41 protein-coding genes and 1 riboswitch are annotated in these 46,150 nt (G+C 57.1%); of the genes, 20 read left to right on the plus strand and 21 right to left on the minus strand.

Translation table 11 applies throughout. The annotated features are described in order from the left end of the window. Positions 1-49 precede the first annotated feature (49 nt). Positions 50-895 carry an HTH-type transcriptional activator RhaR gene (gene rhaR / locus CWM61_RS24840; protein WP_002882891.1) on the plus strand — a complete coding sequence of 282 codons (846 nt, stop codon included), beginning with the start codon at positions 50-52 and terminating at the stop codon, positions 893-895. 32 nt (positions 896-927) lie between these two features. Here the strand turns inward: rhaR and rhaT are convergent, their stop codons facing one another. Further along, positions 928-1,962, minus strand: coding sequence for an L-rhamnose/proton symporter RhaT (gene rhaT, locus CWM61_RS24845; RefSeq protein WP_100632126.1), 1,035 nt, complete (start codon positions 1,960-1,962; stop codon positions 928-930). Between the two features lie 288 nt (positions 1,963-2,250). Here rhaT and sodA point away from each other — a divergent pair, with 288 nt between their 5' ends. Both sodA and yiiM read left to right on the plus strand, forming a co-directional pair. Then, positions 2,251-2,871: a superoxide dismutase [Mn] gene (gene sodA, locus CWM61_RS24850; protein WP_004203668.1), complete on the plus strand. Its 621-nt coding sequence runs from the start codon at positions 2,251-2,253 to the stop codon at positions 2,869-2,871. Positions 2,872-2,943: 72 nt separating this feature from the next. Continuing rightward, the gene (gene yiiM, locus CWM61_RS24855; RefSeq protein WP_074387444.1) at positions 2,944-3,618 is read left to right on the plus strand and encodes a 6-hydroxyaminopurine reductase; all 675 of its coding nucleotides are present in this window, start codon (positions 2,944-2,946) and stop codon (positions 3,616-3,618) included. 61 nt (positions 3,619-3,679) lie between these two features. On the opposite strand, the gene cpxA is transcribed toward yiiM, so the two are convergent. Then, positions 3,680-5,053, minus strand: a complete 1,374-nt coding sequence (gene cpxA, locus CWM61_RS24860) for an envelope stress sensor histidine kinase CpxA (RefSeq protein WP_061156238.1) — start codon at positions 5,051-5,053, stop codon at positions 3,680-3,682. Then, positions 5,050-5,748 (minus strand): envelope stress response regulator transcription factor CpxR, encoded by a 699-nt coding sequence (gene cpxR / locus CWM61_RS24865; RefSeq protein ID WP_002882901.1) that lies wholly within the window; start codon positions 5,746-5,748, stop codon positions 5,050-5,052. The genes cpxA and cpxR overlap by 4 nt, the downstream gene beginning before the upstream one ends. Positions 5,749-5,897: 149 nt before the next feature. Here cpxR and cpxP point away from each other — a divergent pair, with 149 nt between their 5' ends. From cpxP to pfkA, 3 genes are all read left to right on the plus strand, one after another. Next, entirely contained in the window at positions 5,898-6,401 is a 504-nt protein-coding gene (gene cpxP, locus CWM61_RS24870) for a cell-envelope stress modulator CpxP (protein WP_004178004.1), read from the plus strand. 158 nt (positions 6,402-6,559) lie between these two features. Beyond that, on the plus strand, positions 6,560-7,462 hold the full coding sequence (gene fieF / locus CWM61_RS24875) for a CDF family cation-efflux transporter FieF (RefSeq protein WP_008807873.1): 903 nt from the start codon (positions 6,560-6,562) through the stop codon (positions 7,460-7,462). A 196-nt stretch (positions 7,463-7,658) separates the two neighbouring features. Next, on the plus strand, positions 7,659-8,621 hold the full coding sequence (gene pfkA / locus CWM61_RS24880) for a 6-phosphofructokinase (protein WP_061156237.1): 963 nt from the start codon (positions 7,659-7,661) through the stop codon (positions 8,619-8,621). A 61-nt stretch (positions 8,622-8,682) separates the two neighbouring features. On the opposite strand, the gene rraA is transcribed toward pfkA, so the two are convergent. The 7 genes from rraA to priA form a co-directional block, all read right to left on the minus strand. Continuing rightward, a complete protein-coding gene (gene rraA / locus CWM61_RS24885) occupies positions 8,683-9,168 on the minus strand; it encodes a ribonuclease E activity regulator RraA (RefSeq protein ID WP_002882913.1) in 486 nt (161 codons plus the stop codon). A gap of 92 nt (positions 9,169-9,260) precedes the next feature. Further along, positions 9,261-10,181: a 1,4-dihydroxy-2-naphthoate polyprenyltransferase gene (gene menA, locus CWM61_RS24890; protein ID WP_061156236.1), complete on the minus strand. Its 921-nt coding sequence runs from the start codon at positions 10,179-10,181 to the stop codon at positions 9,261-9,263. Between the two features lie 69 nt (positions 10,182-10,250). After that, a complete protein-coding gene (hslU, locus tag CWM61_RS24895; RefSeq protein WP_061156235.1) occupies positions 10,251-11,585 on the minus strand; it encodes an HslU--HslV peptidase ATPase subunit in 1,335 nt (444 codons plus the stop codon). Between the two features lie 9 nt (positions 11,586-11,594). After that, a complete protein-coding gene (gene hslV / locus CWM61_RS24900) occupies positions 11,595-12,125 on the minus strand; it encodes an ATP-dependent protease subunit HslV (RefSeq protein ID WP_002882918.1) in 531 nt (176 codons plus the stop codon). A gap of 91 nt (positions 12,126-12,216) precedes the next feature. Continuing rightward, positions 12,217-13,185 (minus strand): cell division protein FtsN, encoded by a 969-nt coding sequence (gene ftsN, locus CWM61_RS24905; RefSeq protein ID WP_100632127.1) that lies wholly within the window; start codon positions 13,183-13,185, stop codon positions 12,217-12,219. 93 nt (positions 13,186-13,278) lie between these two features. After that, on the minus strand, positions 13,279-14,307 hold the full coding sequence (gene cytR / locus CWM61_RS24910; RefSeq protein WP_061156233.1) for a DNA-binding transcriptional regulator CytR: 1,029 nt from the start codon (positions 14,305-14,307) through the stop codon (positions 13,279-13,281). A 150-nt stretch (positions 14,308-14,457) separates the two neighbouring features. Further along, the gene (priA, locus tag CWM61_RS24915; RefSeq protein ID WP_061156232.1) at positions 14,458-16,653 is read right to left on the minus strand and encodes a primosomal protein N'; all 2,196 of its coding nucleotides are present in this window, start codon (positions 16,651-16,653) and stop codon (positions 14,458-14,460) included. 252 nt (positions 16,654-16,905) lie between these two features. On the opposite strand from priA, the gene rpmE reads away from it, so the two are divergent. After that, a complete protein-coding gene (rpmE, locus tag CWM61_RS24920; protein ID WP_008807868.1) occupies positions 16,906-17,118 on the plus strand; it encodes a 50S ribosomal protein L31 in 213 nt (70 codons plus the stop codon). A 102-nt stretch (positions 17,119-17,220) separates the two neighbouring features. Here the strand turns inward: rpmE and metJ are convergent, their stop codons facing one another. After that, on the minus strand, positions 17,221-17,538 hold the full coding sequence (metJ, locus tag CWM61_RS24925) for a met regulon transcriptional regulator MetJ (protein ID WP_004107547.1): 318 nt from the start codon (positions 17,536-17,538) through the stop codon (positions 17,221-17,223). A 267-nt stretch (positions 17,539-17,805) separates the two neighbouring features. Here metJ and metB point away from each other — a divergent pair, with 267 nt between their 5' ends. Beyond that, the gene (metB, locus tag CWM61_RS24930; RefSeq protein ID WP_061156231.1) at positions 17,806-18,966 is read left to right on the plus strand and encodes a cystathionine gamma-synthase; all 1,161 of its coding nucleotides are present in this window, start codon (positions 17,806-17,808) and stop codon (positions 18,964-18,966) included. Positions 18,967-18,968: 2 nt separating this feature from the next. Then, a complete protein-coding gene (locus tag CWM61_RS24935; RefSeq protein WP_049008645.1) occupies positions 18,969-21,401 on the plus strand; it encodes a bifunctional aspartate kinase/homoserine dehydrogenase II in 2,433 nt (810 codons plus the stop codon). Between the two features lie 38 nt (positions 21,402-21,439). On the opposite strand, the gene CWM61_RS24940 is transcribed toward CWM61_RS24935, so the two are convergent. After that, a complete protein-coding gene (locus CWM61_RS24940; protein WP_016162053.1) occupies positions 21,440-21,811 on the minus strand; it encodes a carboxymuconolactone decarboxylase family protein in 372 nt (123 codons plus the stop codon). Positions 21,812-21,902: 91 nt separating this feature from the next. Between CWM61_RS24940 and CWM61_RS24945 the strand changes: the two genes are divergently transcribed. Continuing rightward, positions 21,903-22,811 carry a LysR family transcriptional regulator gene (locus tag CWM61_RS24945; RefSeq protein WP_100632128.1) on the plus strand — a complete coding sequence of 303 codons (909 nt, stop codon included), beginning with the start codon at positions 21,903-21,905 and terminating at the stop codon, positions 22,809-22,811. Positions 22,812-22,813: 2 nt separating this feature from the next. On the opposite strand, the gene malI is transcribed toward CWM61_RS24945, so the two are convergent. Both malI and CWM61_RS24955 read right to left on the minus strand, forming a co-directional pair. Next, complete coding sequence (gene malI / locus CWM61_RS24950; protein WP_100632129.1) at positions 22,814-23,830, minus strand: Mal regulon transcriptional regulator MalI; 1,017 nt, start codon at positions 23,828-23,830, stop codon at positions 22,814-22,816. 91 nt (positions 23,831-23,921) lie between these two features. Continuing rightward, the gene (locus CWM61_RS24955; RefSeq protein ID WP_032736927.1) at positions 23,922-25,421 is read right to left on the minus strand and encodes a PTS transporter subunit EIIC; all 1,500 of its coding nucleotides are present in this window, start codon (positions 25,419-25,421) and stop codon (positions 23,922-23,924) included. A gap of 356 nt (positions 25,422-25,777) precedes the next feature. Between CWM61_RS24955 and metF the strand changes: the two genes are divergently transcribed. After that, the gene (gene metF, locus CWM61_RS24960; protein WP_002882952.1) at positions 25,778-26,665 is read left to right on the plus strand and encodes a methylenetetrahydrofolate reductase; all 888 of its coding nucleotides are present in this window, start codon (positions 25,778-25,780) and stop codon (positions 26,663-26,665) included. A 90-nt stretch (positions 26,666-26,755) separates the two neighbouring features. On the opposite strand, the gene gldA is transcribed toward metF, so the two are convergent. The 3 genes from gldA to CWM61_RS24975 form a co-directional block, all read right to left on the minus strand. Then, the gene (gene gldA / locus CWM61_RS24965) at positions 26,756-27,859 is read right to left on the minus strand and encodes a bifunctional L-1,2-propanediol dehydrogenase/glycerol dehydrogenase (RefSeq protein ID WP_100632130.1); all 1,104 of its coding nucleotides are present in this window, start codon (positions 27,857-27,859) and stop codon (positions 26,756-26,758) included. A 54-nt stretch (positions 27,860-27,913) separates the two neighbouring features. Then, positions 27,914-28,576 carry a fructose-6-phosphate aldolase gene (gene fsa, locus CWM61_RS24970; RefSeq protein WP_074387442.1) on the minus strand — a complete coding sequence of 221 codons (663 nt, stop codon included), beginning with the start codon at positions 28,574-28,576 and terminating at the stop codon, positions 27,914-27,916. A gap of 205 nt (positions 28,577-28,781) precedes the next feature. Beyond that, complete coding sequence (locus CWM61_RS24975) at positions 28,782-29,768, minus strand: helix-turn-helix domain-containing protein (protein WP_165785313.1); 987 nt, start codon at positions 29,766-29,768, stop codon at positions 28,782-28,784. A 24-nt stretch (positions 29,769-29,792) separates the two neighbouring features. Here CWM61_RS24975 and zinT point away from each other — a divergent pair, with 24 nt between their 5' ends. Beyond that, complete coding sequence (zinT, locus tag CWM61_RS24980; protein WP_100632131.1) at positions 29,793-30,443, plus strand: metal-binding protein ZinT; 651 nt, start codon at positions 29,793-29,795, stop codon at positions 30,441-30,443. 48 nt (positions 30,444-30,491) lie between these two features. Here zinT and ppc read toward each other — a convergent pair whose 3' ends face one another. Both ppc and argE read right to left on the minus strand, forming a co-directional pair. Beyond that, positions 30,492-33,143, minus strand: coding sequence for a phosphoenolpyruvate carboxylase (ppc, locus tag CWM61_RS24985; protein ID WP_074387440.1), 2,652 nt, complete (start codon positions 33,141-33,143; stop codon positions 30,492-30,494). Between the two features lie 258 nt (positions 33,144-33,401). Next, positions 33,402-34,553, minus strand: coding sequence for an acetylornithine deacetylase (argE, locus tag CWM61_RS24990; RefSeq protein ID WP_100632132.1), 1,152 nt, complete (start codon positions 34,551-34,553; stop codon positions 33,402-33,404). A gap of 113 nt (positions 34,554-34,666) precedes the next feature. On the opposite strand from argE, the gene argC reads away from it, so the two are divergent. From argC to oxyR, 4 genes are all read left to right on the plus strand, one after another. Continuing rightward, positions 34,667-35,671 carry an N-acetyl-gamma-glutamyl-phosphate reductase gene (gene argC, locus CWM61_RS24995; RefSeq protein WP_022064625.1) on the plus strand — a complete coding sequence of 335 codons (1,005 nt, stop codon included), beginning with the start codon at positions 34,667-34,669 and terminating at the stop codon, positions 35,669-35,671. A gap of 6 nt (positions 35,672-35,677) precedes the next feature. Then, positions 35,678-36,454, plus strand: a complete 777-nt coding sequence (argB, locus tag CWM61_RS25000) for an acetylglutamate kinase (RefSeq protein ID WP_100632133.1) — start codon at positions 35,678-35,680, stop codon at positions 36,452-36,454. A gap of 98 nt (positions 36,455-36,552) precedes the next feature. Continuing rightward, entirely contained in the window at positions 36,553-37,926 is a 1,374-nt protein-coding gene (gene argH / locus CWM61_RS25010; RefSeq protein ID WP_023340882.1) for an argininosuccinate lyase, read from the plus strand. Between the two features lie 259 nt (positions 37,927-38,185). After that, entirely contained in the window at positions 38,186-39,103 is a 918-nt protein-coding gene (gene oxyR, locus CWM61_RS25020) for a DNA-binding transcriptional regulator OxyR (RefSeq protein WP_008807853.1), read from the plus strand. On the opposite strand, the gene sthA is transcribed toward oxyR, so the two are convergent. Beyond that, positions 39,086-40,486, minus strand: a complete 1,401-nt coding sequence (gene sthA, locus CWM61_RS25025; protein ID WP_032731557.1) for a Si-specific NAD(P)(+) transhydrogenase — start codon at positions 40,484-40,486, stop codon at positions 39,086-39,088. The genes oxyR and sthA overlap by 18 nt on opposite strands. Positions 40,487-40,682: 196 nt before the next feature. Here sthA and fabR point away from each other — a divergent pair, with 196 nt between their 5' ends. Together fabR and CWM61_RS25035 are read left to right on the plus strand one after the other, a co-directional pair. Continuing rightward, complete coding sequence (gene fabR / locus CWM61_RS25030) at positions 40,683-41,318, plus strand: HTH-type transcriptional repressor FabR (protein WP_004151856.1); 636 nt, start codon at positions 40,683-40,685, stop codon at positions 41,316-41,318. A gap of 15 nt (positions 41,319-41,333) precedes the next feature. Beyond that, the gene (locus CWM61_RS25035; RefSeq protein ID WP_061156223.1) at positions 41,334-41,693 is read left to right on the plus strand and encodes a YijD family membrane protein; all 360 of its coding nucleotides are present in this window, start codon (positions 41,334-41,336) and stop codon (positions 41,691-41,693) included. A 50-nt stretch (positions 41,694-41,743) separates the two neighbouring features. On the opposite strand, the gene trmA is transcribed toward CWM61_RS25035, so the two are convergent. Next, the gene (gene trmA, locus CWM61_RS25040; RefSeq protein ID WP_074387439.1) at positions 41,744-42,844 is read right to left on the minus strand and encodes a tRNA (uridine(54)-C5)-methyltransferase TrmA; all 1,101 of its coding nucleotides are present in this window, start codon (positions 42,842-42,844) and stop codon (positions 41,744-41,746) included. 114 nt (positions 42,845-42,958) lie between these two features. Beyond that, a riboswitch (cobalamin riboswitch) is annotated at positions 42,959-43,146 on the plus strand. A gap of 64 nt (positions 43,147-43,210) precedes the next feature. On the opposite strand from trmA, the gene btuB reads away from it, so the two are divergent. Both btuB and murI read left to right on the plus strand, forming a co-directional pair. Beyond that, complete coding sequence (gene btuB / locus CWM61_RS25045; RefSeq protein ID WP_012969208.1) at positions 43,211-45,049, plus strand: TonB-dependent vitamin B12 receptor BtuB; 1,839 nt, start codon at positions 43,211-43,213, stop codon at positions 45,047-45,049. Further along, entirely contained in the window at positions 44,994-45,845 is an 852-nt protein-coding gene (murI, locus tag CWM61_RS25050) for a glutamate racemase (protein ID WP_023291541.1), read from the plus strand. Before btuB ends, murI begins: the two co-directional genes overlap by 56 nt. The last annotated feature ends 305 nt before the right edge of the window (positions 45,846-46,150 follow it).

Here is a 46,150-nt window from a genome sequence, read left to right on the forward strand (position 1 = left end):
GGTTAAAAACGCGAATAATGCGCCGTTATCCGCGTTTGGAGTGTGAGCCGTGGCCGGTCTGATTCTACGTAAAGAGGAGTTTTTCCCTTCCGCCACACAGGCAGTGGCAGTGGCCGACCGCTACCCGCAAAACGTTTTTGCCGAACATACCCATGAGTTCTGCGAGCTGGTGCTGGTGTGGCGGGGCAACGGGCTGCACGTCCTTAACGATCGTCCCTGGCGCATTACCCGCGGCGATCTGTTCTATATTCGCGCCGAAGATAAACACTCCTATGCTTCGGTCAATGATTTAGTCCTGCAGAACATCATCTATTGCCCGGAGCGGCTGCAACTTAATTTTGACTGGGCGGGAGCGATCCCTGGCCTCTTTGGCACGCCGTGGAAGCCCCACTGGCGCATGGGCAGCACAGGTATGGCGCAGGCGCGCCAGGTGATTAGCCAGCTTGAGCATGAGTGCGCCCGGCGCGACGCGCAGGGAAATGCGATGGCCGAACTGCTGTTTGCCCAGCTGGCGCTGACGTTGCAGCGCCATCGCTACGCGACGGATGATCCCGCGGCGACGCAGCGCGAAGCGCTGCTGGACAAACTGCTGGCCGCGCTGGCGGCCAGCCTCAGCCGCCCCTTTGTTCTGGAGCGTTTCTGCGAGCAGGAGGGCGGCAGCGAGCGGGCGCTACGCCAGCAGTTTCGCCAGCAAACCGGGATGACCATCAATCACTATTTACGCCAGCTGCGGATCTGCCATGCGCAGTACCTGCTGCAGCATACCGAGCGCTTAATCGGCGATATCGCCATGCAGTGCGGCTTTGAGGACAGTAACTACTTTTCGGTGGTTTTTAGCCGGGAAATCGGTATGTCGCCGGGGCAATGGCGGCAGCGCAGTCGCGCCGCCGCCTGAAAACCGTCGTTGTCTGGCTGATGAGCCGGTGGTTAACTGGCCATCCCCAGACCGACGATATTGGCGGCGATGATGATCACCACGCAGCCGAGGCTCAGGACGCTCACCGGACGACGGCCGGCGTTGTTCCACTCCTTCAGCACCAGACCCACCAGACCGCCACACAGCACGTAGAAACTCATGTGCAGCATCCAGCTCATATAGTCATACTGCGCCGGAATGCTGGCATGGCCCCAGGCATAGAAGAAGAACTGGAGATACCACATCAGGCCGCCGAGGGCGGAGAGCAACAGGTTGCTGATGATGAGCGGTTTGGCCAGCGAAAAATCGGCTGTGACGGACAGACTCTTCACTTTCGCCAGACGAATAAAGCAGAAGCCGAGATTGACCAGCGCCCCGCCGCCCATAATGACTACGTAGCTTGGCAGCGCTGCGTACAGCGGGTCGACGCCGAGCGCCGCGGCAGCGTCATGCATCGGTTTGGCGGCGTTCATCGCGAACGACATCCCTGCGGAGAAGATGCCGCACATCACCGCCAGCAGAAGCCCTTTCTTCAGATTGAACTCTTCGGCTTTGATGCCCATTTTGCGCTCTTTCAGCTGGCCCGCGCGGGTGACGATGCCGACGCCAACCACCGCCACCAGCACGCCAAGCAGCGTCATTTGACCGCCCTGGGTGTGCATCAGCACCGAAAACTGACCATTAATAATCGGCGTCATCAGCGTGCCGACAATCAGCGTGATGCCAATGGCGATGCCTATTCCCATCGACATGCCGAGATAGCGCATGGTCAGGCCATAGTTGATATTACCGATACCCCACATGGCGCCGAACAGGAAGACCGGCAGCAGCGTGGAGGCGCTAAAAGAGCGGTAGTAGGCCCAGAAATCGGGTAACAGCGTGGCGCTGATGGCCCAGGGCAGGATCAGCCAGGAGACGATCCCCCCAACCGACCACATGGTTTCCCACGACCAGTGTTTTACTTTTTTGAACGGGGCATAGAAACAGGCGGCACTGGCGGCCCCTATCAAATGCCAAAAAATACCCATCGTAATCGCGTGGTTCATTGATTTTATCCTCATCTTTTTTATCGGAGACGGCGGCTTCCGATGTGATGAGTGTAAAAATTAGCCGCTTTGGCCGCCTTCAAGCCGTTGCCACAGGATGGCGAACCCTGGCAACCATGGGCTTAATTAGTTGTTCTACATCACAAAATGGCGGGTATTTCTTCTGGTTATATCCATATGAAAAATACGGCATTGATAAGCATTTTCAATACCATTTAATTAACTATAATGGACAAACTGCTTACGCGGCGTTAACACTTGAGCCGCTCGACAATAATGGAGATGATTATGAGCTATACCCTGCCATCCCTGCCGTACGCTTACGATGCTCTGGAACCGCACTTCGACAAGCAGACGATGGAGATCCATCACACTAAACACCATCAGACCTACGTGAACAATGCTAACGCCGCGCTGGAAAGCCTGCCGGAGTTCGCTAACCTGTCCGCTGAAGAGCTGATCACCAAGCTGGATCAACTGCCGGCTGACAAAAAAACCGTACTGCGTAACAACGCGGGCGGCCACGCTAACCACAGCCTGTTCTGGAAAGGCCTGAAAACCGGCACCACCCTGCAGGGCGACCTGAAAGCGGCTATCGAGCGCGATTTCGGCTCTGTAGACAATTTCAAAGCGGAATTCGAAAAAGCCGCTGCGACCCGTTTCGGCTCCGGCTGGGCGTGGCTGGTACTGAAAGGTGACAAACTGGCCGTTGTCTCCACCGCCAACCAGGATTCCCCGCTGATGGGCGAAGCCATTTCCGGCGCTTCCGGCTTCCCGATCCTGGGTCTGGACGTGTGGGAACACGCTTACTACCTGAAATTCCAGAACCGTCGCCCGGACTACATCAAAGCCTTCTGGGACGTAGTGAACTGGGACGAAGCTGCAGCGCGTTTTGCCGCTAAAAAATAAGGTTGCATTGCGCTAAGAGAGAAGCGAGTCTGATGACTCGCTTTTTTTATATCTGTAGCAAGGAGAGCAGCCATGCATTATCCGGTGAATGTCTTTGTCGGCAAAATCAGGGACTACGCGGGCAGTCGCCCCAGCGCGATCGGCAAAATCCAGGTTGATGGCGAATTGCAGCTCGGCGATCTCGGCCTCGATGGGGACGAGCAGGCGGAGAAGAAAATTCACGGCGGGCCGGACCGCGCGCTGTGCCACTATCCGCGCGAACACTATGCCGACTGGATCCGTGAATTCCCCCAGCAGGCCGAGCGCTTCTGCGCGCCGGCGTTCGGCGAAAACCTCTCCACCACCGGGCTCACCGAGCAAAATGTTTATATCGGCGATATCTTTCGCTGGGGCGAGGCGCTGATCCAGGTCACCCAGCCGCGATCGCCGTGCTTCAAGCTCAATTTTCATTTTGCGATCGGCGATATGGCGCAGCTGGTGCAAAACAGCGGGAAGACCGGCTGGTTGTATCGGGTGATTGCCGGGGGGCAAGTCTCCAGCGATGCGCCGCTCGAGCTGGTTTCCCGGCTGAGCGATGTCAGTGTTCATGAGGCCGGGGCGATTGCCTGGCAGATGCCGTTTGATGATGATCAGTACCACCGCTTATTGTCGGCTGCGGGCCTGTCGGTGAGCTGGAGCCGAACGATGCAGAAGCGGCGTTTAAGCGGCAAGATCGAGGATAATTCGCGGAGATTATGGGGGAAATAATTCCCCCTATTGAGTATTTCCGGGATGCTCCCGGCTTAGCGCAGCGCAAGCCGGGATAGCATCAGGTGCGCTTATACAGCGGTAGCCAAAGGGTTAAGCGCAAACCACCCAGCGGGCTGTCGTCGGCCTTCACCCAGCCGCGGTGCTGCTGAATAGCGGTTTCGACAATCGCCAGACCCAGGCCGGTGCCGCCGGACTCGCGGTCGCGCGCCTCATCGGTCCGGTAGAATGGCCGGAAAATCTGTTCGCGATCTTCCGGGCTGACTCCCGGGCCGTCGTCGTCGACGTTAACCGTAATCCCGTCTTTATCCACCGAGAAGCTGACGGAAATCTTCGTGTGCGAGTAGCGCAGAGCGTTGCGGACGATATTCTCCAGCGCGCTTTCCAGCGCATTGGGGTTACCGTACAGCGGCCACGGGCCCGGCGGATACTCAACGGTGAAAGATTTACCCATCTGCTCGGCTTCAAACGCCGCGTTGTCCAGCACTTCGCCCCACAGCTGATTGGCTTTCACCGTCTCGCTGACCAGGGCATTTTTTGCCTGGTTGCGCGACATCACCAGCAGGTCGTTGATCATGCTGTCCAGCCGGTGCGCCTCGGTTTCGATACGCTCCAGCTCCTTGCTCTCACCACTGCGGCGACGCAGCAGGGCGGTACCCAGCTGCAGGCGCGTGAGCGGCGTGCGCAGCTCGTGCGAGATATCAGACAGCAACCGCTGTTGGCTGGTCATCATCCGCTCCAGCGCGGTGACCATCTGGTTAAAGCTGGCGCCAGCGGCTAAGAACTCCTGCGGCCCGGCTTCCAGTTCCGGATGCTGACGCAGGTTGCCCTGGGCGACTTCGTCGGCGGCGTTTTTCAGCTTACGCGCCGGTTTCGCCAGGCTCCACGCCAGCCACAGCAGCAGCGGAGCGCTGACCAGCATCGTGACGATCAGTAGCAGCAGGGGGCGGTCAAACAGCAGGTTGATAAAGTCAGATTGTGAGGTGCTGGCGGGACGAATGAGATAGAGCTGATAGTTATCCTCCCCGTCCCTGACGGAAAACGGCCCCACCATTTCCAGGCGGCCATAGCGTTTTTTCTGCGGATGATCGGCATTATCGGCCTGGCCGATAAAGTTACGAATGATCTGCATCTCGTTGCGTTCTGCGCCGATCACGCGGCCTTCGCTGGTCACCAGCAGCAGGCGTTGTCCCGGAGGCGCCCATTTATCGATGGCGCGAAACAGACGACGCCACCACATCAGGTCGTTTGGCGGGTCGGTCGCCAGCTCGGCCTCGACGTGCTGTTCGATCATAATGCCCTGACGCTGCTCGCTTTCCAGCAGCTCGGTCATCTGCCGGGAGTCCAGTTTGGGCAACATCAGCACCAGCATCAACACCAGCGCCAGCGTGAGCCAGAAGATGGCGAAGATGCGTGCAGTCAAACTTCCTATCATGAAGCGGAAACCATCAGATACCCGCGACCACGCAGCGTTTTAAACCATGGATGACCATCTTTTCGCTCCGGCAGCTTACGCCGCAGGTTGGAAATATGCATATCGATGGCGCGGTCGAACGGCGTCAGGCGCTTGCCTAACACTTCCTGGCTTAAATGTTCACGCGACACTACCTGGCCGAGATGCTGCGCTAACAGATAGAGCAGGGTGAACTCGGTACCGGTGAGCTCCAGTGTCTGACCATCGAAATTGGCTTCCTGGCGGCCCGGATTCAGGCTTAAGGCATCCACTTCCAGCGTTGGCGATCCGGCTTCGGTCGTCTGCTGCTGCTCGCTCCAGTGGGAACGGCGCAGAATCGCGCGTATACGGGCCACCAGTTCACGATCGTTGAACGGCTTAGGCAAATAGTCATCCGCGCCCAGCTCAAGGCCGAGAACGCGATCCAGCTCGCTCCCGCGCGCTGTTAGCATGATAACCGGGGTCTGGTGTGTCTGACGCAGCTCTTTCAGCGTATCGATACCGTTTTTCTTCGGCATCATCACGTCGAGCAGCAATAAATCAACGCTGTCGTCCAGAAGGGCCAGCGCCTGTTCCCCATCATGGGCCACCAGCACGTTAAAACCTTCCATATCGAGCAGCTCTTTTAACAGGGAGGTGAGCTCCCGGTCATCATCAACTAACAGGATTTTATTCATCTTTTAAATACCTCCGAGGCAGAAATTACGTCATCAAGGCCCGCTAATCCATGACTTTACGTTGTTTTACACCCCCTGACGCATGTTTGCAGCCTGAATCGTAGACTGTCTCTCGTTGAATCGCGACACAAACGTTTTGGGAGTATGTGATGCGCAATGTTATCGCTGCCGTCATGGCCTCAACGCTGGCGCTAAGTGCATATAGCCAGGCCGCTGAAGTCGTTACCAGCGTTAACTGGCTCCCCGGAGACGAAGGGGGACAGCGCGGTAGCCAGAGCCATATGTTTGACGGCATAAGTTTAACCGAGCAGCAACGTCAGCAGTTACGGGATCTTATGCAACGGGCACGCCATGATAGGCTCCCCGTTAATGTTAGCGAAATGGAGACAATGCATCGCCTTGTCACCGCAGAAAATTTTGATGAAAACGCTGTGCGCGCTCAGGCAGAAAAAATGGCGCAGGAACAGGTTGCTCGCCAGGTCGAAATGGCTAAGGTCCGCAACCAGATGTACCACCTGCTTACGCCAGAGCAGCAAGCGGTTTTAAATGCTAAGCACCAGCAACGTATGGATCAGTTGCGTGAGGTTGCAAGGATGCAGAAAGGCTCAGCAATGATGCTTTCGAGTAGTAGCAACACCCTGCAACCCCAGTAACAAACCCTGTTTTCCTTGCCATAGACACCATCCCTGTCTTCCCCCACATGATGTGGGGGTTTTTTTTGCCCTTTTTTCGGCAAATCAACTTCTTCGCGTATCCCGTGAGCGTCACAAGTTCAGGTTATACTAAGCGCATTGCAGGAGAAGGAGCCTATATGAATCAATCTTATGGCCGGTTGGTCAGCCGCGCCGCTATCGCCGCGACGGCCATGGCCTCCGCGTTACTTTTGATCAAAATTTTTGCGTGGTGGTATACCGGTTCAGTCAGTATTCTGGCTGCGCTGGTGGATTCACTGGTGGATATTGCCGCCTCGCTGACCAACCTGCTGGTGGTTCGCTATTCGCTGCAACCTGCTGATGAAGAGCATACCTTTGGCCACGGCAAAGCGGAATCGCTGGCGGCGCTGGCGCAAAGCATGTTTATCTCCGGCTCGGCGCTGTTTCTGTTTCTCACCGGCATTCAGCACCTGGTGCGTCCGGAGCCGCTGCAGGCCGCTGGCGTTGGGGTCGTCGTCACGTTGATCGCCTTGTTCAGCACGCTGGCGCTGGTGACCTTCCAGCGCTGGGTGGTGCGAAAAACCCAGAGCCAGGCGGTGCGGGCAGATATGCTTCATTATCAGTCTGATGTTATGATGAACGGCGCCATTCTGGTGGCGCTGGGCCTTTCCTGGTATGGCTGGCATCGCGCCGATGCGTTGTTTGCATTAGGAATTGGCATCTATATTTTATATAGCGCGCTGCGGATGGGCTATGAGGCGGTTCAGTCACTACTCGACCGCGCCTTGCCTGACGAGGAGCGTCAGGACATTATCACCATCGTGACCGCATGGCCCGGCATCCGCGGGGCGCACGATCTACGAACGCGGCAGTCAGGGCCGACCCGCTTTATTCAGATTCATTTGGAAATGGAAGATAACCTCCCGCTGGTGCAAGCCCACGTGATTGCAGACCAGGTGGAGCAGGCGATTCTGCGCCGTTTCCCGGGTTCCGATGTCATTATCCATCAGGATCCCAGTTCTGTAGTGCCAGCGGCGCAGCAGGGCTTTTTTGAGCGTTAGGTTATAGTCTGTAAACTCGATGTAAAAATGTGGGGCAGATCGGCATTTTTTGTATAAATTACCGCCGTTTGGTCTGACCTGAATCAATTCAGCTTGAGGCGTTTGATATACTATTGTCATTAGCGTCGTGCACTCCTGGTGAGGGAGCGCTTCAGGCAACAGAATTATTTTTTGCTTCCTAAGTTCAGAGGTAGTCATGATTAAGAAAATCGGTGTGTTGACAAGTGGCGGTGATGCGCCGGGCATGAACGCAGCAATTCGTGGCGTTGTGCGCGCGGCATTAACGGAAGGTCTGGAAGTTTTTGGAATCTATGACGGTTACCTCGGATTGTATGAAGACCGTATGGTTCAGCTCGACCGTTACAGCGTTTCCGACATGATCAACCGCGGCGGCACCTTCCTGGGCTCCGCTCGCTTCCCGGAATTCCGCGAAGAACACATTCGCGCTGTGGCTATCGAAAACATGAAGAAGCGCGGCCTGGACGCGCTGGTGGTTATCGGTGGTGACGGGTCCTATATGGGCGCAATGCGCCTGACCGAGATGGGCTTCCCGTGCATCGGCCTGCCTGGCACCATCGACAACGATATCAAAGGCACTGACTACACCATCGGCTTTTTCACCGCCCTGAGCACCGTGGTGGAAGCGATTGACCGTCTGCGCGACACCTCTTCTTCACACCAGCGTATCTCCGTGGTGGAAGTGATGGGCCGTTACTGCGGCGACCTGACCCTGGCGGCGGCGATTGCTGGCGGCTGTGAGTTCATCATGGTGCCGGAAGTGGAATACACCCGTGACGATCTGGTCGCTGAAATCAAAGCCGGTATCGCGAAAGGGAAAAAACACGCTATCGTGGCGATTACCGAGCACATGTGCGACGTTGACGAGCTGGCAAGCTACATCGAGAAAGAAACCGGCCGTGAAACTCGCGCTACCGTTCTTGGCCACATTCAGCGTGGCGGTTCCCCGGTTCCTTACGACCGTATCCTGGCTTCCCGTATGGGCGCTTATGCGATTGAACTGCTGCTGCAGGGACAAGGTGGTCGTTGCGTCGGCATTCAGAATGAGAAGCTGGTGCACCACGACATTATCGATGCCATCGAGAACATGAAGCGTCCGTTCAAGAACGACTGGCTGGATTGCGCGAAGAAACTGTACTAAGTTGCGCGTCGGATAAACAAAAGGCCTTCTCATGGAGAAGGCCTTTTTTATGGCGGAGGGTTTATTCGATATCCAGCGGGTCTTCCGACAGGATCATCCCGGTGTTATCGGCATACAGATGGTCGCCGGAGAAGAAGGTCACCCCGCCGAAATTGACGCGCACGTCGCTTTCGCCGATACCTTCGCCAGCTGCGCCGACCGGAATTGCCGCCAGCGCCTGGATGCCGATGTCCAGTTCCTCAAGGTCGTCCACCTGGCGCACCGCGCCATAGACCACTAACCCTTCCCATTCATTCTGTACGGCGAGACGCGCCAGGTCGGCGTCAATTAACGCGCGTCGTACTGAGCCGCCGCCGTCGATCAGGAGAATATGACCACGGCCATTCTGCTCGAGCAGATCATAGAGCAACCCGTTATCCTCGAAACATTTTACCGTAATGATTTGTCCACCAAACGACGACCGTCCTCCAAAGTTAGAGAACAGCGGTTCCACGACGTTGACATCTTCCTGGTAGATGTCACAAAGCTCGGAAGTATCGTATTTCATAGGCTTAACGTTCAGTTGCTGCGAGAGTTTTTAGTATATCCCGCGAATCCCATTGTTGGCAAAATCATCAATTGTTAATTGATATTTGTCAGTTAAGCCATCAGCTTACTGGCAATAATTCCGATGACAAACAGCAGGTTGGTCAGTAAGGCCCCTTTAACCGTCTTTTCGAGCATCGGCCGCATCGCTACCGGATCAGGTTCGCGCAGGACGTAGCGCGCCTGTTTGACCAGCAGCGGCGTGGCGAGAATAAACAGCCAGCCCCACACAGAATGCAGCGCCAGCAGATTAAACAGCGCCAGGCACAGCAGGGAGCCGAACAGCAGGCAAGCATGATAGCGACGGGCATTGACCGGCCCCAGGCGCACGGCGAGGGTGTTCTTCCCGTTCTGCCGGTCGCTGTCGATATCGCGCAGATTATTGATGTTCAGCACGGCGGTCGCCAGCAGACCGCAGGCCGTCGCCGGCAGAAAAATGGCGGCTTCCACATTGTGCGCTTGCAGATACCAGCTGCCGAGGACGCTCAACCAGCCGAAGAAAATGAGTACCGAGATATCACCCAGGCCAATATAACCATACGGGCGGGTGCCCACCGTGTAGGTGATGGCGGCCACGATGGACAGGCCACCCAGCACAAGGAAGCCGATAAAATCGCCGACGCTCTGCCATGCAGCGCACAACAGCGCCAGACCAAACAGACAGATCAGCGCGACGGTGACGATGAGGGCGCGCTTCATCTGCTGGGGGGTAATCACCCCTTTCTGCATGCCGCGCAGCGGCCCGATGCGATCCGGTTTATCACTCCCCTTGACCGCGTCGCCGTAGTCATTGGCCAGATTAGAAAGAATTTGCAGCAAGCCGGCGGTGATCAGCGCCAGCAGAGCAACCCAGGGATCAAAATGGCCCTGCTGCCAGGCAAGGGTGGTGCCAACAATAATCGCGGCAAACGCCAGTGGTAACGTTTTAGGACGCAGGCTTTCCAGCCACGCCTGAGAACGGCTGATATCAGTCATAGTTATTTTAGCCAATAAAAATGGGGGCTATAGCCCCCATCAACAGTGATGAAAATGCATTGCACCGGATTATAGGATAAAACGGCTCAGATCTTCATCTGCCACCAGAACATCCAGGTGTTTACTCACATATTCGGCATCGATAATGACGGTCTGGCCGTTCATCTCGCTGGCATCATAGGAAATATCTTCCACCAGACGCTCCAGCACGGTGTGCAGGCGACGCGCACCGATATTCTCGGTGGTTTCGTTTACCTGCCATGCGGCCTGGGCGATACGCTTGATACCGTCTTCAGTGAAATCGATGCTCACCCCTTCGGTCGCCATCAGCGCTTTGTACTGCACGGTGATGGAGGCGTTCGGCTCGGTCAGGATGCGCTCGAAGTCATGGGTGGTCAGCGCCTTCAGCTCAACGCGGATCGGCAGACGCCCCTGCAGCTCAGGGATCAGATCGGACGGACTGGCCACCTGGAACGCGCCGGAGGCGATAAACAGGATGTGGTCGGTCTTAACCATCCCGTGCTTGGTGGAGACGGTGCAGCCTTCAACCAGCGGCAGCAGGTCGCGCTGTACGCCTTCACGAGACACGTCCGGGCCGGAGGAGTTGCCGCCGCGCTTACAGATTTTGTCGATTTCGTCGATAAAGACGATACCGTGCTGTTCTACAGCGTCGATGGCTTCCTGCTTCAGCTCTTCCGGGTTGACCAGCTTGGCCGCTTCTTCTTCAATCAGCAGCTTCATCGCGTCTTTGATTTTCAGCTTACGCGGTTTCTGCTTCTGGCCACCGAGGTTCTGGAACATGGACTGCAGTTGGCTGGTCATCTCTTCCATGCCCGGAGGGGACATGATTTCAACGCCCATCGGCGCCGCAGCGAGATCGATTTCAATCTCTTTATCGTCCAGCTGGCCTTCACGCAGTTTCTTGCGGAACGCCTGGCGCGCAGCAGAGGGTTCCTGCGGCTGTTCAGCCTGGCCCCAGTTGTTTTTCGCCGGTGGGATCAGCACGTCAAGTACGCGCTCTTCCGCCAGCTCTTCCGCGCGGTAACGGTTCTTATCGATGGACTGCATGCGAACCATTTTGATCGCCGCATCGGTCAGATCGCGGATGATCGAGTCCACTTCTTTACCAACATAGCCCACTTCGGTGAACTTGGTCGCTTCAACTTTAATAAACGGCGCGTTGGCCAGTTTCGCCAGACGACGGGCAATCTCGGTTTTACCGACGCCGGTTGGGCCGATCATCAGAATGTTTTTCGGCGTGACTTCATGACGCAGCTCTTCATTAAGCTGCATCCGGCGCCAGCGGTTACGCAGGGCAATAGCAACAGAACGCTTGGCGGCGTCCTGGCCGATAATGTGTTTGTCCAGTTCGCTGACAATTTCGCGTGGGGTCATTTCAGACATGGGAGATCCTTACGCTTTAGAAGGTAATTCTTCGATGGTGTGGAAATGGTTGGTATAGATGCAGATATCACCTGCAATATCCAACGCTTTCTCGGCGATGTCGCGCGCGCCCATATCGGTGTTTTCCAGCAGCGCGCGGGCCGCGGCCTGGGCGTAAGGACCGCCGGAGCCGATAGCAATCAAATCGTTTTCTGGCTGTACCACGTCGCCGTTACCGGTGATGATAAGCGACGCGTTTTCGTCCGCGACGGCCAGCAGCGCTTCCAGCTTGCGCAACATCCGATCGGTTCGCCAGTCTTTGGCCAGCTCAACGGCGGCCTTCACCAGATGGCCCTGGTGCATTTCCAGTTTACGTTCAAACAGTTCGAACAGCGTGAAGGCGTCAGCAGTGCCGCCAGCGAAACCGGCAATCACTTTGTCGTTGTACAGACGACGCACTTTCTTCACGTTGCCCTTCATCACGGTGTTGCCCAGCGTGGCCTGGCCATCACCGGCAATAACAACATGGCCGTTACGGCGAACACTTACAATTGTAGTCACGAGCAGACCCCTTGGTTGCAAAAGCGGAACAGGGGCCCCGCGCTGTCCGCGGGGCCGAATGCAATTATAGATGGGGGGGATTTTGAGGGTTTCAACCCCTGGCGGCGAGACGAATGCAGTTCGCGTGTCCGGCCATCTTCAGGCGGGTGATCATCTCGTTGGCGCTTTCTTTGCCTTTCAGCGGACCAATGACTACGCGGTTCCAGCCGTTATTAGTGGTGATGTGCGAAGCGAATCCTTCGAAAGCCAGCTGAGCGCGGACGGTTTCGGCCTGCTCGGCGCCTTTAAAGGAGCCGCACTGGATCATCCAGCTACGATCGTCTTTCTTCTCGGCGGCAGCGGCTTTCGGCGCTTCCTCCACGCGGGTCACCGGCGCGGCGGCCTGCGTACGTGGCTGCGTGGTATTGGTATGCGCCGGCGTCTGCAATAGATCCTGGTACGGCTGCTGGTTCGACGCGGTCTGCTTTGGCTGTTGCTGCTGCACTGGCTTCGGCTGCTGGACGCGCGGCTGCTGCTGCACGGTCTGCGGCTGAGTTTGCGCCCACTGCTGCTGCTGTGCCTGCTGCTGTTGCTGTGCTAAACGCTGACGCTGCAGCGTCTGCTGGCGCTGCGCCGGGGTTTGTTCGTTCCACGGCACTTCGGTCAGCTGGGTTGGCTGCTGGCGCATATCGGCCTGCATCTGGGTGAGCAGCTGGCGCTGCTCGTCGGTCAGCTGTTCCGGTTTCATCACCTCGCCACCGGCAGTCGGTTCGGTCGGCGCGCGAACGCCAGGCTGGCGACTTTCCAGCTCTTTGATATAGCGCCAGCGCTCTTCCGGTTTTGGCGGCAAGCCGTTACCGGCGGCCTGGCGATTTTGCATCGCTTCCGCTTCTTCTTTCTTATGGTGCGTAATGAAATAAAGTCCACCGATAAAGGCCACCAGCACAGCCGCCGCGATCGCCACCATAGCCGGTGAAATCGCCGGAAGGCTGCTTTGCTTATTCCTTGAGCTTCGGGTCGTGCTCTTTTTGCGCCGCGAAGAAGCCGGTTGGCTGCGGCGTACATAATCTCGTTGTGCCACTATCGTTTCGCTGTCTTATATTCGTTCGTCAGCCCGCCATGTTACTTAAGCGGCGGGCCTTTGACCAGAAGTGCAGGCCCGAAAGCCTGATGGTTATCGTCTGATTTTTTGCGTACTGCCGCGAACAATCAGTTCGCAGTCGAGCAGACGCGAGCCGCTGTTCACGTTATGACCCTGCATTTGCTCAAGTAATAGCAGCATTCCTTCACGGCCGATATCAAAACGCGGCTGTGAAACGGTGGTCAACGGCGGATCGCAAAATTCAGACAACGCGATGTTATCGAAGCCGACAATCGACAGGTCGTCCGGCACCTTCAGGCCGCGGCGTTTCGCCAGCGACAAGGCGCCCAGCGCCATCACATCACTATGGCAGAAGACCGCGGTGGGCGGTATCGGCTGTGACAGCAGCTGCTCCAGCGCGTTGGCGCCGGCTTCGAAGGTAAAGTTGCCGCGAGCGATATAGTGCGGATCGACGGTGATACCGCTGCGGCGCAGCGCCTGCACATAACCCTGCAGGCGATAATGGCACAGCGGCATATCTTCCGGGCCGGCGATACAGCCGATACGCTGGTGTCCCAGCTCGTGGAGATAGTTCACCGCGTTAAAGGCCGCCGTCAGGTTATCGATATGGACGGTGGGCAGTTCCAGCTCCGGCGCGAATTCGTTCGACATAACCATCGGCGGCAAATTGCGCTGCTCTTCCACGCTGGCGTCAAACGGCAGGCGCGAGCTGAGCAGCACCATGCCGTCGATCTGCTTGGTGATGATAAGGTCGATAAAGGTTTTTTCTTTCTGGTTCTGGTGAGCGCAATCGCCGATTAACACCAGATAACCGTGCTCGGCGGCAGTGACTTCAATTCCGCGGATGACTTCACTAAAAAAGGGATCGCAGATATCCGGCACGATCACGAGGATCGTCCGCGATTCGTTGCGCTTCATATTTCGCCCGAGCGACTGCGGTAAATAGCCGACTTCCAGCGCCGCCTGTTCGACCCGGCTACGGGTGGCTTGCGACACCTTATCAGGGTTCATCAACGCTCGGGACACGGTTGCCGTGGAAACGTTTGCTTTGAGAGCGACGTCTTTCATGGTGGCGGCAACCACTTGTTTTTTGGGCTTCACCTGGTTTCTCCTCGCTGAATGGCGCTGACATTTCCCTTGCGCGCTAACTGCTGCATCATTTTTATCAGATAGTCGCGGCAGTGAGTTACAGAATTTTCATGAAAAACGTGATGCTTGTTGAATTTTTCGATCCGGCTCGCAAGAGAAGCCTTACCCTTCAATAGGATCGACATCCAGCACCCATTTCACTTTTCTCGCCTCCGGTAGCGTATTGATTAACGCCAGCGTACCGCTGACGATGTGCTGCAGGCGCACCCGCGAAGGATGCTGCAGTAATATTTGCCAGCGCCAGCGGCCGCCGCGCTTCGGCGCCAGCGCCGGAACCGGACCGAGCACCCACAGTTTATCGTCGGCCAGCGGGCTGGCCTGCAGTAGATTGCGCAATTGCTGTAAAAACAGCGGCGCCTGCTGGTTGTTATGGTCTTCAGCACGAATCAACACGTGGCTGGTCCACGGCGGTAGCTGCATCGTCTGCCGCTCTGCCAGCGCCTGCTCGGCAAAAGCGTCGTAGCCTTTATACAGCAGGGTCTGCAGCAGAGGGTGCTCCGGATGGTGGGTTTGCAGGATCACTTCGCCCTGTTTTCCTGCCCTGCCCGCTCGTCCGGAGACCTGGGTATAGAGCTGAGCGAAACGCTCTGCGGAACGGAAATCAGCGGAAAACAGTGCCCCGTCGACGTCCAGCAGGGAGACGAGGGTCACGTCCGGGAAGTGATGGCCTTTGGCCAGCATTTGGGTGCCGATCAAAATACGCGCGCCGCCGCGATGGACCGCGGCGAGATGTTCCTCAAGCGCCCCTTTACGGCTGGTGGTATCGCGGTCGATACGCGAGATAGGCACGCCAGGGAACAGCGGTGTCAGGGACTGCTCCAGTTGCTCGGTGCCGATACCCACCGGCACCAGATGTGTGGAACCGCAGGAAGGGCACTGGCGCGGGATAGGGCGCTGACTGTCGCAATGGTGGCAGCGCAGATGGTGCTGCGCCTGGTGCAACGTATAGTAGCTGTCGCAGCGCGGGCACTCCGCGATCCAGCCGCAGTCGTGGCACAGCAGCGCTGGCGCAAAGCCGCGGCGGTTAAGAAACAGGATCACCTGGTTATCCGCCTGCAGATGCTGGCGCATGCGGTTGATCAGCGCGGGTGACAGACCCGCCTGCAGCACCTGTCCTTTCAGGTCGAGCACGTGCTGCTGGGCTGGACGCGCGTTGCCCGCGCGTTTGCTTAAGGTTAACTGCCGATATTTGCCCTGGCGGACGTTGTGCAGGGTCTCCAGCGCCGGCGTCGCCGAGCCGAGAATAATCGGGATCTGTTCGCTGTGAGCGCGCCATACCGCCAGGTCGCGGGCGTGGTAGCGCCAGCCCTCCTGCTGTTTGTAGGAGCTGTCATGCTCTTCGTCGATGACGATGACGCCGAGATCTTTAAACGGGGTAAACAGCGAGGAGCGAGTGCCTATCACAATGGCCGCTTCGCCGTTTTTCGCCTTCAGCCAGGCCGAGAGACGTTCGCTGTCATTGAGTCCGGAGTGCAGCACTTCCACCGGCGCATTAAAGCGCTGGCGAAAACGGGCGATAGTTTGCGGCGTCAGGCCGATCTCCGGCACCATCACCAGCGCCTGGCGCCCCTGCGCCAGTACATTCTCCAGCACGCTCAAGTAGACTTCCGTTTTCCCTGAGCCCGTGATGCCTGCCAGTAGCCAGGCGGAGAAGCGATCGGCAGCGCTGTGGATCGCCCCGACGGCGGTGGCCTGTTCGGTATTCAGACGCAGGCGCTCGCCGGCAACCGAATACGTGCTGCGCCAGTCGGTGAGGACGGGCGCTTCACAGGCCAGCTCCGCCAGCCCTTTGCCACGCAGCGCCTGCAGCGCCGCTTCATTAAATTCCAGTTCGCTAACCTGATGACGCCAGATCTTTCCCTGGCGCAGCGCCGCCAGCGCCTGCTGCTGCTTTGGGGAGCGTTTCAGAGCGTTGAGGTCGACAGCCTGCCCCTGCTCGGTGGCGAACCAGTACCACAGCGGCGTAGCGCTGGCGGGTTTGCCCTGGCGCAGCAGAATGGGCAGCGCATGGAACAGCACATCGCCAATCGGATGATGGTAATACTCAGCCGCCCACATCAGCAGTCGCCAGACGGTGCCGGAGAAGACCGGCTCGTCGTCCAGCGCTTCGGCGACCGGTTTGAGTTCATCCAGCGGCAGCTCGCTGCGCTCGCTCACCGCCGCGACAATGCCGATCCGCTCCTGTTTGCCGAACGGCACCCGCACCCGACAGCCCGCTTTGACCGCCATGCCATCAGGCAGCAGATAGTCAAAGGTGCGCGGTAGCGGAACGGGTAGGGCAACGTGGGCGACGGGCATGTCATCTTCCTGACTTGAAATCTGGCGGGATAGTATACACATTACGATAAGGCGGCGCGGATCAGTTTGCATATGCTGGTCAAATTCTGTATGATTCGCCGCCTTCAATGCACTTTATACCGCATTGGAGATTGACCATTACCGTACGCTTCGCGCTGTCAGCAGCGTGGAAGACGACGGGAAATTATTAATATCGCGTGGTGTCTGGCGTTAGGGCTGGAAGAGCGACGCGGCCTTAACTGAGGTTCTCCCATGAAAAAAGGTATTCACCCAAAATACGAAGAAATTACTGCTACCTGTTCTTGCGGTAATGTCATGAAAATCCGTTCCACCGTTGGTCACGACCTGAACCTCGACGTGTGCGGTAAATGCCACCCGTTCTTCACCGGCAAACAGCGTGATGTTGCTACCGGTGGCCGTGTTGACCGCTTCAACAAGCGCTTCAGCATCCCGGGCAGCAAGTAAGTTGCCAGAAGAAGCCGCCTCAGGGCGGCTTTTTTGTGCCTCTCGCCAGCCTGAGCGGGACACAAAAAAGGGCGGAAGATTGCTTCCGCCCTTTTTATCAACTCAGTATTCCCACGTATCCGGGTCGATCCCCAGTTCACGCATAATCTCTTTCGCCGCTTCCGGGATCTCATCGCTGCGCTCTTTACGCAGGTCTTCATCGTTAGGCAACGGTTGTCCGGTAAAGGCATGCAGGAACGCTTCGCACAGCAGCTCGCTGTTGGTCGCGTGACGCAGGTTGTTCACCTGACGACGCGTGCGTTCATCGGTGAGGATTTTTAACACCTTCAGAGGAATGGAAACCGTAATTTTCTTTACTTGCTCACTCTTCTTACCGTGCTCAGCGTATGGGCTGATATATTCGCCGCTCCATTCAGCCATGAGATACCTTAATCCTCTGTTTATTAGTGAAGGGCCAGAATATTCCGCCCGGGCTATAATTGCGCGTAGTTTACCGTATGAGCGCGCTTTCTAACATGAGATAAGCCGCTACCGACGTGCGCTAATGCATATAATTTTAACGGCTATTTGCACTTTGCTCAATCTATACGCAAAGAAGTTTAGATGTCCAGATGTATTGACGTCTATTGTGACAATGTTTACTCTGGAGCCTGACTTTTCACCGATTCAGCCCAGGAACTTCCCAACATGACGCGTAAACAGGCCACCATCGCAGTGCGTAGCGGTTTAAATGACGACGAGCAGTACGGTTGCGTTGTCCCGCCGATTCACCTTTCCAGTACTTATAACTTCACCGGCTTTAATGAACCTCGCGCCCACGACTACTCCCGCCGCGGCAACCCGACGCGTGATGTGGTGCAGCGCGCCTTAGCGGAGCTGGAAGGTGGCGCCGGCGCGGTGCTGACCAATACCGGTATGTCGGCGATCCTGCTGGTGACGACGGTGTTCCTTAAGCCGGGCGATCTGCTGGTGGCGCCGCACGACTGCTACGGCGGCAGCTACCGTCTGTTCGACAGCCTGGCGAAGCGCGGCTGTTATCGCGTCCAGTTCGTCGATCAAAATGATGAGCAGGCGCTGCGGGCGGCGTTGGCGGAAAAACCGAAGCTGGTGCTGGTCGAAAGCCCAAGTAATCCATTGCTGCGGGTGGTGGATATTGCGAAAATCTGTGGTCTGGCGCGTGAGGCAGGCGCGGTGAGCGTGGTGGACAACACCTTCCTGAGCCCGGCGCTGCAAAACCCGCTGGCGCTGGGTGCCGATCTGGTGTTGCATTCTTGTACTAAATACCTGAATGGCCACTCCGATGTGGTTGCCGGGGTGGTGATTGCCAAAGATCCGGCGACTGTCACCGAACTGGCATGGTGGGCGAATAATATTGGCGTCACCGGCGGCGCCTTCGACAGCTATTTGTTGCTGCGCGGTCTGCGGACGCTGTCTCCGCGTATGGAAGTGGCGCAGCGCAATGCCCAGGCGATCGTTGAGTATCTGAAAACCCAGCCGCTGGTGAAAAAGCTGTATCATCCGTCGCTGCCGGAAAACCAGGGGCATGAAATTGCGGCGCGTCAGCAAAAAGGTTTTGGCGCAATGTTAAGCTTCGAGCTGGACGGTGACGAGCAGACGCTGCGCCGTTTCCTGAGCGGGCTGTCGCTGTTTACACTGGCGGAATCGCTGGGGGGCGTTGAAAGCCTGATTTCCCATGCGGCAACGATGACGCATGCCGGCATGGCGCCTGAAGCGCGTGCCGCCGCCGGAATTTCAGAAACGCTTCTGCGTATTTCAACCGGTATTGAAGATGGTGAAGATTTAATTGCCGACCTGGAAAATGGCTTCCGGGCAGCAAACGAGGAATAAAAATGAGTGTGATTGCGCAGGCAGGGGCGAAGGGTCGTCAGCTGCACAAATTTGGTGGGAGTAGTTTAGCGGATGCGAAATGTTACCTGCGCGTCGCGGGGATCATGAAGGAATATTCGCAGGCGGGCGACATGATGGTCGTCTCCGCCGCTGGCAGCACCACCAACCAGCTGATCAGCTGGCTTAAACTTAGCCAGAGCGATCGCCTTGCTGCGCATCAGGTTCAGCAGTCGCTTCGCCGTTATCAGACCGAGCTGATTGGAGGTCTGGTGGAGCCTGCGGCGGCGGATACGTTAATTGCCGCCTTCATCCATGACCTTGAGCGTCTGGCAGGATTGCTTGATGGCGGGGTTACCGAAGCGGTTTATGCGGAAGTGGTCGGCCATGGTGAAGTCTGGTCCGCGCGCCTGATGGCGGCGGTCCTTAACCAGCTGGGTATGGAAGCGGCCTGGCTGGACGCGCGCGCTTTCCTGCGTGCGGAACGCGCCGCGCAGCCGCAGGTGGATGAAGGATTATCTTATCCACTGCTGCAACAGCTGATGGCGCAACATCCGAATAAACGTCTGGTGGTGACCGGCTTTATCTCCCGCAACCAGGCCGGAGAAACCGTCCTGCTGGGCCGTAACGGGTCTGACTACTCCGCCACGCAGATCGGTGCGCTGGCGGGCGCCTCTCGCGTCACCATCTGGAGTGATGTCGCCGGGGTGTACAGCGCGGATCCGCGTAAGGTCAAAGATGCCTGTCTGCTGCCGCTGCTGCGTCTGGATGAAGCCAGCGAGCTGGCGCGTCTGGCCGCTCCAGTGCTCCACGCCCGCACGCTGCAGCCGGTGTCCGCCAGCGATATCGATCTGCAGTTACGCTGTAGCTATACGCCGGAACAGGGCTCTACGCGCATTGAGCGCGTGCTGGCCTCCGGTACCGGCGCGCGGATTGTCACCAGTCATGACGACGTCTGCCTGGTGGAGTTCCAGGTGCCGGCCAGCCACGATTTCAAACTGGCGCATAAAGAGCTGGACGCCTTGCTCAAACGCGCCCAGCTGCGTCCATTAGCCGTTGGCATCCATGCCGACCGCAAGCTGCTGCAGTTCTGTTATACCTCTGAGGTAGCCGACAGCGCGCTGAAGCTGCTCGATGAAGCGGGTCTGCCGGGCGAGCTGCGTCTGCGTCAGAAGCTGGCGCTGGTGGCGATGGTGGGCGCGGGAGTCACCCGTAACCCACTGCACTGCCATCGTTTCTGGCAGCAACTGAAAGGGCAACCGGTGGAGTTCACCTGGCAGTCCGAAGAGGGGATCAGCCTGGTGGCCGTGTTGCGCGCCGGGCCAACGGAAAGCCTGATCCAGGGTCTGCATCAGACCTTGTTTCGTGCAGAGAAGCGTATTGGCCTGATGCTGTTCGGCAAAGGGAACATTGGCTCCCGCTGGCTGGAGCTGTTTGCCCGCGAACAAACCACCTTGTCGGCGCGTACTGGCTTCGAGTTTGTTCTCGCCGGCGTAGTCGACAGTAAACGCAGCCTGCTGAACTACGACGGGCTGGATGCCAGCCGGGCGCTGGCCTTCTTCAACGATGAAGCGGTGGAGCAGGATGAAGAGTCGCTGTTCCTGTGGATGCGCGCGCATCCGTACGATGATTTAGTGGTGCTGGACGTCACCGCCAGCGAACAGTTGGCCGACCAGTACCTTGATTTCGCCAGCCATGGCTTCCACGTGATCAGCGCCAACAAGCTGGCGGGCGCCAGCAGCAGTGATAAATATCGCCAGATCCACGACGCGTTTGAGAAGACGGGTCGCCACTGGCTGTATAACGCTACCGTTGGCGCGGGTTTGCCGGTGAACCATACGGTGCGCGATCTGATCGACAGCGGCGATACCATCCTCGGTCTGAGCGGTATCTTCTCGGGAACGCTCTCCTGGCTGTTCCTGCAGTTTGATGGCACCGTGCCGTTCACCGACCTGGTGGATCAGGCCTGGCAGCAGGGGCTGACCGAGCCGGATCCGCGCGTCGATCTGTCCGGTAAGGATGTGATGCGTAAGCTGGTGATCCTCGCGCGGGAAGCGGGTTATGACATCGAACCGGATCAGGTCCGTGTGGAATCACTGGTCCCTGCACACTGCGAAGAGGGGTCGGTCGATCACTTCTTTGAAAATGGCGAAGAGCTGAACGAGCAAATGCTGCAGCGTCTGGAAGCGGCCCGCGAGATGGGGCTGGTGCTCCGCTACGTGGCGCGCTTTGATGCTAACGGCAAAGCACGCGTCGGCGTGGAAGCGGTACGCGAAGAGCACCCGCTGGCGGCGCTGCTGCCGTGCGATAACGTGTTCGCCATCGAAAGCCGCTGGTATCGCGATAACCCGCTGGTGATCCGCGGACCCGGCGCCGGGCGCGATGTGACCGCCGGAGCGATCCAGTCGGATATTAACCGTCTGGCGCAGCTGCTGTAGTTCCGAGAAAAAGACCAGGCGCTGCCTGGTCTTTTTTGTTAGTGCGCCGCAAAAACCGCTTTGGCGGCAAACAGGCCGTTGAGCGCCGCCGGGAATCCGGCGTAGACCGCCATCTGCATGATCACTTCCGTTATCTCCTCTTGTGTCAGGCCGACATTTAATCCTGCGGCAATGTGTACTTTCAGCTGTGGCGCGGCGTTACCCAGCGCGGTGAGCGCGGCAATAGTAGCGATTTCCCGGCTGCGTAAATCGAGCCCCGGCCTGGCGTAAATATCGCCGAAGGGGAACTCAATCAGATAGCGGGCGAAATCGGGGGCGATATCCTGCAGGCTGTCGACGACGGCTTCCCCGCCGCTGCCATCCACCCGCTGCAGCATTTCCTGACCGGTGATATAACGTTCGCTGGACATCGTTTTTTCCTCTCTGTGATGATGCGTTAAGAGGAAGGGTAGGGAAGTTTGCCGGACTTGAGTAATACCCTTTTCGTGATACCTTTTCAGTATGACAACTTCGCGATTACATTCCCTGGATATTCGCCTGCTGCGCGCCTTTGCCGTGGTGGCGGAAGAAAATAACATCAGCCGGGCGGCGCAGCGGTTATTTATCTCGCAGCCGCCGCTGAGCCGTCATATGCGTCAACTGGAAGCTCAACTAGGGGTGACGCTGTTTCAGCGCCACAGCAAAGGCCTGATCCTTACCGACGCGGGAAGAGAAGTGCTGGAGATTATTCGACCGATGCTGGCGCTCCAGGCGCGCACGCTGGCGGCATTGAGCCAGCTCTCCGCTCACTCGCCGCAGCCCTTGCGTCTGGGATTGACCACCGCCTTTGAACAGGGCATTTTCGCCGCCGTTGAATCTGCGCTGAGTAAACATACCCGCACGTTGCATATCACTCGCCACGCCTCGCCGGCGCTGGCTCAGCAGGTGCGCAAAGGCAAACTCGATGCGGCGCTGGTCGCGCTGCCGCTGAATACCGAAGGGCTGCACCTGCATCCTTTGCCGTATCATGAGCCGCTCATTGCGGCATTGCCCGCCTCCTGGCCGGAAGCCGCCAGCCCAGCGTTAGCGCTACGCGCGCTCAATCACCGACCGCTGTTCTGGTTTAAACGCGAGCGTAATCCCGATTTCTTTGACTACACGCGACGTATTTTCGACCGGGCTGGCTATTCCCCCGCTTACGTGGAGGAGCCTGCCGAACATGATGTACTGCTTGCGCGAATTGCGCGTGGCGAAGGCATGATCCTGCTGCCGGCGTCCTTTTCCGCGATCCAGCGTCAGGGGGTGGTGTTCTGTCCTGTCGCTGAAGGCGACAGCATGCCGTTAAGCCTTGGCGTGGTTTATGCGCCTCACCAGGCAGAATCCGTGCAGCAATGGCTTTCTCTGCTGGATGACCATCTGACGACTCGCTAGCCTCAGGCTGACTCTCGAGCCACCAGCTGTCCGGAAAGGGTAATGCGCTGGGTCGGCAGGGCAGGCTCTTTGATTTTGCGGATAATGAGCGAGGCAACCTGACGTCCTGTCTCTTCGCTGGCGGAAGAGACGTAAGTGAAGGATGGCGAGGTTAAATTCACGTGCATCATGTCTTCGAAACCCACCAGCGCCACCTGCTGAGTGAGAAAGACATCTTTTCCCACCGTGCGTCCAACCTGATGAATACCGCTGAGGCAGCCAATCATTGCATCCGGCGAGTGGCACAGCAGGGCGGTAATGGCATTATTTTTTTCCAGCAATTGGCGGGTGGCGATACTGGCGGCCTGGGTGTTGTCGCTGCAGGCGGGGGCAAATTCTTCCCGCACCGTCATGCCGTTTTTCTCCAGTGTGCTGAATAAGCCAAGCAGCCGCTGCTGACGGATCAGGTCGTTATCCTGTCCGCCGATGTAGGCGATGTAGCGATGGCCGCGCTCAATCAGATAACGGGTGGCGATGCTGGCGGCCTGGCGGTTATCGCGGACCACCTGATCATGGTGGCCGGTGAGCAGCGTTTGCGAGACCGCGACCAGCGGCAGCGGACATGCCTGTAAGGCCTCGGGCAACGCATTGCTGGTGGTGTTGGCATCAAGATATATCACGCCGGCGACGCCCTGCTGTTTAAACGACAGCAGGCAGCGGGCCAGATAGTCATGATCGTCGCGCGGCTGGCCGAGAATGACCATATAGCCCTGCTTTTCGAGCTCCTGGACGATATTCGCCATCACCTTGATGGAAAAACTGTCGTTGAAGTCGCGCAGGATCAGGCCGATCAGGTTGGTGGTGTTGGCGCGGAGATTAGCGGCGGCAACGTTATGCACATAGCCAAGTTCCTGGATGGCCGCGTTGACTTTTTCGATGGTCGCGTCGGAGATCTTCCCTTTCTGACGTAATACCAGCGAGACTGTTGAAACGGAGACGCCGGCCAGTTTCGCCACATCTATAATGCTGACTTTCTTCAAAATCGCTCCATGATAACGCGTGTATAACCGTCAGATCGCAGACATAGGCTTACCCACGGCAAGCCTATTTCCACACCATAACACCTTCTTGTTATTTGCCAATCATCCCCGACATGGTTTGTGCGATAAATTGCGCTCTGGCGCCAAAAATAATCTGGATGCCGTTATCGCCGACGAAGACCACCCCGCGCGCGCCGATGCCGTTGAGGCCATCTTTATCAACCGCATCGCGCTCAGCCACTTCCAGGCGCAGGCGGGTGATGCAGGCTCCGACGGAATCGATATTTTGTGAACCGCCGAGAAGATTGACGATCTCGGTCGCCAGCTCCGCATCGGTTTTATCATCGGCAGTGACCGTGATATCGGTGCGGCCCGGCGTTTTCACATCGAAACGGCGGATAACGAAGCGGAAGGTGAAATAATAAATCAGCCCCATCGGTACGCCAACAATCACCGCGTTGAGGAAGTGGGTTTGATAGCCGTTGAGCGACGGCAGAATACCGAAGGAGATATAGTCGATAAGCCCTGCGGAGAAAGATTTAGCGATATGCGCATGCAGGAGATACATCGTCATGTACGAGAGCCCCGCCATGATGGCGTTGAAGACGTACAGGATCGGCGCCACGAAGATAAAGGTAAATTCTACGGGCTCGGTAATGCCGGTCAGGAAACAGGTCAGCGCGGCGGAGAACAGGATACCGGCCGCGATTTTTTTATTCTTAGTATGCGCTTCGTGATACATCGCCAGACAGGCGGCCGGCAGCGCGAACAGCATCAGCGGGAATTCCCCCTGCATAAATTTACCGGCGTTTTGGTAGCTGTCGGAGCTAAAGGATTTCACCCCTTCTTCCAGCATCTTAAACCAGATGGTCTGGTCGCCGTGGATCACCTGGCCTGCCTGGGTGGTGTAATCGCCGAAAGAGTACCAGAAGGACGGATACCAGATGTGGTGCAGCCCCAGCGGGATCAGCGCCCGTTCAACGAGGCCGAAAATAAAGGTCGATGCGGCCTGGTTGTCGCCATTCACCACCATCGACAGTGAGTCGATACCGGCCTGGATATGTTGCCAGACATAAGGCAACAGCAGGCCAAGAATAAACGAGAGAAACGCCGTGGCGATGGCCACGAAGCGCTTACCGGAGAAGAAACCGAGGAATTCAGGCAACTGCATCGCATGGAAGCGGTTATAGCACCACGACGCGAGAATACCGCAGATAAGCCCGCCGAAAACCCCCATCTGCAGCGTCGGGATGCCGACGACCATGGCGTATTTTCCGCCCTGAGAGGCCATCTCCGGCGTAATGCCGAGCACAGTGCTGATGGTGATGTTGGTGATAAAGACGGAAACGGCTGCCGACAGCGCAGCGATGCCCGATTCTGATGCCAGCCCCACGGCTGAACCAATCGCGAACAGCATTGGCAGATTATCAAAAATGATGCCGCCGGCGTTCATCATCAGCGGCATATGGAATTTATCCCCGAAGGCCAACAGTAAGCCGGCGGCCGGGAGAAGCGAAATCGGCAGCATCAAGGCGCGGCCGATCATCGACAGTTTTGATAATGATTTTATGAACCCTGACCACAGACTCATGGTGATATCCCCGAATAGATTTTATAAGCATTATTGCGTAAGTAGAACGTTCTAGTAGAACGTTCTACTTAATGTGAACCAAGCTATAAACGGCTGCAATCACAATCGCTCTGGCAATCATGGGGAGATGTTGGTTTTTTGAACTGCTTCAAATTTCATCGGGTCGAATTCTTCCTGCACGGCATCAGTTCTGGTCGGAAGATGAATTTTTTTCATTTTAGAGGCCTATTCCTCACTCTTTACGCAGATTTTTCTATTGACGCCCGCGCGCTTTTCCGTCATTTTTACATCTGGACGTCTAAACGTATAGAAGTTCGCAATATAACAGCCATTACATGCGATTGATGAGGTAAGGTATGAGCTTTTTTCACGCCAATCAGCGGGAAGCCCTGAATCAGAGCCTGGCGGAAGTCCAGGGCCAGATTAATGTGTCTTTTGAATTCTTTCCGCCGCGCACCAGTGAAATGGAGCAAACCCTGTGGAAATCCATCGATCGCCTGAGCAGTCTGAAACCGAAATTTGTTTCGGTAACCTATGGCGCGAACTCTGGCGAGCGCGATCGCACGCACAGCATCATCAAAGGCATTAAAGAGCGAACCGGTCTGGAAGCAGCGCCGCACCTGACCTGTATCGATGCCTCTCGTGATGAGCTGCGTACTATCGCTCAGGATTACTGGAACAACGGTATTCGCCATATCGTCGCCCTGCGCGGCGACCTGCCGCCGGGCAGCGGTAAACCGGATATGTATGCCGCCGATCTGGTGACGCTGCTGAAAGAGGTGGGCGATTTCGATATCTCTGTCGCCGCGTATCCGGAAGTGCATCCGGAAGCGAAAAGCGCACAGGCGGATTTGCTGAACCTGAAGCGTAAAGTCGAGGCGGGCGCCAACCGCGCGATCACCCAGTTCTTCTTCGATGTGGAAAGCTACCTGCGTTTTCGCGATCGCTGCGTTTCGGCGGGCATCGACGTGGAAATCATTCCGGGTATCCTGCCGGTCTCCAACTTTAAACAGGCGAAAAAGTTTGCGGATATGACCAACGTCCGTATCCCGGTGTGGATGTCGAAAATGTTCGAAGGGCTGGATAACGACGCCGAAACCCGTCAGCTGGTGGGGGCGAATATCGCCATGGACATGGTGAAGATTTTAAGCCGGGAAGGGGTAAAAGATTTCCATTTCTACACCCTGAACCGCGCCGAGATGAGCTACGCCATCTGCCATACGCTGGGCGTGCGCCCGGCCTGAGTGCTTGCCGTTTCGCGCAGCCTGTGGGCGACGCGTCCGGCAGATAAACATAAAAAAACACCCGGCTGATGCCGGGTGTTTTGCTCTGGTTTATTCCCATTCCTGCAGGAAGCGCTGACCGTATTGGTCGGCCACCAACAGCGCGGCGTAGACCTGGTCGGAATCGACGCCGCCCGGCATATTGTGAATGGTTTCGCCTTCAGCGCAGGCGGCTTCCGCCACCAGGCGCATTTTGGTCGGGATGTCACCTTTGATATCCAGCTGCGCCAGGGTGATCGGCAGCCCAACGCTGTGGCACAGCGCGGCGACGGTCTCTATTTCGTCCACCAGCGCATTTTCCAGCACCAGCTGCGTCAGGGTACCGAACGCCACTTTTTCCCCGTGATAATAGTGGTGGGCGTCAGGGATGGCCGTCATGCCGTTATGAATCGCGTGCGCCGCCGCCAGACCGCCGCTTTCGAAACCCACGCCGCTCAGGTAGGTATTGGCTTCCACCACTCGCTCCAGCGCCGGGGTGACCACGTGCTGTTCGGCGGCCAGCATCGCTTTTTCACCCTCTTCGAGTAAGGTGTTGTAGCACAGCTCGGCCAGCGCCAGCGCCGCCTGAGTGCATTTCCCGCCCGCCATGGTGGTGGCGCCGCTACGGGAGCAGGCGCGGGCTTCGAACCAGGTGGCCAGCGCATCGCCAATCCCGGCGGCCAGCAGGCGGGCCGGTGCGCCGGCAACAATCTGCGTATCGACAATGACCATGTTGGGGTTGTGCGGCAGCATCAGGTAGCTGTCGAATTCCCCTTCGTCGGTATAAATCACCGAGAGCGCGCTGCACGGCGCATCGGTAGAGGCGATGGTGGGGGCGATCGCCACCGGCACATTCATAAAGTGAGCCAATGCTTTTGCGGTATCCAGCGTTTTACCACCGCCGATCCCCAGCACGGCGGTGCATTTCGCGCTGCCGGCGATATCGCGCAGGCGATTGATTTCATTATGCGAACACTCACCGCTAAACGGCGCGATTTCGGCCGCCAGGCCAGCATCGGCCAGGCTTTTACGCAGCATCTCTTCCGCAAACCCCAGTACGAACTTATCGCCGACTACCAGCCAGCGTTCGGCCAGCGGCTTCAGATAGTCGCCGAGGCGCTTGATAGCGCCTGCGCCCTGAATGTATTTGCCTGGTGATTGAATAATGCGATCCATTTCGATTCCTCCTCGATGACCGTGCTGCCGCCCGCAGGCGGCTCGCGGGTCCGGTTACAGGTTTAGCGTGCCAAAGGCGTTATTCCAGTCCTGTTCAAACTTCTCTATGGCTGACTCTACCGCAGGGGTGCCGAGCATTTGTTGCGCTACATCTAATGGAAGAGTGATGGCTTCGCAGCCGGCCAGCAGGCAATCCAGCGCCTGACGGGGCGTTTTGAAGCTCGCCGCCAGCACTTTGCTCTCGGGCGCATGCATTTCCAGCAGAGATTGCAGCTCCTGTACCATGCGGATGCCGTCCCCGCCCTGGGCGTCAACGCGGTTAACGTAAGGCGCGACGTACTTTGCGCCGGCCAGTGCGGCCAGCAGGCCTTGCGAAGCGCTGTAGACGGCGGTGCCAAGGGTCGGGATGCCTTCCTTCTTCAGCATTTTGATAGCGGCGAGGCCTTCGGGGGTCACCGGGATTTTAACCACAATGCCCGGCACGGCGTTGCTCAGGCGTTTAGCTTCTTCCACCATGCCCTGCGCATCGCGGCTCATAGTCTGCGCGAAGAGGGTGCCCTCCGGACCGATGGCTTTCTGCAGGCGTGGGAGCACGTCCCATACCGGGGTTTTACCGGCGGCGATAATGCTCGGGTTGGTGGTTACCCCGGCCAGCGGGTAGATGCGGGCCAGGCGTTCCACTTCGGCGACGTTGGCGGTATCCAGATAGAGTTCCATCGTGTTTTCCTCAATGCTTAATTCGATATTGTCGTTGAGGTAAGCATACGGCTTTCGTTCGAAGGACCGCCAGATGACAAATTTGCCAAAAACTGGATAAATGTACGCATCACGATTAAGGATGATTTAGATCACATTTATCGGCAATGGTGGGGTTATGCAGCAATAAAAGCGCGCACAAAAGTCAGGTTTAACACACAAAAATCTAGTTTTTGGCCGGAGAAGATATTTCCGTTAACTGGCTATGATACTGACGGCGGTATTCAGACGGCGAGCGCTCGGTGGTTTTGCGAAACAGGCGGCAGAAATAATTGCTGTCGGCGAAGCCGCAGGCGTGGGCGATATCTTTCACTTTCATATCGTGGCCCTTCAGCAGCATACGGGCCTGTTCAAGACGAATATGGTTCAGATATTCATTGAAGCCCATTGGCCCGCATTTCTGGAACAGGTGAGAAAGATAGTTGGGGGAGAGATAGAACGCCTGGGCCACCGATTCCCGGCTCAGCGGCTCTGCATAATGGGCGTCCATGTACTGGCGGATCGCCTCAAACAGCGCCTGGCTGCGCGAGGAGGTTTGCGCCTGGCTGCCGAGAAGGTCATGGCAGTGGCTGAGCAGGCTGACGACAATGCTGCGGGCGGTTTGCTGCTCCTGCGGCTGCATCCGGAGCTCATTGAGCGCCTGCAGCAGAAATGAACCGACGCGCGGCCCGCGGCGCAGCGCCTGCCGCTTTTCGACAACGGTTATCGCCTTGCCATTCCAGTGCTGCAGCGAGCACTCCAGCCGCTGCTTATCGAACAGGATACTTAACAGCAGGCAGGGCGCCTGCCACTGCGGGCAGTTCCAGCTATCGCCAGGGATATAAAGCACGTCGTTCGCCTCAAGAGGGCTGGCGTTTTCGCCGAGTACCCGGTCGGGCAACTGCCCATCGATGATGATGTTCAGACGGGGAAAATCAACCTGCACTACCGGCTCAGCAGGCGAGCGCATCTCGCCAGCAAAATAGACCCGGCCGATACCATTCTGCTTTTTTAGGAATGAATCAATAAGTTGATTGATATCGTTGTCCATCGTTCTTCCGTTCAGCGCATCACCTCTTTCATCATACCGGACATTTTTCCAGCGGTAAAAGCGCTTGCCAGTCACGCTTGCTTCCCAGATAGGGTATGTTATATCGTAACAATTTGTCGCCATTGATATCAAACTCAGGAGAGAGTAATGACCAGAAAGATCCCCCTGCTGGCCTTTGGATTCGGCATGGTGCTAGTCAGCGCCCAGGTGTTTGCCCACGGCAATCATAACCATGGCCCGGCGTTAACCGACGTCGAGCGTCAGGCCAGCGAAGGCATTTTTGCCGATACAGATGTGCAGGATCGCGCGCTGAGCGATTGGGAGGGCGTCTGGCAGTCGGTAAACCCGTATCTGCTCAACGGCGACCTTGACCCGGTGCTGGAGCAGAAGGCGAAAAAGCCCGGCGGCAAGAGCGTCGAGGAGTATCGCGCCTATTATAAGAAGGGCTACGCCACCGATGTGGAGCAGATTGGCATTGAAAATGATGTGATTGAGTTCCACGTTGGCGATGTTGTCAACAGCTGCAAATACCGCTATTCAGGCTACAAAATTCTGCATTACGCCTCCGGCAAGAAGGGCGTACGTTACCTGTTTGAGTGCCAGCAGGGCGATGCCAACGCGCCGAAATTTGTGCAGTTCAGCGACCATATCATTGGCCCGCGTAAATCGCAGCATTTCCATATTTTCATGGGCAATGAATCACAGGAGGCGTTGCTGAAAGAGATGGATAACTGGCCGACCTATTATCCATATGCGCTGCATAAAGAACAGATCGTTGATGAGATGCTGCACCACTAGAACAGGTGAAAATCCCCCGACCGGGCGGCCGGGGGAGAGAGACTTCGATTAGCCGGTGTTACGCATACCGGCGGCAACGCCGGCGATGGTGACCATCAGCGCTTGTTCAACGCGCGGGTCCGGGTCCTTGCCTGCTTCTTCGGCCTGGCGTGAACGGTGCAGCAGTTCCGCCTGCAGGACGTTCAGCGGGTCGGTATAGATATTACGCAGCTGGATAGACTCGGCGATCCACGGCAGGTCGGCCATCAGATGGGAGTCGTTGGCGATGGCCAACACGACGTTGATGTCGGCAGCCAGCAGCTTACGCAGCTCGGTACCCAGCGCCCACAGCTCCGGCTTCACCAGGCGCTGATCGTAGTACTCTGCCAGCCACAGGTCAGCCTTCGAGTAAACCATCTCCAGCATGCCGAGGCGGGTAGAGAAGAACGGCCAGTCGCGACACATTGCTTCCAGTTCACTCTGTTTTCCACCTTCGACCACCTTCTGCAGCGCGGCGCCAGCACCCAGCCAGGCTGGTAGCATCAGACGGTTCTGCGTCCAGGCGAAGATCCACGGAATAGCGCGCAGTGACTCGACGCCGCCGGTTGGGCGACGTTTTGCCGGGCGCGAACCCAGCGGCAGTTTGCCCAGCTCCTGCTCCGGGGTCGCGGAGCGGAAATAAGGGACGAAATCTTTGTTTTCACGCACGTAGCCGCGGTACATCTTGCAGGAGACGTCGGAAAGCTCAGCCATGATCTCGCGCCATTCGGCTTTCGGTTCCGGCGGCGGCAGCAGGTTGGCTTCCAGAATGGCGCTGGTATACAGCGACAGACTGCTGATGGTCACTTCCGGCAGGCCGTACTTAAAGCGGATCATCTCGCCCTGCTCGGTCACGCGCAGACCGCCTTTCAGGCTTCCCGGCGGCTGTGAGAGGAGCGCAGCGTGGGCTGGCGCACCGCCGCGGCCGATGGAACCGCCGCGTCCGTGGAACAGCGTCAGTTCGATACCGGCTTTCTCACAGGTTTTGATCAGCGCGTCCTGCGCCTGGTACTGCGCCCAGGAGGCGGCCATCACGCCAGCATCTTTGGCGGAGTCAGAATAGCCAATCATGACCATCTGCTTGCCCTGGATAAAGCCGCGGTACCAGTCGATATTCAGCAGCTGAGTCATGACATCGTTGGCGTTGTTCAGGTCGTCCAGCGTTTCGAACAGCGGGGCCACCGGCAGAGCAAAACCAATCCCGGCCTCTTTCAGCAGCAGATGAACCGCCAGCACGTCGGACGGCGTTTTCGCCATCGAGATCACGTAGGCGGCGATCGATCCGCGCGGCGCCTCGGCGATCACTTTGCAGGTGTCGAGGACTTCACGGGTCTCTTCGCTTGGCTCCCACTGGCGTGGCAGCAGCGGACGTTTGGAATTCAGTTCGCGGATCAGGAAAGCCTGTTTGTCAGCTTCTGACCAGCTTTCGTAATCGCCGATCCCGAGGTAACGGGTCATTTCCCCCAGCGCTTCGGTATGGCGAGTGCTTTCCTGACGGATATCAATACGCACCAGCGGTACGCCGAAAGACTTCACGCGGCGCAGGGTATCGAGCAGCTCGCCGTTGGCGATAATGCCCATGCCGCAGGCCTGCAGCGACTTATAGCAGGCGTACAGCGGCTCCCACAGCTGCTCGTTCTGAGTGATCAGTCCCGCCGGTTTCGGCAGCTTCTGACCTTTCAGGCGCGCTTCCAGCCAGGTCTGGGTCTCCATCAGCTGAGTGCGCAGTTTCTTCATCAGATAACGGTACGGTTCCTGAGCGCCCTCGGCGCCAGCCAGGGCGCGCAGCTCGTCGGTACACTCCACCATCGACAGCTCGGAGATCAGCACCTGCACGTCTTTGAGGAACAGGTCGGTCGCTTTCCAGCGGCTGAGCAGCAGCACGTGGCGGGTGATGTCGGCGGTCACGTTTGGGTTGCCGTCGCGGTCGCCGCCCATCCACGAGGTGAAGCGCACCGGGACGAAGTCCACCGGCAACTGATAGCCAAGGTTGGCTTCCAGCTGTTCGTTCAGCTCGCGCAGATAGTTAGGCACCCCTTCCCACAGGCTGTTTTCCACCACCGCGAAGCCCCATTTGGCTTCGTCGACCGGAGACGGGCGGTATTTACGGATCTCGTCAGTATGCCAGGACTGGGCGATCAGCTGGCGCAGACGGCGCATCAGCTGATGGTGTTCGTAGTCGGCGATGTCTTTATTGTCCAGTTGCTTGAGGCAGCTGTTCACTTCCACCATTTTATGGATCAGCGTCCGGCGGGTGATCTCGGTCGGGTGGGCGGTTAATACCAGCTCCAGAGACAGAGATTCCACCGCTTTTTTGATGGTGTCTTCGTTGAGATTGGGTTGGTCTTTGAGCTTTCTCAGGGTACGCGCAATGACTTCCGGATTGCTGGCCGCTTCGCCATTCGGCGAAATGCTGTGGTACTGCTCAGCGGTGTTCGCCAAATTCAGAAACTGGCTGAAGGCACGGGCAACCGGCAGCAGTTCGTCGTTAGACAAATTCTGCAGCGTGGTCAGCAGCTCCTGGCGGTTGGCTTCGTTGCCGGCACGTGAAGACTTGGACAACTTACGGATAGTTTCGACACGATCAAGAATATTTTCTCCCAATGCATCCTTGATGGTATCGCCCAGCACCTTGCCGAGCATACTGACATTACTACGCAATGCGGAATATTGTTCGTTCATGTTACCCCAGACACCCCATCTCATTTTATTTTGTTATATCCGCTGCGCTGGAACGTGAGCAACGGATAAGCAACCCGTCTTTTATAAAGCCACGTAAATACCCCCACGTCAATTACTGCGAAATCGCTTCAGCAAACGAGTAAATCGCCGTAATTTGCGAAATTTAATTCAGGGGTCGCTGGATAAGCATCGCTTATGGAAATGTGACGATCGTCACCGTTCCGCCCCGGGAGAACGGGGCGGAAAAAGAGGGCGATTTTAGTGCCAGCAGAAGTGATGAACCACCTGGCTAATCAGCTCCCGGGTCGGCTTGATAAAGCGCGTCTCCAGATACTCGTCAGGCTGATGGGCCTGATTGATGGAACCCGGGCCGAGAACCAGCGTCGGACACAGCGTCTGGATAAACGGCGCTTCGGTGCAGTAGTTCACCACGTCGGTCTGCGCGCCGAGCAGTTTCTCAACCACCTGTACCAGCTTATGGTCCGGCGGGCATTCGTAGCCGGGGATCGGCGGGTGCAGCTCTGAGACCGTCAGGCGGCCCGGCCAGCGCTCACTGACGGGCGCCAGCGCTTCGTCCAACAGACCATTAAGATCGTTGAGGGTCATCCCCGGCAGCGGGCGGATATCCATATGCAGTTCACAGCAGGCGCAGATACGGTTTGAGGCATCGCCGCCATGGATAGCGCCCAGGTTGAGGGTTGGGTAAGGGACCGTGAACGCCTCGAAGTGGTAGCGCTCTTTTAGCAGATCACGCAGCTGCATAATGCGGCCGATGGCGTCGTGCATCAGCTCAATCGCGTTGACTCCGCGCGCCGGATCGCTGGAGTGGCCGGACTGGCCCTGAATACGGATCGCGTTGGACATATGTCCTTTGTGGGCGCGGATCGGCTGCAGGGAGGTGGGCTCGCCGATGATGGCGCAGTCCGGGCGCAGCTGGGTGGTTTCGGCAAAATAGCGCGCGCCGGCCATGCTGGTCTCTTCGTCGGCGGTGGCCAGAATATATAGCGGTTTTTTCAGCGTGGTGACGTCGACATCGCGCAGGGCGTCGAGAATAAAGGCGAAGAAGCCTTTCATGTCAGCCGTGCCCAGGCCGTAGAGCTTGTTATCGTGTTCGGTGAGGGTGAACGGATCCCGCGTCCAGCGGCCATCATCGAATGGCACGGTATCGGTATGCCCGGCGAGCAGCAGGCCGCCGGCGCCGTGTCCGGTGCTGGCCAGCAGGTTGAATTTATGGCGCGTATCCGGCACCGGCTGTACCTCAACATTGAAGCCGAGATCGCGGAACCAGCCTGCCAGCAAATTGATTAAAGACTCATTGCTTTGATCGAGAGCCTCTTCGGTCGCGCTGATGGACGGTGTGGCGATCAACGCGCGGTAAATCTCGATAAAGGGCGGTAAATTGTTTTTCATTGTTGACACACCTTGGGTCGTGATAGTATCAATATTCATGCATTTATTGTGAATAAAAATACAATATCGTTGAGCGTAAGAAAACCCATCGAATGTAAGGAGATGCGCTTCCAATGTTAAATACGCTGATTGTGGGTGCCAGTGGTTATGCCGGCGCAGAGCTGGTGACCTATATCAATCGTCATCCGCATATGAACATAACCGCTTTGACGGTCTCCGCGCAAAGCAATGATGCTGGAAAATTAATTTCCGACCTGCATCCGCAGCTCAAAGGCATTGTCGATATGCCGCTGCAGCCGATGTCCGATATCAGCGAATTCAGCGCTGGCGTGGACGTGGTGTTTCTCGCCACCGCGCACGAAGTGAGTCACGACCTGGCGCCGCAGTTCCTTGCCGCTGGCTGCGTGGTGTTCGATCTTTCCGGTGCCTTCCGCGTTAACGATGGGGCGTTCTACGAAAAATATTACGGTTTCACTCATCAACATCCCGACCTGCTCAAACAGGCGGTGTATGGTCTGGCGGAGTGGAGCGCGGATGCGCTTAAAGAAGCGCAGTTAATCGCGGTGCCTGGCTGCTATCCGACGGCGGCGCAGCTGTCGCTGAAGCCGCTGATTGAGGCCAATCTGCTGGATCTGAACCAGTGGCCGGTGATCAACGCCACCAGCGGGGTGAGCGGCGCGGGTCGTAAAGCCGCGATCGGCAATAGTTTCTGTGAAGTGAGCCTGCAGCCATACGGCATATTTAACCATCGCCATCAGCCGGAGATTGCCAGCCACCTCGGGGCAAAGGTGATTTTTACCCCGCACCTGGGTAATTTTAAGCGCGGTATCCTTGAAACCATTACCTGCCGCCTGAAGCCGGGCGTCGGCCACGCGCAGATCGCAGCGGTTTACCAGCAGGCTTACGCCGATAAACCGCTGGTACGTTTATATGATAAAGGCGTACCCGCATTGAAAAGCGTCGAGGGTCTGCCATTCTGTGATATCGGTTTTGCCGTGCAGGACGACCATCTCATCGTCGTCGCAGCAGAAGATAACCTGCTGAAAGGCGCCGCAGCGCAGGCAGTGCAGTGCGCGAATATTCGTTTCGGCTTCGCTGAGACGCAGTCTCTTATTTAAGGTGTGATGATGAACCCATTAATTATCAAACTCGGCGGCGTATTACTCGATAGCGAAGAAGCGCTGGAGCGCCTGTTTACCGCGCTGGTTAATTACCGTGAAGCGCACCAGCGTCCGCTGATTATTGTCCACGGCGGCGGCTGTGTGGTGGATGAGCTGATGAAACAGCTCAATCTGCCGGTGCAGAAGAAAAATGGCCTGCGGGTTACGCCAGCCGATCAGATTGACATTATTACCGGCGCGCTGGCGGGAACGGCCAACAAAACGCTGCTGGCATGGGCGAAAAAACATGGTATTTCCTCGGTAGGCCTGTTCCTCGGCGATGGCGATAGCGTGAAGGTCACGCAGCTGGATGCCGAGCTGGGCCATGTCGGGCTGGCGCAGCCGGGCTCCCCGGCGCTGATCAACACCCTGTTGGCGGGCGGTTACCTGCCGGTGGTGAGCTCTATCGGGGTGACCGATGAAGGCCAGCTGATGAACGTCAATGCTGACCAGGCGGCGACAGCGCTGGCGGCCACCCTGGGGGCGGATCTGATCCTGCTGTCTGATGTCAGCGGTATCCTCGACGGTAAAGGACAGCGTATTGCCGAGATGACCGCCGAGAAAGCGGAGCAGCTGATCGAGCAGGGCATTATCACTGACGGCATGATTGTTAAAGTGAATGCGGCCCTTGACGCCGCACGTGCCCTGGGCCGTCCGGTGGATATCGCCTCCTGGCGTCACGCCGAGCAGCTGCCAGCGTTATTTAACGGCACGCCGATCGGCACACGTATTCTGGCTTAAGATTTCATGCCCGGCGGCGCGTCGTCTGCCGGGCTTACAGACTGTAGGCCGGGCGGCACAATGCCGCCGGCAGAACTAACGAATAAAGGAAGCATGTTATGGCACTTTGGGGCGGGCGTTTTACACAGGCAGCAGATCAACGGTTCAAACAGTTCAACGACTCGTTGCGCTTCGACTATCGTCTGGCGGAGCAGGATATCGTTGGCTCTGTCGCCTGGTCGAAAGCGCTGGTAACGGTCGGCGTTCTGAGTGCCGCGGAACAGCAGCAGCTGGAAGAAGCGCTGAACGTGCTACTGGAAGAGGTGCGCGCCAATCCGCAGCAAATCCTCGCCAGCGATGCCGAAGATATTCACAGCTGGGTGGAAGGCAAGCTGATCGATAAAGTGGGCCAGCTGGGCAAGAAACTGCACACCGGGCGCAGCCGTAACGACCAGGTCGCCACCGATCTTAAACTGTGGTGCAAAGATACCGTTGTCGAACTGCTGTCGGCGAATCGCCAGCTGCAGAGCGCGCTGGTGGAGACCGCCCAGCATAACCAGGACGCGGTGATGCCGGGGTACACTCACCTGCAGCGCGCGCAGCCAGTGACGTTCGCACACTGGTGTCTGGCCTACGTTGAAATGCTGGCGCGTGACGAAAGCCGCCTGCAGGACGCGCTGAAGCGCCTTGACGTCAGCCCGTTGGGCTGCGGCGCGCTGGCGGGGACGGCGTATGAAATCGACCGCGAGCAGCTGGCCGGCTGGCTGGGCTTTGCCTCTGCCACCCGCAACAGCCTCGACAGCGTTTCCGATCGCGACCATGTTCTGGAGCTGCTTTCTGATGCGTCTATTGGCATGGTGCATCTGTCGCGCTTTGCTGAAGATCTGATTTTCTTTAACTCCGGCGAGGCGAACTTCGTCGAGCTTTCTGATCGCGTGACCTCCGGCTCCTCCCTGATGCCGCAGAAGAAAAACCCGGACGCGCTGGAATTGATTCGTGGTAAATGCGGCCGCGTGCAGGGTGCGTTGACCGGCATGATGATGACGCTGAAAGGGCTGCCACTGGCCTACAACAAAGACATGCAGGAAGATAAAGAGGGGCTTTTCGACGCCCTGGATACCTGGCTCGACTGCCTGCATATGGCGACCCTGGTGCTGGATGGCATCCAGGTGAAACGTCCGCGCTGTGCGGAAGCGGCGCAGCAGGGCTATGCCAACGCGACAGAGCTGGCAGATTATCTGGTGGCGAAAGGCGTTCCGTTCCGTGAAGCGCACCATATTGTTGGTGAGGCGGTAGTCGAAGCCATTGCGCAAGGGAAACCGCTGGAAGCGCTGCCCCTGGCCGATCTGCAGAAATTCAGTCCGGTCATCGCAGACGATGTTTATCCGATTCTGTCTCTGCAGTCCTGCCTCGATAAACGCGCAGCGAAAGGCGGCGTCTCGCCGCAGCAGGTGGCGCAGGCTATCAGCGACGCGAAAGCGCGCCTGAGCTAATTCTCTGGCATCCGCCTTTCTGAACCCGGCCGAGCCTGACGACGCCGGGTTTTTTATGCAAAAAAAAAGCGGACACAAGGTCCGCAAAAGTTCACGTTGGCTTTAGTTGTTCGGGTAGAGAAACAGTGTGACGGGCCAATGATTTTCACAGGTTTACCGTCTCTATGGGCGTATTATTGAACAGAAAGCTTGATAGGGATAATCGTTCGTTGCTATGCTATCTATCGCCATGGACTATCGTGGCGATGGAGGATGAATAATGAATATTCGCGATCTTGAATACCTGGTAGCGCTCGCCGAACACCGCCACTTCCGGCGGGCGGCTGACTCATGCCACGTGAGCCAACCGACGCTCAGCGGACAGATCCGCAAGCTCGAGGATGAACTTGGCGTCATGCTGCTGGAGCGCACCAGCCGTAAGGTTCTGTTTACCCAGGCGGGGCTGTTGCTGGTGGATCAGGCGCGTACCGTGTTACGCGAAGTAAAAGTGCTCAAGGAGATGGCAAGCCAACAAGGGGAAACCATGTCCGGGCCGTTGCACATCGGCTTGATCCCGACAATTGGCCCGTACCTGCTGCCGCAAATCATTCCGATGCTGCACCAAACCTTTCCGAAACTGGAAATGTACCTGCACGAAGCGCAGACCCATCAGCTACTGGCTCAGCTCGACAGCGGTAAGCTCGACTGCGCCATTCTGGCGCTGGTCAAAGAGAGCGAGGCCTTTATCGAGGTGCCGCTGTTTGATGAGCCGATGATGCTGGCTATCTATGAGGATCACCCGTGGGCGAACCGCGACCGCGTGCCGATGTCGGATCTGGCTGGTGAAAAGCTGCTGATGCTGGAGGATGGCCACTGCTTGCGCGATCAGGCGATGGGCTTTTGCTTTGAAGCGGGAGCGGATGAAGATACCCACTTCCGGGCGACCAGTCTGGAAACGCTACGCAATATGGTGGCGGCAGGCAGCGGCATTACCTTGCTGCCTGCGCTGGCGGTACCGCAGGAAAGAAAACGCGATGGCGTGGTCTATCTGCCGTGCATTAAGCCAGAGCCAAGACGAACCATCGGCCTGGTTTACCGTCCCGGCTCCCCGCTGCGCAGCCGCTATGAACATCTGGCGGAGGCCATCCGCGGTACGATGGATGGCCATTTCGACAAGGCGTTAAAACAGGCGGTTTAAGCCGTTCAGCGCGGCGACCCGATACGCTTCCGCCATGGTCGGGTAGTTAAAGGTGGTGTTGACGAAGTACTCAATGGTGTTACCACCACCTTTCTGCTCCATGATCGCCTGGCCGATATGAATGATTTCGGCTGCGCGTTCGCCAAAGCAGTGAATGCCGAGGATCTCCTTGGTCTCTCGATGGAACAGGATCTTCAGGGTTCCCACGCTCATGCCAACGATTTGCGCCCGCGCCAGGTGTTTAAACTGGGCGCGACCCACCTCATACGGCACTTTCATTGCCGTCAGCTGCTGCTCGGTTTTCCCGACGGAGCTGATTTCCGGAATGGTGTAGATCCCGGTTGGGATATCTTCAATCAGATGCGCTGAGGCTTCGCCTTTCACCAGCGCCTGGGCGGCAATGCGCCCTTGATCGTAGGCGGCAGAAGCCAGGCTTGGATAGCCGATGACATCGCCAACCGCATAGACGTGCGGGAGGGCGGTCTGGTACATGCTGTTGACCTTCAGCTGGCCGCGGCTGTCAGTCTGCAGACCGATGTTTTCCAGCGCCAGGGTGTCGGTATTGCCGGTGCGCCCGTTGGCGTACAGCAGGCAATCGGCCTTCAGCTTTTTGCCGGACTTCAGGTGCATGATCACACCGTCATCCACCCCCTCAATTTTCTCATACTCCTCGTTGTGGCGAATGACCACGCCGCTGTTCCAGAAGTGATAAGAGAGCGAGTCTGACATCTCCTGATCGAGGAAGGCCAGCAGACGATCGCGGGTGTTGATCAGATCGACCTTCACCTCCATGCCGCGGAAGATCGAGGCATATTCGCAACCGATCACCCCGGCGCCGTAAATGATCACGTGGCGCGGCTCATGCTGCAGGCTGAGAATCGAATCGCTGTCATAGATGCGCGGGTGGTGGAAATCGACATCGGCCGGATGATAGGGACGTGACCCGCAGGCGATAACGAATTTCTCCGCGGTCACCGTCTCGACCGTGCCGTCATGGCATTCCAGCGCCAGAGTATGTTCATCAACGAAGTGCGCGTTGCCCTGCAGAATTTCACAGTGGTTGCGCTCATAGAATCCCTGGCGCATATGAGTCTGCTGGTTGATGACGCTGTCGGCATGGTTGAGGATGTCGGCGAAAGAAGAGCGAAGAAGGCGGGAGTGGTCGCTGTAGAGGGGGTTTTGGTTAAACTCGATAATACGGCTGACGGCATGGCGGAGGGCTTTCGACGGGATGGTGCCCCAGTGGGTGCAACCGCCGCCGACATTATGGTAGCGCTCAATGACGGCAACGCGTACTCCCTGTTTCACCAGCCCCATGGCGGCGCCTTCGCCGCCAGGACCGGAACCAATCACTATTGCATCATAATCCCAAGAGTGTGACATGGCATTACTCACCTGTTTTATACATAAAATAAACACGATGATAACATTCGCTGCGCTTTAACCCAATTATCGTTGTGCTTTTTTGCGGCATAAAAGCAGAAACGGCTCGTAAACAATCATTCACAATCCAGTGCAAACCGATTAGTTTTAATCTCTGGTATAGTGCCAGCAGGGCTATTGGAAGGATTCATACATCGTGATGGGCGTAAGAGCACAACAAAAAGAAAAAACCCGCCGTTCGCTGGTGGAAGCAGCATTCAGCCAACTTAGCGCTGAGCGGAGTTTCGCCAGCCTGAGCTTGCGCGAAGTGGCGCGGGAAGCTGGGATCGCGCCGACGTCCTTTTATCGTCATTTTCGCGATGTCGATGAGTTAGGCCTGACGATGGTAGATGAGAGCGGACTAATGCTGCGCCAGCTGATGCGCCAGGCGCGCCAGAGAATTGCTAAAGGCGGCAGCGTGATCCGTACCTCGGTCTCCACCTTTATGGAGTTTATCGGTAACAACCCGAACGCCTTCCGCTTGCTGTTGCGAGAGCGCTCGGGAACCTCTGCGGCGTTTCGCGCCGCCGTCGCGCGCGAGATCCAGCACTTTATCGCGGAACTCGCCGACTATTTAGAACTCGAAAACCATATGCCGCGCGCCTTCACCGAAGCGCAGGCTGAAGCTATGGTCACCATCGTCTTTAGTGCTGGCGCGGAAGCGCTGGATGTCGGCCCTGAACAGCGCCGACAGCTGGAAGAACGGTTGGTGCTGCAGCTCAGAATGATCTCGAAAGGCGCGTATTACTGGTATCGCCGTGAACAAGAAAAAATGTCACATCATTCCGAATAACGTGAAGGACGAGCAATGAAACACTCAGTTCAAGATAAAGGTACGCTGCTGCTGGCGCTGATTGCCGGGTTATCCATTAATGGCGCCTTTGCGGCGCTGTTCAGTTCGATAGTTCCGTTTTCCGTCTTCCCGGTTTTATCCCTGCTGCTGACGGTCTACTGTCTGCATCAGCGCTATCAGAATCGCAGTATGCCCGTTGGGCTTCCAGGCCTGGCCGCCGCCTTTTTTATTCTCGGGGTGCTGTTGTACAGCACCGTCGTGCGTGCGGAGTATCCGGATATCGGCTCTAACTTCTTCCCGGCCGTCCTGTCAGTCGCGATGGTCTTCTGGATCGGTTACAAGATGCGTAACCGCAAAGATACGGCAGCCGAGTAAGCCGCCAACGGTAAAATACCGGCAATATGACGTTGCCGGTTTTTTTTGGCCTATTTCAGGGTCAGCAGGACGCCGCACTCCATGTGATGGGTGTACGGGAACTGATCGAACAGCGCCAGTCGGGTGACGTTGTGCGTCTGGCTTAACGTCTCCAGATTGCGGCACAGCGTTTCCGGGTTGCACGAAATGTACAGAATGCGCGGATAGGCCTGCACCATTTTTTCCGTTTCGCTGTCCAGTCCACTGCGCGGCGGATCGACGAAAATGGTCTCGCACTGATAGCTCTGCAGATCGATACCCTGCAGACGGTTGAACTCCCGCACGCCATTCATCGCCTGAGTAAACTCTTCCGCCGCCATGCGGATAATCTGCACGTTGTCGATATGGTTAGCGGCGATGTTGTACTGCGCCGCAGCCACCGACGGTTTGGCGATTTCGGTGGCCAGCACGCGATCAAAATTACGTGCCAGCGCCAGCGAGAAGTTACCGTTGCCGCAGTACAATTCCAGCAGGTCACCGGTCGCCTCTTTGGTGACATCCAGCGCCCACTCCAGCATCTGAATGTTCATGGCCGCGTTCGGCTGGGTAAAACTGTTTTCCACCTGACGGTAGATCATTTCTCGACCGCCAACCGGCAGGCGTTCATCTATATAGTCCTGATCGAGCTCGATTTTGGTTTTGGTCGCCCGTCCAATTAGATGCACATTGAGTCCCTGGGCTCGCAGGGCGTCACGCAGCGCCTCCGCTTGCTCACGCCAGGCATCATCCAGCTTTTTATGATACAGCAGCGAGACGACCGCCTGGTTGCTGAGGGTGGTCAGATAGTCAATCTGGAACAATTTATGGCGCAGCACGGGATTGTTGCGTACGCCCTCCAGCATGGCGGTCATCAGCTGATTGATAAGCGCGCTGGCTGCCGGAAAGCTGTCAACGCGAATCCGCGACCGGGTCTGCTGATCGAAAATAATATGGTACAGATCGTCGCCATCGTGCCACAGACGGAACTCGGCACGCATCCGGTAGTGGCTGACCGGCGAACGAAACACTTCCGGAACCGGCGCGGCAAAAGGCGCCATCATGGTTTGCAAACGGACGACTTTTTCTGCCAGCTGCGCTTCGTATTGTTCGGTAGGAAGGTGTTCGGGGGTCATGATGCATCCTGAATAAAATAAGTACGCGGGGATTGTAGGGAAAGCGCCGGGGATGTCCAGCCTCGAATGTGGCGGGAAATATAATTAGCAGTCTGGACATCTATATGATTCTAATTGTAGCATTCGCCTACCGGTCCTGTGAGTTAAAAGGGAACCCAGTGGAAATCTGGGGCTGACGCGCAGCGGTAAGGAAGGTGAGAAATGAGTGCACTCGGTGCAGACACTGCGGTTAGCCGTGGGAAGTCATTATTTCTTGAAACAGCCTCCAAGCCCGAAGACCTGCCGGAATACGTCGCACTGGGTTTTATCGTCGCGAGCAACTGATAAAACCTGCGGCATCCTTTTTCTGTTTCGGATGCTTTTACAATGATTAAAAAAGCTTCGCTGATGACGGCCTTATCCGTCACGGCATTTTCCGGCTGGGCGCAGGATAGCAATTCAGATACGTTGGTGGTGACAGCAAACCGTTTTCAACAGCCGGTCAATACCGTGCTGGCGCCGACTGATATAGTGACGCGCGATGACATCGACCGCTGGCAATCCAAAGATTTAAACGATGTCATGCGTCGTCTTCCCGGGGTCGATATTGCCCGCAACGGCGGCATGGGGCAGAGCGCTTCGCTGTATGTTCGGGGGACGGAGGCTCGCCACGTGCTGGTGCTGATCGACGGTGTGCCGATGGCGCGTCCGGGGATCTCCAATGGCGTGGATATCAGTCAGATCCCTATCTCACTGGTCCAGCGGGTGGAATACATCCGTGGGCCGCGCTCCGCAGTCTACGGCTCCGGAGCGATCGGTGGGGTGGTGAACATTATCACCATGACCGACGCTGAGCGTTCGCAAATTAACGCCGGCGCAGGGACGAACGGCTATCAGTCCTACGATGGCGCCTTTAACAAGCGGTTTGGCGATACGCTGGTTACCGCTGCCGGCGCCTATCAGACCACCAAAGGGTTTAACGTTCAGCCAAACTCCTCTTATAGTGGCGACAGCGATCGCGACGGCTACCGCAATAAAATGCTGTGGGGCGGGGTACAACATCAGTTCGATGACAACTTCTCAGGTTTTTTCCGCGGCTATGGTTATTCCGCCAACGCTGATTATGACCAGGGCAACTGGGGCTATGCAGGCGGAAACGATGAAGACCAGTCTTATACCCAGTCCTGGGATACCGGTCTGCACTACCACTCCGGGATTTACTCCTCTCAGCTGATTGCTAACTATCAGCGTATCAAAGATTACAACTACAGCAGCGACGCTGGCCGCTATGCCGCGGGCACTACCCTGGATGATATGGAACAGCGCTATATCCAGTGGGGAAATAATGTTGTGGTGGGTCATGGTGCGGTGAGCGGCGGCGTTGACTGGAAACAAGAGAAGCTGAAATCCAGCGGAACGACCAGTACCGACGTATATAAGCGTGATACCACCGGTCTCTATCTGACGGGCCAGCAGCAGATTGATAGCGTGACGCTGGAAGCTTCCGGCCGTGAGGATCATGACGAGCAGTTTGGCTGGCACGGAACCTGGCAGACGGCGGCAGGCTGGGAGTTTATCGACGGTTATCGGACAACGCTTTCGTACGGCACAGGATTCCTCGCCCCCTCCCTCGGGCAGCAGTACGGTGCAGAACGCTTTGGCATCGCCTCTAACCCGAACCTGAAACCCGAGGAGTCGAAGCAATGGGAAGCGGGCCTCGAAGGGTTAACGGGGCCGCTCGACTGGCGCCTCTCCGCGTATCGCTATGAGATTCAGAACCTCATCGATTACGACAACAACGCCTATTACAACGTCAAGTCTGCGACGATCAAGGGGCTGGAGTGGACGGGGAATGTCACCACCGGGCCGGTGGAGCATCATCTGACGCTGCAGTATGTTGACCCTCGCGATGACGAAACCAACAAGATCCTCTATCGCCGGGCGAAGCAGCAGGTGAAATACGAGCTGAACGGTCAGGTCTACGATCTGGGGTGGGATGTGACGTATCACTACATCGGCAAGCGTTACGATTATGACTACGACAACTCGCGTACCGTCAATATGGGTGGGTTGAGTCTCTGGGATGTCGGTTTATCGTATCCCGTCACCTCACACCTGACAGTTCGTGGTAAAATAGCCAACCTGTTCGATAAAGATTACGAGACAGTTTATGGCTACCAATCTGCAGGACGGGAATACACCTTGTCTGGCAGCTACACCTTCTGATCCACGTCCCACCGTGCTGGTGTTTGATTCCGGCGTCGGTGGGTTGTCGGTTTATAATGAGATTCGGCAGCTGCTGCCGAATCTGCATTACATCTATGCTTTTGATAACGTCGCTTTCCCGTACGGTGAGAAGAGCGAGGAGTTTATCGTTGAGCGCGTTGTGGAAATCGTGACTGCCGTTCAGCAACGCTATCCACTGGCGCTGGCGGTGATCGCCTGCAACACCGCCAGTACCGTCTCGCTACCCGCCCTGCGTGAAAAGTTCGCCTTCCCCGTCGTTGGCGTGGTGCCGGCGATTAAGCCCGCCGCCCGCTTAACGGCGAACGGCATTGTTGGCCTGCTGGCGACCCGCGGTACCGTTAAGCGTCCTTACACCCGTGAGCTGATCGACCGCTTTGCCAATGAATGTCGGATTGAAATGCTGGGGTCGGCGGAGCTGGTGGAACTGGCGGAAGCGAAACTGCACGGCGAGCCTGTGCCGTTAGAAGAGCTGCGCCGTATCCTGCGCCCGTGGCTGCGGATGCAGGAGCCGCCGGATACGGTGGTGCTGGGCTGTACCCACTTTCCTCTTTTACAGGAGGAGCTGCAGCGCGTTCTGCCGGAGGGCACGCGACTGATCGATTCTGGCGCGGCGATTGCCCGCCGCACCGCCTGGCTGTTGGAGCATGAAGCACCGGATGCGAAGTCCAGTGACGAGAATAAGGCATTCTGCATGGCGCTGACGGCAGAAACAGAACAACTTTTACCCGTTCTGCATCGCTATGGCTTCTCGACGCTGGAAAAATTACCGCTTTAAGGGTGTTTTGCACAAAAAAGAGACGGTTGAATAATTTTTTGAAAACAGGGCTTGTCAACGTCTCAGAACTCCCTATAATGCGCCTCCACTGACACGGAACAACGGCAAGCAAGCCGCCGGGTCAGCAGGGTTTCGGCGATGAAGTTCAATGCTGAAAACCGACAGAGAAAAGCAAAATAAGCGCTTGACTCTGCATGAGGAAAACGTATTATACGGGACCTCGCAACGGTGAGCTGAAAGCCGCGTTGCAACTGCTCTTTAACAATTTATCAGACAATCTGTGTGGGCACTCAAAGTGACATGGA

It is taken from the genome of Klebsiella sp. K-Nf6 (assembly GCF_002806655.1).
GTDB classification, from domain to species: domain Bacteria; phylum Pseudomonadota; class Gammaproteobacteria; order Enterobacterales; family Enterobacteriaceae; genus Klebsiella; species Klebsiella variicola.

Bases quoted from the DNA above. Each gene is read 5' to 3' on its own strand.
- yiiM (WP_074387444.1), top strand. From the start codon at position 2,944: ATGCATTATCCGGTGAATGTCTTTGTCGGCAAAATCAGGGACTACGCG.
- priA (WP_061156232.1), bottom strand. From the start codon at position 16,653: ATGCCCGTCGCCCACGTTGCCCTACCCGTTCCGCTACCGCGCACCTTT.
- fsa (WP_074387442.1), bottom strand. From the start codon at position 28,576: ATGGAACTCTATCTGGATACCGCCAACGTCGCCGAAGTGGAACGCCTG.
- argC (WP_022064625.1), top strand. From the start codon at position 34,667: ATGTTAAATACGCTGATTGTGGGTGCCAGTGGTTATGCCGGCGCAGAG.
- argE (WP_100632132.1), bottom strand. From the start codon at position 34,553: ATGAAAAACAATTTACCGCCCTTTATCGAGATTTACCGCGCGTTGATC.
- oxyR (WP_008807853.1), top strand. From the start codon at position 38,186: ATGAATATTCGCGATCTTGAATACCTGGTAGCGCTCGCCGAACACCGC.
- btuB (WP_012969208.1), top strand. From the start codon at position 43,211: ATGATTAAAAAAGCTTCGCTGATGACGGCCTTATCCGTCACGGCATTT.
- zinT (WP_100632131.1), top strand. From the start codon at position 29,793: ATGACCAGAAAGATCCCCCTGCTGGCCTTTGGATTCGGCATGGTGCTA.
- pfkA (WP_061156237.1), top strand. From the start codon at position 7,659: ATGATTAAGAAAATCGGTGTGTTGACAAGTGGCGGTGATGCGCCGGGC.
- sthA (WP_032731557.1), bottom strand. From the start codon at position 40,486: ATGTCACACTCTTGGGATTATGATGCAATAGTGATTGGTTCCGGTCCT.
- metJ (WP_004107547.1), bottom strand. From the start codon at position 17,538: ATGGCTGAATGGAGCGGCGAATATATCAGCCCATACGCTGAGCACGGT.
- hslU (WP_061156235.1), bottom strand. From the start codon at position 11,585: ATGTCTGAAATGACCCCACGCGAAATTGTCAGCGAACTGGACAAACAC.
- fieF (WP_008807873.1), top strand. From the start codon at position 6,560: ATGAATCAATCTTATGGCCGGTTGGTCAGCCGCGCCGCTATCGCCGCG.
- gldA (WP_100632130.1), bottom strand. From the start codon at position 27,859: ATGGATCGCATTATTCAATCACCAGGCAAATACATTCAGGGCGCAGGC.
- metF (WP_002882952.1), top strand. From the start codon at position 25,778: ATGAGCTTTTTTCACGCCAATCAGCGGGAAGCCCTGAATCAGAGCCTG.
- CWM61_RS24955 (WP_032736927.1), bottom strand. From the start codon at position 25,421: ATGAGTCTGTGGTCAGGGTTCATAAAATCATTATCAAAACTGTCGATG.
- rraA (WP_002882913.1), bottom strand. From the start codon at position 9,168: ATGAAATACGATACTTCCGAGCTTTGTGACATCTACCAGGAAGATGTC.
- CWM61_RS24945 (WP_100632128.1), top strand. From the start codon at position 21,903: ATGACAACTTCGCGATTACATTCCCTGGATATTCGCCTGCTGCGCGCC.
- CWM61_RS25035 (WP_061156223.1), top strand. From the start codon at position 41,334: ATGAAACACTCAGTTCAAGATAAAGGTACGCTGCTGCTGGCGCTGATT.
- argH (WP_023340882.1), top strand. From the start codon at position 36,553: ATGGCACTTTGGGGCGGGCGTTTTACACAGGCAGCAGATCAACGGTTC.
- argB (WP_100632133.1), top strand. From the start codon at position 35,678: ATGATGAACCCATTAATTATCAAACTCGGCGGCGTATTACTCGATAGC.
- metB (WP_061156231.1), top strand. From the start codon at position 17,806: ATGACGCGTAAACAGGCCACCATCGCAGTGCGTAGCGGTTTAAATGAC.
- sodA (WP_004203668.1), top strand. From the start codon at position 2,251: ATGAGCTATACCCTGCCATCCCTGCCGTACGCTTACGATGCTCTGGAA.
- rhaT (WP_100632126.1), bottom strand. From the start codon at position 1,962: ATGAACCACGCGATTACGATGGGTATTTTTTGGCATTTGATAGGGGCC.
- CWM61_RS24935 (WP_049008645.1), top strand. From the start codon at position 18,969: ATGAGTGTGATTGCGCAGGCAGGGGCGAAGGGTCGTCAGCTGCACAAA.
- rpmE (WP_008807868.1), top strand. From the start codon at position 16,906: ATGAAAAAAGGTATTCACCCAAAATACGAAGAAATTACTGCTACCTGT.
- cpxP (WP_004178004.1), top strand. From the start codon at position 5,898: ATGCGCAATGTTATCGCTGCCGTCATGGCCTCAACGCTGGCGCTAAGT.
- trmA (WP_074387439.1), bottom strand. From the start codon at position 42,844: ATGACCCCCGAACACCTTCCTACCGAACAATACGAAGCGCAGCTGGCA.
- menA (WP_061156236.1), bottom strand. From the start codon at position 10,181: ATGACTGATATCAGCCGTTCTCAGGCGTGGCTGGAAAGCCTGCGTCCT.
- murI (WP_023291541.1), top strand. From the start codon at position 44,994: ATGGCTACCAATCTGCAGGACGGGAATACACCTTGTCTGGCAGCTACA.
- CWM61_RS24940 (WP_016162053.1), bottom strand. From the start codon at position 21,811: ATGTCCAGCGAACGTTATATCACCGGTCAGGAAATGCTGCAGCGGGTG.
- cpxA (WP_061156238.1), bottom strand. From the start codon at position 5,053: ATGATAGGAAGTTTGACTGCACGCATCTTCGCCATCTTCTGGCTCACG.
- cpxR (WP_002882901.1), bottom strand. From the start codon at position 5,748: ATGAATAAAATCCTGTTAGTTGATGATGACCGGGAGCTCACCTCCCTG.
- CWM61_RS24975 (WP_165785313.1), bottom strand. From the start codon at position 29,768: ATGGCGACAAATTGTTACGATATAACATACCCTATCTGGGAAGCAAGC.
- ppc (WP_074387440.1), bottom strand. From the start codon at position 33,143: ATGAACGAACAATATTCCGCATTGCGTAGTAATGTCAGTATGCTCGGC.